The organism is Sporosarcina sp. Y838, assembly GCF_056786515.1.
In genome coordinates this window covers 115,344-173,014 of the sequence record NZ_JBXCJD010000001.1, presented here as the reverse complement: position 1 = coordinate 173,014, position 57,671 = coordinate 115,344, and the positions used below count along the sequence as shown (strand labels likewise).

General features: G+C 39.7%; 56 protein-coding genes, 1 pseudogene and 1 riboswitch (2 of these 58 cut by a window edge). Of the genes and pseudogenes, 11 read left to right on the top strand and 46 right to left on the bottom strand.

What is annotated here, in order from left to right:
* Positions 1–1,022 carry the 5' portion of an MFS transporter gene (locus AC1TO4_RS00845; RefSeq protein ID WP_482103767.1) on the bottom strand. The gene continues 376 nt to the left of window position 1, outside the view, so 1,022 of the gene's 1,398 nt are visible here — the first part of the coding sequence; the start codon lies at positions 1,020–1,022; its stop codon lies beyond the left edge, outside the window.
* A gap of 1,129 nt (positions 1,023–2,151) precedes the next feature.
* Positions 2,152–2,799 carry a TVP38/TMEM64 family protein gene (locus AC1TO4_RS00840; protein ID WP_482103766.1) on the bottom strand — a complete coding sequence of 216 codons (648 nt, stop codon included), beginning with the start codon at positions 2,797–2,799 and terminating at the stop codon, positions 2,152–2,154.
* A gap of 137 nt (positions 2,800–2,936) precedes the next feature.
* Between AC1TO4_RS00840 and AC1TO4_RS00835 the strand changes: the two genes are divergently transcribed.
* The 6 genes from AC1TO4_RS00835 (at position 2,937) to AC1TO4_RS00810 (ending at position 6,400) form a co-directional block, all read left to right on the top strand.
* The gene (locus tag AC1TO4_RS00835) at positions 2,937–3,662 is read left to right on the top strand and encodes an AzlC family ABC transporter permease (RefSeq protein WP_482104031.1); all 726 of its coding nucleotides are present in this window, start codon (positions 2,937–2,939) and stop codon (positions 3,660–3,662) included.
* Complete coding sequence (locus tag AC1TO4_RS00830; RefSeq protein ID WP_482100181.1) at positions 3,662–3,970, top strand: AzlD domain-containing protein; 309 nt, start codon at positions 3,662–3,664, stop codon at positions 3,968–3,970. The genes AC1TO4_RS00835 and AC1TO4_RS00830 overlap by 1 nt, the downstream gene beginning before the upstream one ends.
* 155 nt (positions 3,971–4,125) lie before the next feature.
* Complete coding sequence (locus AC1TO4_RS00825; protein WP_482103765.1) at positions 4,126–4,392, top strand: SRPBCC domain-containing protein; 267 nt, start codon at positions 4,126–4,128, stop codon at positions 4,390–4,392.
* Positions 4,389–4,604 (top strand): SRPBCC family protein, encoded by a 216-nt coding sequence (locus AC1TO4_RS00820; RefSeq protein WP_482103764.1) that lies wholly within the window; start codon positions 4,389–4,391, stop codon positions 4,602–4,604. Before AC1TO4_RS00825 ends, AC1TO4_RS00820 begins: the two co-directional genes overlap by 4 nt.
* Positions 4,605–4,781: 177 nt before the next feature.
* A riboswitch (cyclic di-GMP riboswitch) is annotated at positions 4,782–4,865 on the top strand.
* A 17-nt stretch (positions 4,866–4,882) separates the two neighbouring features.
* Positions 4,883–5,728 carry a GGDEF domain-containing protein gene (locus tag AC1TO4_RS00815; RefSeq protein ID WP_482103763.1) on the top strand — a complete coding sequence of 282 codons (846 nt, stop codon included), beginning with the start codon at positions 4,883–4,885 and terminating at the stop codon, positions 5,726–5,728.
* Between the two features lie 420 nt (positions 5,729–6,148).
* Entirely contained in the window at positions 6,149–6,400 is a 252-nt protein-coding gene (locus AC1TO4_RS00810) for a hypothetical protein (RefSeq protein WP_482103762.1), read from the top strand.
* A 251-nt stretch (positions 6,401–6,651) separates the two neighbouring features.
* Here AC1TO4_RS00810 and AC1TO4_RS00805 read toward each other — a convergent pair whose 3' ends face one another.
* The 14 genes from AC1TO4_RS00805 to AC1TO4_RS00740 all read right to left on the bottom strand — a co-directional run bounded on the left by AC1TO4_RS00805 (position 6,652) and on the right by AC1TO4_RS00740 (position 22,849).
* A complete protein-coding gene (locus AC1TO4_RS00805) occupies positions 6,652–6,903 on the bottom strand; it encodes a CsbA family protein (protein WP_482100598.1) in 252 nt (83 codons plus the stop codon).
* A gap of 35 nt (positions 6,904–6,938) precedes the next feature.
* Positions 6,939–8,132 (bottom strand): PDZ domain-containing protein, encoded by a 1,194-nt coding sequence (locus AC1TO4_RS00800; RefSeq protein ID WP_482103761.1) that lies wholly within the window; start codon positions 8,130–8,132, stop codon positions 6,939–6,941.
* A gap of 149 nt (positions 8,133–8,281) precedes the next feature.
* The gene (locus AC1TO4_RS00795) at positions 8,282–9,730 is read right to left on the bottom strand and encodes a S41 family peptidase (RefSeq protein WP_482103760.1); all 1,449 of its coding nucleotides are present in this window, start codon (positions 9,728–9,730) and stop codon (positions 8,282–8,284) included.
* Between the two features lie 72 nt (positions 9,731–9,802).
* Entirely contained in the window at positions 9,803–10,384 is a 582-nt protein-coding gene (locus AC1TO4_RS00790) for a peroxiredoxin family protein (RefSeq protein ID WP_482100176.1), read from the bottom strand.
* Positions 10,381–11,037, bottom strand: coding sequence for a hypothetical protein (locus tag AC1TO4_RS00785; RefSeq protein WP_482103759.1), 657 nt, complete (start codon positions 11,035–11,037; stop codon positions 10,381–10,383). Before AC1TO4_RS00785 ends, AC1TO4_RS00790 begins: the two co-directional genes overlap by 4 nt.
* Positions 11,038–11,308: 271 nt before the next feature.
* Positions 11,309–12,661, bottom strand: coding sequence for a murein hydrolase activator EnvC family protein (locus AC1TO4_RS00780; RefSeq protein WP_482103758.1), 1,353 nt, complete (start codon positions 12,659–12,661; stop codon positions 11,309–11,311).
* Between the two features lie 36 nt (positions 12,662–12,697).
* A complete protein-coding gene (ftsX, locus tag AC1TO4_RS00775) occupies positions 12,698–13,582 on the bottom strand; it encodes a permease-like cell division protein FtsX (RefSeq protein ID WP_482103757.1) in 885 nt (294 codons plus the stop codon).
* Positions 13,572–14,255, bottom strand: coding sequence for a cell division ATP-binding protein FtsE (ftsE, locus tag AC1TO4_RS00770; RefSeq protein WP_482103756.1), 684 nt, complete (start codon positions 14,253–14,255; stop codon positions 13,572–13,574). Before ftsE ends, ftsX begins: the two co-directional genes overlap by 11 nt.
* Positions 14,256–15,359: 1,104 nt before the next feature.
* Positions 15,360–15,704 carry a cytochrome c551 gene (cccB, locus tag AC1TO4_RS00765; protein ID WP_482103755.1) on the bottom strand — a complete coding sequence of 115 codons (345 nt, stop codon included), beginning with the start codon at positions 15,702–15,704 and terminating at the stop codon, positions 15,360–15,362.
* Between the two features lie 253 nt (positions 15,705–15,957).
* A protein-coding gene (gene prfB, locus AC1TO4_RS00760; protein ID WP_482100597.1) for a peptide chain release factor 2 occupies positions 15,958–17,059 on the bottom strand; the annotation gives its coding sequence in 2 pieces (ribosomal slippage) (positions 15,958–16,986 and positions 16,988–17,059; 1,101 coding nt in all).
* A gap of 39 nt (positions 17,060–17,098) precedes the next feature.
* Complete coding sequence (gene secA, locus AC1TO4_RS00755) at positions 17,099–19,606, bottom strand: preprotein translocase subunit SecA (RefSeq protein WP_482103754.1); 2,508 nt, start codon at positions 19,604–19,606, stop codon at positions 17,099–17,101.
* An 862-nt stretch (positions 19,607–20,468) separates the two neighbouring features.
* On the bottom strand, positions 20,469–21,650 hold the full coding sequence (locus AC1TO4_RS00750; protein ID WP_482103753.1) for an amidohydrolase: 1,182 nt from the start codon (positions 21,648–21,650) through the stop codon (positions 20,469–20,471).
* A 118-nt stretch (positions 21,651–21,768) separates the two neighbouring features.
* A complete protein-coding gene (gene hpf, locus AC1TO4_RS00745; protein WP_482100169.1) occupies positions 21,769–22,332 on the bottom strand; it encodes a ribosome hibernation-promoting factor, HPF/YfiA family in 564 nt (187 codons plus the stop codon).
* 145 nt (positions 22,333–22,477) lie between these two features.
* Positions 22,478–22,849 carry a PilZ domain-containing protein gene (locus AC1TO4_RS00740; protein ID WP_482103752.1) on the bottom strand — a complete coding sequence of 124 codons (372 nt, stop codon included), beginning with the start codon at positions 22,847–22,849 and terminating at the stop codon, positions 22,478–22,480.
* 283 nt (positions 22,850–23,132) lie between these two features.
* On the opposite strand from AC1TO4_RS00740, the gene AC1TO4_RS00735 reads away from it, so the two are divergent.
* On the top strand, positions 23,133–23,744 hold the full coding sequence (locus AC1TO4_RS00735; protein WP_482103751.1) for a zinc dependent phospholipase C family protein: 612 nt from the start codon (positions 23,133–23,135) through the stop codon (positions 23,742–23,744).
* Positions 23,745–23,832: 88 nt separating this feature from the next.
* Here the strand turns inward: AC1TO4_RS00735 and fliT are convergent, their stop codons facing one another.
* The 4 genes from fliT to flaG are packed head-to-tail and all read right to left on the bottom strand — an operon-like array spanning position 23,833 to position 26,522.
* The gene (gene fliT / locus AC1TO4_RS00730) at positions 23,833–24,186 is read right to left on the bottom strand and encodes a flagellar protein FliT (protein WP_482103750.1); all 354 of its coding nucleotides are present in this window, start codon (positions 24,184–24,186) and stop codon (positions 23,833–23,835) included.
* Positions 24,183–24,584 carry a flagellar export chaperone FliS gene (gene fliS, locus AC1TO4_RS00725; RefSeq protein ID WP_482100165.1) on the bottom strand — a complete coding sequence of 134 codons (402 nt, stop codon included), beginning with the start codon at positions 24,582–24,584 and terminating at the stop codon, positions 24,183–24,185. Before fliS ends, fliT begins: the two co-directional genes overlap by 4 nt.
* 34 nt (positions 24,585–24,618) lie before the next feature.
* The gene (gene fliD, locus AC1TO4_RS00720; RefSeq protein WP_482103749.1) at positions 24,619–26,136 is read right to left on the bottom strand and encodes a flagellar filament capping protein FliD; all 1,518 of its coding nucleotides are present in this window, start codon (positions 26,134–26,136) and stop codon (positions 24,619–24,621) included.
* 17 nt (positions 26,137–26,153) lie between these two features.
* A complete protein-coding gene (gene flaG, locus AC1TO4_RS00715; protein ID WP_482103748.1) occupies positions 26,154–26,522 on the bottom strand; it encodes a flagellar protein FlaG in 369 nt (122 codons plus the stop codon).
* 547 nt (positions 26,523–27,069) lie between these two features.
* Here flaG and AC1TO4_RS00710 point away from each other — a divergent pair.
* Positions 27,070–29,067 carry a methyl-accepting chemotaxis protein gene (locus tag AC1TO4_RS00710; RefSeq protein ID WP_482103747.1) on the top strand — a complete coding sequence of 666 codons (1,998 nt, stop codon included), beginning with the start codon at positions 27,070–27,072 and terminating at the stop codon, positions 29,065–29,067.
* Positions 29,068–29,204: 137 nt separating this feature from the next.
* On the opposite strand, the gene AC1TO4_RS00705 is transcribed toward AC1TO4_RS00710, so the two are convergent.
* The 3 genes from AC1TO4_RS00705 to AC1TO4_RS00695 form a co-directional block, all read right to left on the bottom strand.
* Positions 29,205–29,930, bottom strand: a complete 726-nt coding sequence (locus tag AC1TO4_RS00705) for a Fic family protein (RefSeq protein ID WP_482103746.1) — start codon at positions 29,928–29,930, stop codon at positions 29,205–29,207.
* A 307-nt stretch (positions 29,931–30,237) separates the two neighbouring features.
* Complete coding sequence (locus AC1TO4_RS00700) at positions 30,238–30,909, bottom strand: TIGR04104 family putative zinc finger protein (RefSeq protein WP_482103745.1); 672 nt, start codon at positions 30,907–30,909, stop codon at positions 30,238–30,240.
* Positions 30,910–30,913: 4 nt separating this feature from the next.
* Complete coding sequence (locus tag AC1TO4_RS00695) at positions 30,914–31,369, bottom strand: RNA polymerase sigma factor (RefSeq protein WP_482103744.1); 456 nt, start codon at positions 31,367–31,369, stop codon at positions 30,914–30,916.
* 2,331 nt (positions 31,370–33,700) lie between these two features.
* Here AC1TO4_RS00695 and AC1TO4_RS00690 point away from each other — a divergent pair.
* A complete protein-coding gene (locus AC1TO4_RS00690) occupies positions 33,701–34,663 on the top strand; it encodes a S8 family peptidase (protein ID WP_482103743.1) in 963 nt (320 codons plus the stop codon).
* A gap of 140 nt (positions 34,664–34,803) precedes the next feature.
* Here AC1TO4_RS00690 and AC1TO4_RS00685 read toward each other — a convergent pair whose 3' ends face one another.
* Entirely contained in the window at positions 34,804–35,394 is a 591-nt protein-coding gene (locus tag AC1TO4_RS00685) for a YiiX/YebB-like N1pC/P60 family cysteine hydrolase (RefSeq protein WP_482103742.1), read from the bottom strand.
* Between the two features lie 98 nt (positions 35,395–35,492).
* Positions 35,493–37,292 carry a DNA/RNA non-specific endonuclease gene (locus tag AC1TO4_RS00680; RefSeq protein ID WP_482103741.1) on the bottom strand — a complete coding sequence of 600 codons (1,800 nt, stop codon included), beginning with the start codon at positions 37,290–37,292 and terminating at the stop codon, positions 35,493–35,495.
* A gap of 757 nt (positions 37,293–38,049) precedes the next feature.
* Here AC1TO4_RS00680 and AC1TO4_RS00675 point away from each other — a divergent pair.
* Positions 38,050–38,838: a helix-turn-helix domain-containing protein gene (locus AC1TO4_RS00675; RefSeq protein WP_482103740.1), complete on the top strand. Its 789-nt coding sequence runs from the start codon at positions 38,050–38,052 to the stop codon at positions 38,836–38,838.
* A gap of 77 nt (positions 38,839–38,915) precedes the next feature.
* Here AC1TO4_RS00675 and AC1TO4_RS00670 read toward each other — a convergent pair whose 3' ends face one another.
* The 3 genes from AC1TO4_RS00670 to AC1TO4_RS00660 all read right to left on the bottom strand — a co-directional run bounded on the left by AC1TO4_RS00670 (position 38,916) and on the right by AC1TO4_RS00660 (position 40,691).
* Complete coding sequence (locus AC1TO4_RS00670) at positions 38,916–39,656, bottom strand: pirin family protein (protein WP_482103739.1); 741 nt, start codon at positions 39,654–39,656, stop codon at positions 38,916–38,918.
* A 184-nt stretch (positions 39,657–39,840) separates the two neighbouring features.
* Positions 39,841–40,080 carry a hypothetical protein gene (locus tag AC1TO4_RS00665; protein ID WP_482103738.1) on the bottom strand — a complete coding sequence of 80 codons (240 nt, stop codon included), beginning with the start codon at positions 40,078–40,080 and terminating at the stop codon, positions 39,841–39,843.
* A gap of 254 nt (positions 40,081–40,334) precedes the next feature.
* Entirely contained in the window at positions 40,335–40,691 is a 357-nt protein-coding gene (locus tag AC1TO4_RS00660; RefSeq protein ID WP_482103737.1) for a hypothetical protein, read from the bottom strand.
* 837 nt (positions 40,692–41,528) lie between these two features.
* Between AC1TO4_RS00660 and AC1TO4_RS00655 the strand changes: the two genes are divergently transcribed.
* A complete protein-coding gene (locus AC1TO4_RS00655; protein WP_482103736.1) occupies positions 41,529–43,574 on the top strand; it encodes a catalase in 2,046 nt (681 codons plus the stop codon).
* A 328-nt stretch (positions 43,575–43,902) separates the two neighbouring features.
* Here the strand turns inward: AC1TO4_RS00655 and AC1TO4_RS00650 are convergent.
* From AC1TO4_RS00650 to fliW, 18 genes and pseudogenes are all read right to left on the bottom strand, one after another.
* Positions 43,903–44,004: pseudogene (locus AC1TO4_RS00650) on the bottom strand (S-methyl thiohydantoin desulfurase domain-containing protein); the annotation flags it as partial.
* The gene (locus AC1TO4_RS00645) at positions 43,988–45,280 is read right to left on the bottom strand and encodes a cytosine permease (RefSeq protein WP_482103735.1); all 1,293 of its coding nucleotides are present in this window, start codon (positions 45,278–45,280) and stop codon (positions 43,988–43,990) included. The gene AC1TO4_RS00645 and the pseudogene AC1TO4_RS00650, both read right to left, overlap by 17 nt.
* Positions 45,270–45,854, bottom strand: coding sequence for a TetR/AcrR family transcriptional regulator (locus AC1TO4_RS00640; RefSeq protein WP_482103734.1), 585 nt, complete (start codon positions 45,852–45,854; stop codon positions 45,270–45,272). The genes AC1TO4_RS00645 and AC1TO4_RS00640 overlap by 11 nt, the downstream gene beginning before the upstream one ends.
* A 507-nt stretch (positions 45,855–46,361) precedes the next feature.
* Entirely contained in the window at positions 46,362–46,526 is a 165-nt protein-coding gene (locus AC1TO4_RS00635; protein ID WP_482103733.1) for a hypothetical protein, read from the bottom strand.
* Complete coding sequence (locus AC1TO4_RS00630) at positions 46,523–46,792, bottom strand: hypothetical protein (protein WP_482103732.1); 270 nt, start codon at positions 46,790–46,792, stop codon at positions 46,523–46,525. The genes AC1TO4_RS00635 and AC1TO4_RS00630 overlap by 4 nt, the downstream gene beginning before the upstream one ends.
* A 130-nt stretch (positions 46,793–46,922) precedes the next feature.
* Positions 46,923–47,162 carry a hypothetical protein gene (locus tag AC1TO4_RS00625; protein ID WP_482103731.1) on the bottom strand — a complete coding sequence of 80 codons (240 nt, stop codon included), beginning with the start codon at positions 47,160–47,162 and terminating at the stop codon, positions 46,923–46,925.
* Positions 47,163–47,918: 756 nt separating this feature from the next.
* Positions 47,919–48,494, bottom strand: a complete 576-nt coding sequence (locus tag AC1TO4_RS00620; protein ID WP_482103730.1) for a hypothetical protein — start codon at positions 48,492–48,494, stop codon at positions 47,919–47,921.
* Positions 48,491–49,444: a hypothetical protein gene (locus AC1TO4_RS00615; protein WP_482103729.1), complete on the bottom strand. Its 954-nt coding sequence runs from the start codon at positions 49,442–49,444 to the stop codon at positions 48,491–48,493. Before AC1TO4_RS00615 ends, AC1TO4_RS00620 begins: the two co-directional genes overlap by 4 nt.
* Positions 49,437–49,877, bottom strand: coding sequence for a hypothetical protein (locus AC1TO4_RS00610; protein WP_482103728.1), 441 nt, complete (start codon positions 49,875–49,877; stop codon positions 49,437–49,439). The genes AC1TO4_RS00615 and AC1TO4_RS00610 overlap by 8 nt, the downstream gene beginning before the upstream one ends.
* A gap of 21 nt (positions 49,878–49,898) precedes the next feature.
* On the bottom strand, positions 49,899–50,312 hold the full coding sequence (locus AC1TO4_RS00605) for a hypothetical protein (protein ID WP_482103727.1): 414 nt from the start codon (positions 50,310–50,312) through the stop codon (positions 49,899–49,901).
* 147 nt (positions 50,313–50,459) lie between these two features.
* Entirely contained in the window at positions 50,460–50,657 is a 198-nt protein-coding gene (locus AC1TO4_RS00600; RefSeq protein WP_482103726.1) for a hypothetical protein, read from the bottom strand.
* 39 nt (positions 50,658–50,696) lie between these two features.
* Entirely contained in the window at positions 50,697–51,170 is a 474-nt protein-coding gene (locus AC1TO4_RS00595) for a JAB domain-containing protein (protein WP_482103725.1), read from the bottom strand.
* 272 nt (positions 51,171–51,442) lie between these two features.
* On the bottom strand, positions 51,443–53,227 hold the full coding sequence (locus AC1TO4_RS00590; protein WP_482103724.1) for an ATP-binding protein: 1,785 nt from the start codon (positions 53,225–53,227) through the stop codon (positions 51,443–51,445).
* A gap of 2 nt (positions 53,228–53,229) precedes the next feature.
* Positions 53,230–54,474, bottom strand: coding sequence for a hypothetical protein (locus AC1TO4_RS00585; RefSeq protein WP_482103723.1), 1,245 nt, complete (start codon positions 54,472–54,474; stop codon positions 53,230–53,232).
* A 618-nt stretch (positions 54,475–55,092) separates the two neighbouring features.
* Positions 55,093–55,194 (bottom strand): flagellin, encoded by a 102-nt coding sequence (locus AC1TO4_RS00580; protein WP_275956888.1) that lies wholly within the window; start codon positions 55,192–55,194, stop codon positions 55,093–55,095.
* Positions 55,195–55,551: 357 nt separating this feature from the next.
* Positions 55,552–56,970 (bottom strand): flagellin N-terminal helical domain-containing protein, encoded by a 1,419-nt coding sequence (locus AC1TO4_RS00575; protein WP_482103722.1) that lies wholly within the window; start codon positions 56,968–56,970, stop codon positions 55,552–55,554.
* A gap of 232 nt (positions 56,971–57,202) precedes the next feature.
* The gene (csrA, locus tag AC1TO4_RS00570) at positions 57,203–57,424 is read right to left on the bottom strand and encodes a carbon storage regulator CsrA (RefSeq protein WP_482103721.1); all 222 of its coding nucleotides are present in this window, start codon (positions 57,422–57,424) and stop codon (positions 57,203–57,205) included.
* A gap of 4 nt (positions 57,425–57,428) precedes the next feature.
* Positions 57,429–57,671: the 3' portion of a flagellar assembly protein FliW gene (fliW, locus tag AC1TO4_RS00565; protein ID WP_482103720.1), read on the bottom strand. Its footprint extends 201 nt past the window's final position; only the last 243 of its 444 coding nucleotides appear in the window; the start codon falls outside the window, past its right edge; it ends in the stop codon at positions 57,429–57,431.

Below are 57,671 nucleotides of genomic sequence, written 5' to 3'. Positions count from 1 at the left end.
AAAAAGATCGCGGCTATTGCTGCAAATCCTAAGTAACCGACGATAACCTTTTTTCTTCCAATTCTATCAACTAAAAAAGCGGCAGAGAAATATCCCGGAATTTGCGCCGTATATATAATGAGTGAAAACATGAACGACTTAGATATTTCATACCCTTCATTAAAAAGTAAGGTTGGTAGCCACGTAAAAAATCCATAATAAGAGAAAATCACGGAAAACCAGAGAGAAAATAACATAATGGTTCTTTTAATGTATCGCTTGTTAAACAAGGTCAAGACGTTCCCTTTGTCCTCAATTGTTCGAATAACTGTTGTCTCTATTGGCTTAGGAAGCTTTTTACCTAAATGATATTCGACATTCTCTTCAATTCTTGTCATTTCTTTATCAGCTTCTTCTAATCGCCCTTTAGATTCTAGCCATCTTGGTGATTCTGGCAGTACCCTTCTCCAGTAAAGAACTATAAAAATTGGTAAAGCGGTTATAATAACCGCAATTCTCCAGCCGTAAACAGCTGACAGAGGAATAATAAAGAATGCAAGGATCGCGGCAGCTACGTAACCAAATGAATGGAAAGCTGTTAATGAAGCAACATATTTCCCCCGGTATTTACTTGCGATCAACTCTGATAAGTATGGTGCAAGGATCGCACTTTCTGCACCTGTACCTAATCCAGCAACAACCCGCAACCAGAAAAATTGTTCCCAACTGGACGTAAGCGCACTACCAAGCGTTGCAATAGCATAAATAATGAGTGCCCACATAATCACATTTTTTCTCCCGAATTTATCCCCAAAATATCCAGCAAAGAAAGCTCCAAAAAAATAACCAATTAATACAGAACTCCCTAAAACCCCAGCCTGTTGAGATGATAAACTCCAAAGCGCGATAACGGACGGTAAGACAAAAGCGACCATTGCCATATCCATGGAATCAAACGAATTACCTAATCCAGTCCTAACCAATAACTTCCTATTGTACGGATTGTTAGGAAGTCTTTCAATTCTAGCATTAATATTTGCCAAGGTAATACTCCTCCTCTTGAAAAAGTTTATTGTTTTCGATCTAACTCACAGCAACTTGGAATCAAAGCTATCTTTATTGTCAGCTGTTCCTCGGCCATACATAATATCGCTTTCAATTACTCCCTCAAGTGGAGGACAGGTCTAATGAACAAGATCTACTACTGGAACCTAGACTAGGAATTTAAATGAACTTTTTTGGGAATCATCTTTCATTAACTCTTCTCGATCATCATTTACATCTCTTACATTGCTAGATTATGCTGTTGTCAATACACACACTCCTCATTGCTTTATTTTCAAAACCAGAAGTCACACATCTATTACATTGAATATACAGTAGACTCCAAATAAAAGGTATACTAAGCATATATTAACAACTTTCATATTTCCAATACTTATAATATAGGGTTTTAATACTTAATAAGTATGGTGATTATACGTTTCATCTCTAGTGGTGAATACCATGGATTTTTGATTAGTCATCATCTACTTCGCCACTTATAATAGATCGAATAATAAGATATTAATTTTGTGCATCAAGTAAATCGCAGATGCAAAGGCAAACTATACGAAAGCAGTTATAACAATAACCCTATCATTTTAAAAAAGTATAAAACCACTCTATCTAATCAAAAAGAGCGGCATAAGATTTAATGAGAATGCCATGATTCTATTCTTTTCTTTAAGAAAGTACTGGTATTTTTATCTATTCACCGATAGAAGACGCTCACTTTGAAGTAACCCTTGTTTCTATCGTTATGACCTAGTCGTCCAAATCCACTAGATTATATAGGATATCCCCTACTGTAACTAGTTACGCATTTGCATTTGTTGCTTCTCTTCATGTAAGAAGCGATCTATTCTATCGTCCCGAAAAGCTTCGGCACTTCTTGTAACTGTGTCTTTGGAGTGCGGCGGATGAACAAATATCATGCGATTATCGAAAAAAGTAAGTAGGGATGCGACAATTCGCATCCCTACTTACTTAGATCTCTCGATAAGCTTATATAAGTTGTCCAATTCGAAGCAATCCAATAACAATTATACAAGTAGCGCACAGTCTGTGTTCAAGTTATTTACTGGCTGATCAGCAGACCTGCTCTTTTCAACAATATTCTAAGGCAGTAACTTATTTATATTGGTTCGAATGCGTTTGTTTCTTCTTGGCCGCGGATGCAGTTGAGCGGAACTCAGCTTCCACTTTTGCATTCAGCCTGCGCTCGAAATATTTGCCGACGAGCCATAGCAAAATAATAACGACTACGACAATCGCTGTTCGGATTGGATTTGTAAATAATGCTTTAATGTCATAGCCAATATAGCTAATCATGAAAATCATGACGAATTTCCCGGCCATCAATGTGACCAAATAATTCTTTTTCTTCATATCCGACATTCCAGCTACAAGGTTGACCAGTGCGGATGGTGTAAACGGGAAACAGAGGAAAAGAAATAAAGGACCGAATCCGTTTCGCTCAACCCATTTGATTAACTTTTGAATACGTGCATTTTTTGTTAGAAATTTTAAAAACCGGTTGCGTCCATATTTTCGGACGAGAAGAAAAACAGCATAAGAGCCTACCACAGTCCCAGCCCACGACAACAGGAATCCATACCAGAGACCGTACGCTCCAGCATTTGCCATAACAAACGCGAATAGAGGAAGGAACGGCAAAAACGACTCGAGAAATGGCAAAAGCAAACCGAGAAGTGGTCCAAGTGATTTATAGTGCTGTGCTAATTCCATAATTTTGTCCGGATCTAGCCATTCATTCATCTGAGACAACCTCGCTTCATTTCAGTTTTCGTGTCATCTAATGTCCGTTATTTATAGTTTTCCTTTAATAGTGTCCATTTAAACCCTAAAGTATAGTATAATCGCTTAAATATACTTTGGGAAGACGTGAATTGCATATGAAGAATAACCAGTTCTCTGCCGGTCTAAAAGCAGGTACAAGCATTGCCATCGGATATTTTCCCGTCGCACTCACATTCGGGTTGCTTGCAAAAACAGCAGGCCTGTCCATTGTTGAAGCGACGGCAATGAGTATGTTTGTTTACGCAGGCGCTGCTCAATACATATCGCTTAGCCTCATTACGTCAGGTGTCGATCCTATATTGATCGTCATAAATACATTCATCGTCAACATTCGACACTTTCTTATGACGGCTTCGCTCAATGAAAAGATGCAACCTGCTAAGAAATGGATCAAATCGATCTATGCTTTTGGCATTACAGACGAATCGTTTACAGTGCTCGCGACTGGAACGAAAGGGAAAATATCGACAGCTTTTGCATTTGGGGTTGCGCTCATAGCTTACGGCAGCTGGGTCATCTTCACTACAATTGGACATATTATCGGCGCCAATCTGCCTGTCTTTTTGCAAGAGGCAATGTCAATTGCACTCTACGCCATGTTCATCGGACTGCTTGTCCCTTCGATGAAAGGAAATCGTAAAATTGTTATGCTCGCTGCAGTTGCGGCGGCCATTCATTGTGCTTTGTACTTTACAGGCGCATTGTCGACAGGTTGGTCAATCCTTGTCGCTACGCTTGCGTCATCTATTCTTATTGAAATAATCTATGCGCGGCGCGGTAAAACTGCTGAAAAAATGTATGTACGGGAGGAGGAATTCTAATGGGACCCACTTATTGGTGGATGCTCCTTGGCATGGCGCTCGTTACATATTTACCACGTATGATTCCGTTGACTGTTTTAGACGGCAAAGAATTACCGCCAGTCGTTCAAGGCGTCTTGCGCAACATTCCATACGCCGTTCTGGGTGCCTTAATTTTTCCGGCAATCCTGTTCGTTCAGGAAGGAAATATCCTATTTGGTGTACTTGGAGCGGGAGCGGCATTTTTAATCGCTATCCTAGGCGGTGGTCTCATGTCGGTTGTTTTAGGGACGATTGCTGTGCTCGCGGTCTATAGTTTGTTTATGTAATGATTGACCGCGTGGGTGCGGTCTTTTTTTTTAGGCTATGTTAATGATAAGGTTGATTTATTTAAAATGGTAGAATGACGCCTGCCCTACAAAAAAATAGTTAAAATTAGTGATGAATCCCAAGACTTCAAAGATAAAAGCAGGAGGATGAAATGATGAATGAATATGGTACACTACATGAGTCAAACGGTCGTTATGCTTTAAGATTTGAACGAGTTTTTTCTCATAATCCAGAAGATATTTTCCTTATTATTACGAATCCTAGTTACTTTTCCCAATGGTACCCTTTCGCAACAGGAGAGATGGATCTCAAACTTGGTGGCAAGATTGCTTTCGATGACGGTGAAGGAACGACATATAATGGTATCATTACAGAGTTAGACAAGCCATATTTATTTGGTTTCCGTGAAGTTGATGATTGATAAACATTTCAGTGCAAGATGAGGATAAAGGCTGTCGAATGATCTTTACCCATACTTTTAACGATGATTCATGGGCAGTTAATACTGCGGCAGGATGGCATAGATGTCTGGATGTATTGGTACAAATCGTCAATGGTAAACCAATTAAGTGGCACGATAACGCAACTAAACTGCGTAAAATCTATAGTGAAGCATTTAATATGGAACGTTAAAAGAATATAAAAAATTATTCCATTATAGGGAGCTTTACTTCAAGAAGGAGTAAAGCTTTTATCTTATTGAACTAACCGGGCAGGTTAGTTCATTGAGAGACAATAGACACCGATGAAATTCAGGAAAATTAACCCTGGAAACATTTAACTGTCGTATACTTATTTACTTAGCAACTCTATTGAAAAAGGCAAAGTTATCGAAAGATAATGACGCAAAACCACAGGTCTAAAGCATTAAGCTATGACGGCTGGGTTACCGAAAGGGGTAAGGAAGGTAATTGAAAGAAAAACGTTTTAAATACTCATTAATTATTTTTTTTTTATTTACGGTTGCCCTAGTTCTTATTGATACCACTATAAGTGAGTATGCGAGAAGCCATTATCCATTTATATGGTCACTCTCTCTGATTCCGATTATTATGATTATGAATATGTATCCTAAATGGAAAGTAATTATAGGAGCTGGAGTCTTTTATAGCTTTTTGAAGTACACAACAGAGTTTGGTCAGAAAATTAATCCTGATAATAGTGAAATCAATGCGCTTATTTTAGGTTCGCTAATTAATTGGTCTATTACTCTGACTATTGGATACTTCGCAAACAAGTCTTATAAATTATTTCTAAAAGTAGAAGAGCTTACCATTACAGATTCATTAACTGGTATCTATAATCGAAGATATTTAGAACTGTTTATGGAAAAATCTATTCCTATTTATAAAAGGACGAACAGTTCTTTAGTTTTTATGATGTTAGACATAGACCATTTCAAAAAAGTTAATGATACTTATGGTCATCAATGTGGGGATGAAGCTCTTAGGCATACTTCAAGTATTATTTGCAATAACGTAAGAAACTTTGACGTTTTCGTTCGTTTTGGCGGAGAAGAATTCGCAGTTATTCTGCCAAACACCGATGTTGCTGAAGGGCTAATAATAGCAGAACGTATACGTGAGGCTGTTGAGAAATCAGAGTTCATTCACAAAAATGAAAGTATTCATTTTACAATCAGCATTGGAGTATCTTTTTACAATGGGGATACCGTGGAGGATTTTATTGAAAAGGCAGACAATGCGTTATATAAAGCAAAAGAAGATGGTAGAAATCAGATAGCAATTATTAATTGATAGAACTTTTGTTACTAATTACTTTATAGGAGCTTGTGATTTTGAGTGAAAATTCTTTTTTCACTAACGGGGTGCTTTAGTTCAACAATAGGGGCTTCTTAGGGAACTCTTTTTTTATTATTGAACTAATGGGAGGTTAGTTGAACAAGTTATGAATTGAATGTTTAAAGTTTATAGAGCATTTCTTTGTAATGAGGAATGCTTTTTATCTTTGTCTAAAATTACATTTTCACAACAAAAGAATCATTAAGCTCAATAAAAATATATTGTGAATCAATAAATTATGTGTTAAATTTAAGTTTACAAAAAAAATTGAGATGCTTTTTATGAAATGAGAAACACTCTTTTTAGGAACACTGTTTTTCTTATTGGAATTCCAATACCTTTGTGTATCTGCGTTGCCTTGAAAGGAGGTAAATAATGATTAACAAGGTTTTATTAATTTCATTTTCACTACAAATACTCTTCTTTCTACTTTTCTTTAGCACAATACTGGCAAGATTACCTGAGCCAGTTCCATCAATTATTAGCTTATTCGCTTGTATGGGTTTAATCATTCCAATCATTTCTATAATTATAGGACAGACATCGAAGTTGGCTTTTATAGTATTAGGAGCATCAATTTTAATATTTTTAATGTTTGTATTTGCAATGTTACTATCTGGAATGTAATAGACACATTGTTGAACTAAAGGGTGCTTTATTAAAAAATGGAGAAGAAAATATATGAGCTCAGAGATACATTTCCCGTTTCATTTTTTATGTGCATTTTTATTACCTATTTACTTTTCCTTACTCTAATCGCTTTCCAATTTCATATTATCAGTGTTTTGCTCGGGATCGTAGCCACCCATTTTTCACCGCTTTCCTCTCATTTCATTCCACAAAAAAACCGCTCCTATACAAGCGAGCGGTTTCACGATTCAATCCTCTTCTTGGTGTTGTCTTGCAATCTTCACCATTCGTGTTGCGTACCAAAACCCGACAGTGAGTGACAGCGCGTCTGCCACGTAAAGCATCCAGTTGTGCGTGTAACCCGCGTAGACCGATGCGGCAATCAAAGCAACCGTCAAAATCAACCCCACAATGTGATGAAAAGTCACGCGGGTAAATAATATGACAAGAAGTCCCGGTAGAAATAAGGCGAGCATCAGTTTAGTTTCAAGTGAATCCATTTTACACATTCCTTTCCGAGTGGCCTCGCACCCGATTACCGAACGACGAGAAGTCCAAGTCGGTGATGGTCGTGCCGGTAGATAACCTGCTGCATCAGCCGTACTTCTCCATTGCGGTCAATCACTTGCAACCGGCAATGTGCAGCGTTGAGCTGGATTGCATCATATAGTTCTTTTTCATTGCTAACCCGCAGTCCGTTTACAGTTCGGATACATTCTCCGGGCAACAAGCCCATTTTTTCACCCGGTGAACCCGGTACGACGCCTGCTACGACGACACCTGCGGGACGAGGAGCTACTGCAAATCCGCCTCTACGTTCCCCAAGGTAAGCATGTATGGAGATGCTAGCCCGGCAAACGACTCCGATTAGTAGAGACAACCAACCGAGCATGGGCAACCACAGTGCAGCGAGTCCTATAATGATAACCGCTGTGCCTGTCCAAACGACGGCACGGCCAATTTTAGGATATAAAACATCCGGATACAATGTACGTGCTACTTGTGAAAACCCAATGATTACTGGCACAGGAACGAAACTGAATGCATTTCCTCCTAGTGTAAACTGCGGCCAATAAGGGACAACGGACGTAATCATATCTCCCGGAACGAGAAAGACAACTGGCAACAGCCACAGCCGCTTCGTCTTGAAGGCAGCGGCCCGAAGTCCACGGTTCGTATGCATCAAGAACGGTGACGCATAGCGGACGGAATGACGACTTATGAGTTGTCCTTCCACAATTAATAATAAACCGGCAATAACCGGAATCGTTACAGCGAGGTCACCTAGCAGGTCTGCTTGTCCTGGAGACCAACCTCTAAAAGTGAAATCTGCCATATACTTTTCCATGAAATACAGGGTGAAGAAAGCCACTGCTGTAAAATAAATAGGTGAAGTGATTTTGTAATAGAAAGAGAGCAAGCCAACGAGCGCGGCTGCTGAAAACAACACCAACCAACCCGGATCCACTGACAACCCTACTCCGGAGATCAAAACAGACAAAACGAGCGCATACGGCCACGACTCGGCTAATAGCTTTTTCAATTCGGTTAAACCTGGTAATAAACGAACTTTGAAATTCCGGCGCTCCTTCTTAACACGGAAATACCCGACAGCGACTGCTGTAAAAAGCGCAGCTATAAATAATGGATTTAGGAAAAATAGCCCTAGCACCTCTACTATGTTCAACATCATTTCCTTAGACAAATCCGTCACCATCCAATCTGACACAACTTCATTCTCTCATTGTACCAAAAGTTTGGTATCCAATGTGATTGCGAATGGAATTTTCATAAAATGGGAGATTTCGCTTATAACTGAAGCAGTACATTCTATATACAACAAAAAAACTCCCGACTGCTTGCGTCAGGAGCTCGTTGTTACTTCGTCAACATTTTGTGGTGTATATAACCAATTGCCATTTGCAGTTGTTCGTCATTTTTCCGTTCAGTTCTGAATGCTTCCACTTTATCTTTCAGTTTCGAGAAAAATAGTCGATCCATGGTAGACACCACTTCCACTTTGGCATCGTCGCGAAATGCACGAACAGCACGTGATGTTGATTCGTCATAGAATCCATCTGTCCGAGCAACGTTATAACTTAGACCCGTCAACATCTTCTGAGCATAGGCTATATCGTCATGGTAATCACCTTCTGAGTAAATTTCCGTTACGAGCCGAATGTGCTCACTGAATAATTCATTTTGAAGGACTTCGAGTTCCGCTGTTACACCCTTCGAATGAATCCACTTCTTTTTCGGCGTAAGCCATTTATGGGTAGATAACTTCATTTCCCCACCATTCGACAAATCCATCGTTTCTTGAACTGTCCCTTTTCCAAAACTCGTTGCACCGATGATGTACCCTCTTTTTAAATCTCTCAAAGCGGCACTCAACACTTCACTCGCAGAAGCACTGCCTTTATCTTGCAGCAATACAACGGGTATCTTTTTCAATTTTTCATCATAAGCAAGTTTTTCTGACTTTTCGGTGGCTAGCGGCTCCAGGTTTCCAGCTGCATCTTCCATATAGGCGAAAATTGTATCATCTTCTACTAAACTGTCTATGATACTGCCGACAGCATGGAGATAACCACCGGGATTCCCGCGCACATCGATAATCAGCGATCCTGCTCCGTCACTAATCAGCTTATTTGTTGCTTCCAGCCATTCTTTCGGGCTTTCATTGCCAAACATCGTAATCGATATGTAACCGATCTTCTGTCCGCGCTCTTCAAGCACTTCAGTTGCTACAGTTTTCACGGAAATGCTGTCTCGCATGACGGTCAGTTCAAGATGTTTATCCAAATCTGGTCTGAAGATTGTCAGGGAAACCGCTGTCCCTTTCTTACCCCGTATGCGCTGTACAACGTCCTGTAGCGATTCTCCATCGATGCGCTTGCCATCAATGCGGACAATTTCGTCATATGGCCGCAATCCCGCTTTCTCCGATGGTGAACCTTTAACAGGTGCTACGATGATAAATTTCCCATTTGAACGTGTAATTTCAGCGCCAATTCCGATACGTTCCCCTGCGAGTGACTCCTTATGGGCAGCTGCCTCATCCTGCGTCAGATACGATGAATACGGATCACCGATGACATCCGCCATTCCGCGAAGTGCCCCCTCAACCAACCTGTCCTTATCCACAGGGTAAACGCCCTTCTCTTTGATAACATCAAATGCTTCGTCAATCACTGGAAATGATGCGCTAATTGCCCCTTCCTCTTTTTTTGCACTTCCTTCTCCTGCACATCCGTCTAACAGAAGAAAGACGACCGTCGCCAAAGCGGCCAGAATAATAAATATCAAAAACCGGCTTCTCTGCATAATGCAATGTCCCCTCCTCTGTCCACTATATGAACAAAAAAGGAACATTACGACAGCAGAAAACCGGCAACTTCAATCTGAATTCTTAATAATTGTTTCCAATATCTTTTCATCCATCGGTCCGACGACTCTTTGACTAATTTTCCCGTCAGTCCCAATGATATAGGTCGTGGGAATGATGGCGACTTGATAGGCATCCGAAACGGTACCCTCGCTATCTAGCGGAATTGGGAACGACAAACCGTAACTTTTGATGAATTCTTCAACGCCCTTCATGCCACGCCTTTCTTCCGTCGTCATATTGACCGCGATGATTTCAACATTGTCGGACTCTTTGTTTTTCTCATAGTAATTTTGCATATGTGGCATTTCTGCTTTACACGGCCCACACCAAGATGCCCAGAAATTTAAAATCACTTTTTTCCCCTTATAATCGGATAGCTTGATAGTCTCTCCAGAAGGTGTGGCAAGGTCAAAGTCAGGTGGAGTTTGACCCTTTTTCAAACCAGGCAATGCATCCGTCGAATTCCCATTTTCATCAATCAGATGATTGGTAATCGGTTTTACAGTATTGCTATTGGACTTCACCATAATGACAACCAATGAGCCAATAAGGAGCGTGGCTATAAGTATACCTAACGTTTTTTTATTCATGTCTGATCCTCCAATTTACCTTTTATACGGCTTTTCTGCAAAAACAGTACCGTAAAGAAGACACCAATGAGTAATGTAGAACCGAGCGGCGTCTCAAAATGTCCCGACGGTTGGATGGCAGCTACAAAAATGTGAACCGCCATGAACAATAAGACGAGTTGAATCGACCAATTTTCCGCTTTTTTGCTAATAATCCAGAAAAACAGAGTAAATAGCCCAAAAATGGCAATGGTCATCACTTGCGCAATGAGCGCACCTTCATTCAAAAAGACCATCATCACTTGGAAGACGCCTTGAATTAAGACAGCACCCGTAAAGAGCGCTCGAATTCCATCTACATCTAACCGACCCTTTTTCATGTCCCATAAAATCTTTCCTAAAATAAAGGAGAGACCTAAGTAAAAGCCAACAATCCCTCCATGGAAATAAACAAGCGCGAGGGGAGAACGCAGAATCGAATCGAAATCAGTAATGAATAGACTTAACTTCCAAACAATTACTAAGTAAAAGAATGCATCCCCGATGTGACCTGCATGGACTTTCCCGTAACGAACCCGAATTAGAGTATATGCGAAAACAAATGCGGCAATGAGGGCAATCCAAGACGACGGCATACTCAAGCCACCCAGGGTGAAATATGTAGTAATCGGCATTCTTGCGTGTCTCCTTCAACAAATAATACCTTAATTTTATATAAAAACGTGTATGAAAGCCAATCATTGAAATGCGGGAGCGCCGTTTAGCTCCGAAAAGTAGGATAGATGTAGTTCAATCCCTCCCTGCTGGAGGGCTTGATGATAAAGGCGTACTTTGCCTTTTCAGCAAGACTGAAGCGACTCGAGGAGCTGGCGCCCGAAGCTAGACATCATTGGAATGAAGAAAGTCAAAAAAAGTCCGCCTAAGATTCTAGGCGGACACAATTGATTAGAAAGAAACGTAACGTAACGGATTCACGGCACTTGGTCCATAGGCTGACCAATTTCCGACATGCATTTCGAAATGCAAGTGAGATCCGGTTGATGCACCTGTTGACCCCATACCGCCAATGAATTGACCTTTGGAAACTTGTGAACCAGCGCCTACGCCAATGCTAGATAAATGAGCGTAGACTGTTGTGAAAATTTGACCATTGACGGAATGCGTAATCATAACGACATTTCCGTATGTGCCCATTGGACCTGCGTGACTAACAATACCGTCTCCTGCAGCCACAATAGAAGTTCCTACACTATTTGCAATATCAGCTCCACGATGCTGTTTTTGCGTACCGTAGATTGGATGTGTTCTCCATCCGAATGATGATGTGTACGTTCCGGAAGCAGGTTTCGTCCAAGTACCGTTTGATACGGGTGGAAGATAAGAAGATGTGCTTGCACTACTTTTACTTGTGCTATTACTTGTATTCGCTTTTGCTTTTGCTGCCGCTGCAGCTGCCGCTTCTGCTTCTGCTTTTACTTTTGCTTTACGTTCATTTTCAAGTTTGCGAGCAATTTCAACGAGACGATTTTGCTCAGCTGAAATCTTACTTGCAAGCTCTTCACTCACTTTATATGTTTCATCTAAATCAGATTCAAGCTGACTCTTTTCGTTAGCCAATTTCTTTTGTTCGGCTTCCAATTGATCAATCAACTTATCCTTGCTACTCTTTTGCGCCAGAAGTGAGTCCTTCAACGCTTGAAGTTTTTCTTTACTCGCTACTTGTTCCGCAAGCTTTGATTCGACAAGTGCTTTTTCTTCTTCAAGCTGTGCAATATCATTCGCTTGTTGTTCCATAATATTACGGTCTGCATCCATCAATGATGTAACAGCGGAAAAACGGTCGATGAAATCTGCAAAGCTGTTTGCACCGAGGAGAACGTCAAGATAGTTGACTTGTCCGCCCTTCACTTGCATCGCGCGTACGCGGTCACGCAATACTACATCACGTTCTTCAATTTTCTTTTCAAGGTCAGCGATGGAAACGCGCAATGCGTCGATTTCATCTGTCGTTTTGTTTATCTCAGCGACGACACTGTTAATTTTTTGATTTGACTCTTCTATTTTCGCATTCAATTCCAAAATTTGATCCGTTATATTTTCGATCGTTGTTTTCTTCGTTTTTATTTCGGAATTTTTTTCATTGATGCCCGTATTCAATTCGTTTTTCTTCTGGTCTAGTTGTTTCTGTTCTTCTTTCATGTCATCCAATGGGTTTGCTGTAACGCTCGCTCCACTAATAACGGTTGACAAGAAAACAATCGCAATTGCACTAGAAAGCAACTTTCTGTATTTACTCAACTTCTCAGTTCCCCTTTCAAACTCTCTATATATGGTTCAGACGTTAAGGAATTTACGAACAGACATGAAACTGCCCCAGATGCCAATGAAAATACCCATGAAAAGAATAAGTCCATTTAACTGGTAAATGAAAGGCGTTGTATTCAGCAATTGGAAGAGTTCTCCTTGCAGTCTCGGTTCCCAATGTTCATAAAGTTTGTAATAGGATATAGAAATGATAACCATCGGAGCAAGAGCACCTAAAATACCAAGCCAAATCCCTTCCAAAACAAACGGAATACGTACAAAGTTGTTCGTCGCTCCAACTAATTTCATGATTTCAATTTCTCTTTTTCTTGCCACAATCGTGATACGGATTGTATTCGAGATGAGGAACATCGCCGTGAATAAAAGAGCCAATATTAATACGAGGCCGATATTGCGGCTTGTGTTCAGTACATTGAATAGCTTTTCAACCTTTTCTTCACCGTATATGACCTCATACGTGTAGTCATATGTATCGATTTTTTTGGCAATGGTCGCAGTCTTCTGCGGATCCTTTGCTTTTACATACAAAGCATCGCCGAGAGGGTTACTTTGTTTATATAAGCTAAGCTCATCGCCGAATGATTTAATCATCTTGTTCAATTCCTGGTCCCGCGACGAATAGACGACTTCGAGGATTCCAGCTGTCGAGCGTACTTTTTGTTCCAACTCTTTAATTGCTTTCTCGTCTGCTGCAGGATCTGCAACGACTTTAATTTCAACGTCATTTTCAATATTGTCAGCCAATTGATTTAAGTTCATCATGATAACGATGAATACGCCAACGAGTAGAAGAGTAACAGTGACGGCACTGACTGATGCAAATGTCATCCAGCTATTACGGCGAATGCTTTTGAAACTTTCGCGCACATGCCGACCGAAAGTTCTAGCCTTCATAGTACTCACCTCCGTATTCATCACGGGTAATGAGTCCGCCTTCAATAGCAATAACACGGTGTTTTATCGCATTTACAATCTCCCTATTATGGGTGGCCATGACAATCGTCGTTCCACGAGCATTAATCTGTTCGAAGATCCTCATGATCTCCCATGATGTTTCAGGGTCTAAATTTCCTGTCGGTTCGTCTGCAATGACAACCTTAGGTACATTGACGATTGACCTTGCGATGGAAACACGTTGTTCTTCCCCACCTGACAATTCATTCGGAAACATCCGCGCTTTTTGCGTGAGTCCGACAAGCCCAAGGACATCATTCACTTTTTTCCGGATTGATTCGGGGGATTCTTCGATAACTTCGAGTGCAAATGCCACATTCTCGTAAACATTCAGTTTAGGTAATAATTTGAAGTCTTGAAAAACGACACCAATCTGCCTGCGTAAATGGGGAATACGTTTATTGCGAAGTGTGGCAAGGTTTATACCATTGATGATAATGTCTCCGCTAGTAGGTGCTTCTTCACGGTACATCATTTTAATGAACGTTGACTTACCGGCTCCACTTGGACCGACCACATACACAAACTCTCCCGGATCGATTTCAATGTTTATGCCATTTGCTGCAACGACGCCATTCGGGTACTTTTTGTAGACATTTTTCATCACAATCATTCTAAAACCACCTGATTATTAATATCTCGCTTTTTTTCCAATAGCCCAATTATAGCATGATTCGACTCTATAAACATTACAGTTGTGTTTCATTTGAAACTTGAAAACCATGTCGGTAATATACTTACTTATTACTATCGGCACAGCGGTAAATGTGACAGAGTAACTAACGTATTTGTACTATTCGCCCTTTTTAAGGGTAATTCCTCCCTAATATCAATTGTGTAGCGCGTGTTTTTGTCTATTGCTGTTTGGATATACGCATTGTTACAGAAGTATGTGGTTGGAGTGATTTTGAATGTAGTTGTGTGTTGTAATTCGCCTGTTGAGTATCCAGTCAATTGCATAACAGGCTGGCGAGAAGGGTTTGTCGGTCGCTGTTTTCACTGGACTATTTTCGGTTCGCTTTCGGAGAATTAATCACGACCGTTTTACCGGGGGGCATGTGTTTCTAGAAGTGACTTCGCCACTTCTAGAAACACATTTTTCGCTAATCCTGTTGTGATTAATCGCCTGTCGCGTACCTACAATCTTCAAGTGAAAATTGCAGCTGCTTTGAAAGAAAAGAATAGATGGTTTTCTATAGAGTGTGTAAGTGCCCGAAGATGCAATTTCGGGCACTCTTGCACGCTGTATATTACCACTCTCTGCTAGCCTTTTAAGAGATTGATACTTTCTAGTAATATAATAGAGAAACTATAGTAGAAGGCATGAGCGGCCAAAATTGTATCTTTGGCCGCTACTCTCCAGATTAGAATCGAGCTATTCTTTCGTCCCGAAAAGCGACGGTACTACTTGTACTTATGTTTTTGGAGAGCGTCGGATGAACAACTGCCGTACGATTACCGAAAAAATAGGCAGGGATGCGACAAAGTTGCATCCTGCCTATTAAAACATTTCGATAATGATATAGTAGTTTGTTCAATTCAAAGCGAACCAAAAGTAATTTTACAAGAAGGTCCCAGTGTGTAATCAAGTTATATACTGGTTCTTTCTGGTTATTCAACAGATGTGTTAGCAATTCGACATTGAATCATGAACTCCCACTAAAACACAAAAAAACCGCTGTCAGGAAAAACCCTGACAACGATTTGATTTATTACCTTATTTTTTCGCTGCAAGCCATTTAGAGACTGCGTCGACTTCTGCTTCATCTTTAATAAGTCCGCCTGGCATTCCGCCTTGACCGTTAACGATAATGTCGTGGATTTCAGATTCAGACAAACGTGAACCAACGTCACTAAGTGCAGGTGCGCCACCTACACCTTCGAGGTTACCTCCGTGACATGTGATACAGCTTGTACTAACCACTGCTTCTGCATCTACTGAAGCTGTTTCATTACCTGTATCCGTACCTTTGTCTGTTTCGTTTGCATTATCGTCGCCGCCGCCACATGCGCCGAGGACAAGTGCAGCTCCGAACATGACTGCTAAAAACTTGTTTTTCATTTTTCTTACCTCCATCTGTTAATTGTTATACTTCATACCACAGTATACCAAAGTAAAACGCATTTGAACCACTTGAAGGTTTCCGATACTGACAAAATGATGACAATTACCGTCGAACTAACTCATTTTACGCCGACGACAGGCAAACAAACAGCAATTCCTGTCTATATCTTTTACTATACACATAATTGAATGCTTCAAAACCTGTTTGCTCAAAAAAAAAGCGCACCGAAGTGCACTCCATTTCATTCCATTATGAAATACGTGACCGTAAAAAGGCATTGATGAACAAATCGATTTCGCCGTCCATGACTGCACTTACGTTTCCTGTTTCTGCACTGGTACGGTGATCTTTCACCATGGAATACGGATGGAAAACGTATGAACGGATCTGACTTCCCCAACCAATTTCTTTTTGATCTCCCCGTATTTCAAGAAGACGTGCTTCTTCTTCTTCGACCCGGATCTGGTAAATCTTCGCTTTCAATAAATTGATTGCGCGATCACGGTTTTTAATTTGCGAACGTTCGGTTTGGCATGTAACGATTGCACCTGTTGGTATATGTGTCATACGGACAGCAGAATCTGTCGTATTGACGTGCTGACCACCCGCACCGCTTGAACGGTACGTGTCGATTTTGACGTCTTCCATTTTAAGGTCAATGTCTACATCGCCTTCGAACTCCGGCATTACTTCTATAGAAGAGAATGACGTATGGCGACGGCCTGATGAGTCAAACGGAGAAATCCGAACTAGACGGTGAACGCCTTTTTCCGCTTTTAAATAACCATATGCGTTATGGCCTTTAATGGATAGCGTTACGGATTTCACGCCGGCTTCATCCCCTGCTTGGTAGTCGAGTGTCTCGACTTTAAAGCCGCGATGCTCAGCCCAGCGTGTGTACATGCGTAGCAGCATGGATGCCCAGTCTTGGGATTCCGTACCGCCCGCCCCCGAATGAAGTTCAAGAACTGCATTGTTACTATCGAATTCATCGCTCAGAAGCATTTGCAATTCAAAAGCATCCAATTTTTTCTTGAATTCTTTCAACTCAGCCACAAGATCTTCTTGCATCTCTGCATCGTTTTCTTCACGCAAGAGTTCTTGTGTCATTTCAAGGTTTTCCTGTTCATCTGTTAACTCTGTATACTCGCCGACAACGTCTTTCAACGCGTTTGATTCGGAAATTACTTTTTGTGCAGCTTCCTGGCTATCCCAGAAACCGGGCTCCAGCATTGCTTCATCTAACTCTTGGATTCGTGCCTCTTTGTTTTCTAAGTCAAAGAGACCCCCTAAAGTCCGCTAATTTCTTAGCTGATTTGTCGAGCTCGTTGCGTACATCGGATAATTCCATCATAATAGTTTCCTCCTGAATTTTGAGTTGCTAGGTTGCTTACGCTTTGCCGTGGCAGTTTTTGTACTTTTTCCCACTGCCGCATGGGCATGAATCGTTGCGTCCGATGTTAACCGCACGTCGTACTGGTTTCTTGCGTACTTGCTCGCCATCCTCTTTCGGATTAACGGCTTGCGCTTTCACTACTTCCTCACGCTCAAGGTTGTCGCGAATTTCCGCCTTCATCACATATTTCGCTGAATCATTTTCGATTGAAGCGACCATTTCCTCGAACATTGCAAACCCTTCCGCCTGATACTCACGGAGCGGATTGGATTGACCATAGGCACGTAAATGGATACCGTGACGTAATTGATCCATTGCATCGATATGATCTGTCCATTTCGAATCAATGGCACGAAGCAGAACGACTTTTTCGAATTCGCGCATGCGCTCTTCCGACATTTCCACTTCTTTTTCATCATAACGCTCAATGACCGCTTCATAAATGAATGCCGTCAATTCTTCAACGGATTTCTCTTGCATACTTACGACGGTCACGCGGCCATCGGGAAGCAAGTTGGCACCAAGGAAATCTTCAAGACCTTTTAAGTTCCAATCGGATTGTTTTTCTTCCGTCGTATGAATTGCCACTGCATTGTCGATGACATTTGACAACATTTTTTCTATTACTTCACGGATGTTTGCAGACTCCAGAACTTCATTACGTTCTTTGTAGATGATTTCACGCTGCAGTCGCAGTACATCATCATACTCCAGCAAACGTTTCCGTGCATCGAAGTTATTTCCCTCTACCCGTTTCTGGGCAGCTTCAACCGAACGTGATACCATCTTCGACTGAATTGGCGTCTCGTCGTCCATACCAAGTTTTGTCATCATCGATTTCATCTGATCGGAGCCGAAGCGGCGCATTAATTCATCTTCAAGCGATAAATAGAACTGTGTGATACCAGGATCTCCCTGCCGTCCTGAACGCCCACGGAGCTGATTATCAATTCGGCGTGATTCATGTCGTTCAGTACCGAGAACTGCCAGACCGCCAAGTTCTTGCACGCCTGTTTCCAATTTAATGTCCGTTCCTCGACCTGCCATGTTTGTCGCAATTGTAACAGCGCCTTTATGACCTGCTTCCAAAATGATTTCGGCTTCTCGGCTATGGTTTTTCGCATTTAATACATTATGCTTCACACCGTATTTCGTCAAGTGGCTCGAAATGATTTCGGACGTTTCAATCGCGACCGTACCGACAAGGACTGGCTGCCCTTTTTCATGACGCTCTTTGATATCTTGAGCGACTGCTTTATACTTGCCTTCCATCGACGCGTAGATTAAATCCGCGTGGTCATCACGGGCAAGTGGACGGTTCGTTGGAATTGCAATGACGTTCATGTTGTAAATATTGCGGAATTCCTCTTCTTCCGTTTTCGCTGTACCCGTCATACCGGAAAGCTTATCGTACATCCGGAAGTAGTTCTGGAATGTAATTGTTGCGAGAGTCATTGTTTCGTTTTGCACTTCTAGGCCTTCTTTTGCTTCGATTGCCTGGTGAAGTCCATCACTGTAGCGGCGCCCTTTCATAAGGCGTCCTGTAAATGAGTCAACGATGACGACTTCGCCTTCCTGGACAACATAATCGACATCGATATGCATACTCGCTTGCGCTTTCAACGATTGGTTAATCGCATGGTTGAGCGTCGTATGTTCCAAATCGAATAGGTTTTCGATACTGAACGCAGCTTCCGATTTCTCGATTCCGCTTTCTGTCAGTACGACACCTTTCGTCGACTCATCATATGAATAATCTTCCTCTTTTTTGAGCGATTTCGTAAACATATTTGCTAAACGGTATAACTCAGCCGCTTTGGCAGCTTGTCCCGAAATGATAAGCGGTGTACGGGCTTCGTCAATTAAAATGGAGTCAACCTCATCGATAACCGCGTAGAATAGCGGACGCTGTACTCTATGTTCACTGTAAAGCACCATGTTGTCACGCAAATAGTCAAATCCGAGTTCGTTGTTCGTCGTGTACGTAATATCTGCACTGTACGCTTCCCGTTTCTCTTCTTTTGATAAACTATTTAAGTTTAATCCAACAGATAGACCTAGAAACTCATAGAGCAGTCCCATATCTGTTGCGTCACGGCTTGCTAAGTATTCGTTGACTGTTACAACGTGTACGCCATTACCAGCAAGCGTATTCAAATAAACCGCTAGAGTCGACGTCAATGTCTTCCCTTCACCGGTTTTCATCTCTGCAATATTACCTTCATGTAAAGCAGCAGCTCCAATGATTTGCACGCGGAATGGATACATGCCAAGGACACGTCGCGATGCCTCTCGTACGACTGCAAATGCTTCTGCCTGGAGGTCGTCGAGCGTTTCTCCGGCTATAAACCGTTCTTTGAATTCCACCGTTTTTGCTGTAAGGTCTTGATCTGTTAGCTGCTCCATCTGAGTTGCGAGCGCTTCAACTTTGTCCGCAATTTTGTCGAGCCTTTTCAAATCTCGTTTATTCATATCAAACATTTTATTCAATACGCCAAGCATTCAGGTCACATCCTCATTAGGTTCACCCTTTATTTTAACACTGAGAATTGCACGGTGCAAATGGTCTACCTAAAACAACTCTTTTTTAGTTCGGAGAGTTGGATATTTCCCAAGGTAACGTTGTGGGTAATCGCATGGGAAAGCCTTTTGCGATACTACGAAGATACGATTTCCTTGGATAGTATTTTTGAGAAAGGGTATGTTGTTATTAGTGATGAGTTTTGCAAGCTTTTGTCCGATAAACTGAGCGTATTCATTTAACAACAGTCCGAATACATGGAATGAATTAGAATCCCCATTAATACCGCTTCAGCGCTTTGTGGATGCCTCTCGCGATAAGCCGGAAAGAAGACCAGGGAGGGATTGAACTGTATCCCTCCATCAGTCTTATCGCTTCGGCTACCACGAAGACGCGCCTTCGCTGGACGGTCTCTTAAGAAAGCACATTTCGTTATTCGGGATTAGGCTTGCAATCTATAGTGTGTCTTTCTTCAAAGTAATTACTATCAATAATAGAACACTCCAGCGCAGGCGCGGCAAAAGGGGAGACCACTGAAAAAGTTCTTTATTATAATAAGAACTAGTTGATTGTAGTGAAGAGCGGCGACTCCAGCGGGAACAGCGCGAGCTGAAGACCCCGCAGGAACGCAGTGACAAGGAGGCTGAAGCCGTGCCCGCGGAAAGCGTCCGCTCGGAACGGAAATCAACGGCATTGAAGGAAATCGGACTCTTTCAGTGCCCTCGCACTGGGCCAGAGGCATCCCCCAAGCGCCAAGCGATCTACATCCAACTCACATTGTAAAAAAACAAAAAGCAGACTATCCTAAGGAGTTTCTACTCTCCTTCAAGATAGTCTCCCTAATTACTTGCTATAGCTACACACTATTTCCGCTACGGCTTTTGCTGCTACCAATAATGCATCTTCGTCGATATCCCATTTCGGGTGATGATTAAAATATGGTTTTTCTACTCCTTTGGGTGCACATCCTATATAGATGAATGCGCCCGGGATTTTTTTTGTATAGTAAGCAAAATCCTCAGAACCGGACATCATCGGAAATTCTACGACTTCTTTTATTTCTTTTTCCTCTGATAGTTGTAATGTTTCTATGACTTCTTCCACAATTTCCGGATCATTATAAAGTGGTGGATAATCTGCGACATAGTCTAGCTCGCAAGCAACGCCAAACTCTTCCTCAAGCCCTTTTACGATACGGTGAATTTCCTTTTCAATCAGCGCTTGTGTTTCATCTGTCATGTATCGCACATCGCCTTCAAGCTCCACACTGTCTTTTATGATATTAAAAGTACCTTTTCCGTCAAATGAACCAATCGTGATTACACCCATATCGAATGGGTTTAGGCGACGACTAATAATTGTTTGAACAGAAATTACAAAGTGAGCCCCCGCGACAATTGGATCATTCGCCATATGCGGGGAAGAACCATGGCCCCCTTTTCCTTTAATCACCAGTTTAAAATAAGTACGACCTGCCATAGCTAACCCACTTCGGAATCCTACAACACCTGCGGGATGCGTTGGGAATAAATGAGCCCCGAATACGGCATCTACATCGTCTAACACGCCTGACTCAACAATACTTTTTGCCCCACCTGGAGGCGTTTCTTCTGCGTGTTGATGAATTATTTTAATCGTTCCAGAAAGTTCATCCTTTAATTGGATTAAGCAGTCTGCTAGAACGAGTAAGTAAGCCGTATGTCCATCATGTCCACATGCATGCATTACGCCTGGATTTTTGGATTTGAAAGGCACATCCGTTTCTTCTTCGATGGGTAGGGCATCAAAGTCTGCACGTAAAGCGATTGTTTTCCCAGGTTTTGCTCCTTTAATAGTGACAATTATTCCATAACCGTTGCCGACATTGGTTTGAACCTCTACAGCTTTTCCGGCGTAGAAATCGATAATATACTGAGCGGTTTGTTCTTCTTGAAATGATAATTCTGGGCTTTCATGAAGGGTACGGCGAATCGCAATCATTTCATCACTACGTTCTTCTAGCATTTTCATTAAGCGTTGTTTCACGAGGGAATGCACTCCTTTTTATATCAATGATTAACGAGGGGACAGTGGATAATACCTCTAACATAAAAATAAGACCCCCAAGTAACAATGCCACTTGGAGGTCTCTCTCATTTATTAATCAGCTTGTTTCAATAACACCATATTTTCCGTCACTGCGTTTATAGACTATATTTGTGCCGTCTGAATCTGCATCAGTAAAGATGAAGAAATTGTGACCTAACATATTCATTTGCAGAATTGCTTCTTCTTGGTCCATTGGTTTCAAATCGAAATTCTTTGTACGAACGATCGGGAATTCCTGATCTTCTTCAACTGTATCTCCATTTTTTTCTTCGCTCTTATTGACGGATGCGAAGAATGCTGCAACTCCTTCGCGTTCACGGAATTTACGGTTCACTTTTGTTTTAAATTTACGAATTTGACGTTCGAGTTTGTCGACGATTAAATCGATGGCTGCATATAGATCGTTATGACGCTCTTCAGCACGAAGAGTCAAGTTCTTCATTGGAATTGTTACTTCCACTTTTGTTTGCTTATCATTATACACTTTCATGTTTACATTAGCCGTAGCATTCGGGCCATCAGTAAAATATCTTTCTAGTTTTTGCAATTTCTTTTCGACGTGTTCACGAATTGCTGGAGTTACCTCTAGATTTTCACCGCGGATATTAAAGTCAAACATATGAACTCCTCCTTTATTTAAACCGATATAGTACTCTTCTACATGTTCCCCATAAAACCCTTCTAAAAACATTTTGAATTTTAAATTAATGTCGATTTGTGACGAAAAGATGCAAAAATGTCTGATATTTAACCATGAAAGCGCTTCACGAGTCGATTTCAGATTTCCGACGAAGTTTTAGCTCATCCACAATTAATTTTTCAAGCACAGCATTTTCGTCGAAATCGTAGCCGTACATATACCCATCACTATATGGCTTCTTCCAGACAATTACGCCTAGCAAATCAATCATTTTTTCATGCAACTTAAATTTGAGATGCAAACGCACAGGCTGAGTCCCATCGAGTGGGATATCGAAATAGGAAAAGACCTTTGCACCGCCCGGACTGATATCCATAAGTTTACAGTCTCCAGGGCTCGATTCCCTGTCCACACCATTTTTAACGACAATCCGCATTTCAGCTTCAAGCGGTTCCCCAAATGTGTACCTAAAATATTCAGTCCGTTTATAAAGCATGTTCCACACTCCGTTCCATCGCACTGCGATTCGTTTCTTCTATTGATAGCAGACGAGCATGTTCCTTCAGAAGTTTCTAGCTCTAGTATTTATTTTGCCTAAAAATAATTGAACTATCCAACAGCTCTTTGTAAAAGGCCCTTTTATATGACTCTGTTAAAAAAGCCCGTTCTCATTTGATACTCCCTATGATAAAGTATATTTACAGAATTAACAAAATAATGCATCAATGGTATCGATCAACCATTGGTATGTAAAATATTTATAGAAAGGTGAGGAATTTATGGGTTCAAGAATAATGCATTTGATTATTGCTAATCGAATTGCAGAGTCACTTACAATAGTGGATAAAACTCCATTTTTACTTGGAGGTCTTGCTCCAGATGCTGTTTCCCCTAAAGACTTATCACATTTCTTTAAAGGTGAAGTACAGGATTATTCAAGAAACATTGATTATAAAGGATTTTTACAGAAATACAGTTCGCAAGTAGCAAGTCATTATATATTGGGCTATTTTACACATTTAATTGCTGATGATCTATGGCTGAAAGGTTTTTATCTTCCATGGTTGAAAAACAGAATGGAAGTAAATAAAGACATGGCTGACTTATACCATAATGATTTCCGATTTCTGAATGGAAAGTTACTGGAACACTATGGTTTTACAGATGAATTGAGAATAATGTTAGGTAATTCTACTGCAACCATTGATTTGCAAGAAGTTACGTCTAGAGATGTTGAAGAATTCATTCCTTATGTAATAGGCGATATGGAATACGACAAGGAAGTGATCCATGAAAAACTTAATGTATTTACGTTTGATCAGATAGTTGGCTATATCGAGACATCCGTTGATAAGGGATTAATGAATATAAGGCCATTATTTACCGACTAAACACCAGCTTTAAAGGGACAATGCGTCATCGCTTTCATTGAACAAATAAAAGCCCGAAAAGAGTATTATCCTTTTTCTGGGCTTCTAATTATTGCTTTGTATCGTAAAACGTTCCGTCACGCGTTACATTGCTGTAGGGATTGACGTAGTTTTTCATCGTATCTTTTTTTGCTTGTGCTTCAGTAATGTCTATCCTTATTAATTTCGAAAAGGAGGCCAGTTTTTGCTGAACGACTGTTTCAGTTGCGACAAGTACTTCACCGAACACTTCTTCTTCCGGTGTGAACGGGCCGACGATATGCGTTTGCAGTTTATCACGATCATCGAGAAGTGCTTCGATTCGTGCAATCGTTTCGTCCCGCGTGTCTTCTGTCGTTGCTTTGGTCAATTCTAGTAACTTATCGGTCACCTCACGCCAAGCGATTAGTGCAGGGCGGATCATATTTCTTCTACATTCGCGTATTGTTTCTGGCGGTTAATCTGAATAACCTGCTTCCACGTATCGCGAAACTCCGTAATGATGGCAGAGGCTTCATCGAACAAAGCACTGTCGTTTTGTATATTTCCGTCTACCAGTCTGCTGTTTGCGAACTCATAGAGAACAAGCATGTTTTGAGCAACAGGGTACGTTGTATCGAGCGTCAGCATCAATTCAGAAATGATTGCCTGTGCTTTTTGGATAGACTTGTTTTTCTCTTCAATGTTATTGTCATTCATCGCTCTTTTCGCCTGCAAGATGAATTTCAGACAGCCATTGTAAAGCATAAGCGTCAGTTCTCCGGGAGTTGACGTGTTGACTGTATTGTTTTGGTAAGTTGCATAGGGATTATTAATAGCCATTTATATTAGGTCTCCTTTTCGTTCATTGCTGTAGTTAATTATTATTGAATGCATTCATAAGGCTCATGGACTGTGAGTTTGCACGATTGATCGCTGTTTCCATTGCCGTAAACTGTTTCCAATAACGGTTTTCCATCATTTTTAGACGTTCTTCGAAACGTTCAATCTGGTTGTTCATGTCTTTGAGTGAACGGCCGAGTGAAAACGTATCGTTGACAGCCCCCGTTTTCCCTGCGCGCTGTGCGATTGATGATTGTGTGCTGTCAACGATTGTGCGGAGTCTCCGTGCAAATCCTAGCTCCTTCACATTTTTACCATCTTTATCTATAACAGGGTTTCCAAATTCATCTAACTTATTACCATCTTTTGCGAACATTTCATGCACTTTATTTGCATCTTCACTGATTGCTTTCTTGAGTTCTGTTTCATTAATAACAAGTTTACCATTGGCTGTATAGTCATTTGACGTTGTAATACCGAGACTTTTCAATGTTTTTCCATCTACAGTCCCCATAAGAGCTGTCCTCATTTGCGTCAACATACTGGAAATAGTGGGGTCTCTACGAAGCGTACCACTTTTCGCTTTTTCATCCCACAGTTCGATATCCTTTTCGTTCATTTCCTTCCGCTGTTCAGCTGAAAGCGGCTGGAAATCACGGTATTTAGGTTCGCGAATTTGTTTGTTCAGGTCTTCGATCAATTTGTTATATTCGTCTACGTATTTAGTGACGGATTCGAATATTTTATCGGTGTCGGGGGCGGAGTTGAATGTAATAGGCGTCCCATCCGTTGGTGTAACCTGCTTTAAATTGAATTCAAAACCGTTGATTTGGAATGTGTTGGATGAACGCGTCATACCCTCTAGTCCATTTAGTGTGAACTCTGCATTTTTACCACTTTTGCTCGTTGCTCCCTGGCCGGCAGTCAATTTAAGTGAAACCCCAAGATTTCCTTCGATGGTAATTGCATCATCTCCACTGTTCTTAGCAGTCATTGCAATTTTTCCGGTTGAAGAATCATAAAAAGCACTCACTCCGGTTTCTTTATTAATTCTATCCAAAACTGTTTTCAATGAATCAGTTGCATTAAACTCTAAAGGTTTAACATCTTTTTCGTCTATTCCAGGAGCGTGAATAGTAATCGTTATTGGTACTCCACTTACTCCAATATCCGATAATAATGTATTACTTTCCGTTTTCCCGGCAGCTAAGTCAATTTTTCCGCCACTTTGCAAAACAGCATTTTCAGCAAGACTTTTTATTTTTATCGTCCCCGAAAAATCACTAGTAGCCCCCATACTCCTAATCGCTACATCATTTGGTGATGAGATATTCACTGTCTTCGCCGCAAACGATGTTGATAGAATCATCGTATCAAACGTATTTTTACTGAAATCAAATAGCTGACGGTTGGTTGAGCGGTAATCGTCCAACTGCCATTCTAAGTATTGTTTTTTCTGTGTAATTTTATCAAGTGGAATACGGTGTGCTTTCATTAAATCCGTTACCATTGACTCCGTATCCATGCCTGAAGCTAGTCCACTAATTCGCATTTACCAATCACGCCTTTCTATATTTTCCGATCGACAAGCAAGCCGACAAATTCGCGCATTTCGGCATGGATGTCTAATAGTTTTTTTGATGGGATTTCTCGGATGACTTCGTCTGTGGTTGAATCAACGATTGTTACATAATATTCGTTGAGCTTTTCATGGAATTTGAAACGCAATTGCGTATTAGCAGTTTCTAAAAACTTGTTTATGCTATCTGTCATTTGCATCGCTTTGTCCAGCGGCAGTTGTTGTTCATTGTCCTGCTGCTGGACTTTCTCCTGAATTGCTTGCACTTGAACGACCACTGTTTCCATGTCCGGTGCCGTTTTTTCTGCTAATGCACTCGCTGGCGTTCGCACTGCTTCCCCATTCGTCCGACTCACCATCCGCCAATCCTCCCTAAGTTTAAGATCATTCGTTATGATTTATATCGGCTATGTAAAATGGAAGTTGAGTCAATTGGCAATAAAAAGTATCGCAGTTGCCATGAAATTATGGCTAGCTGTTTTTCGAGATTGAATTGTCACGTCTGTAAATTAACCGCAAACAACCAGTAATTTTCTTAATCCCGCTCGAACCTTCTCTATTGTCTCTTTTTTAAATTTTAAGGAAGTTACACTTTCTTATAGAGCAGAGAATGCAATGTAAAATGTTCAAGAGTGCCCGAAATTGCATCTTCGGGCACTTACATTCTATATAGAAGACCTTCAATTCTTTTCTTCCCAAGCATTTGCATTAATTAATCACGACAATTTCACCGAATAGGGTGTTGCCCTCTCGGTGAAATTGTCGTGATTCATTCGCCGAAAGCGAACCTATAATTATACAACTATTTGCAATAGTAACATTTATTTAAATCGCTTAATAATCGCTAAAAAATACCGAAGTACTTATAAGTGAATTCATTTTAAAAAGAGAAAGAGAAGGTGCTATATGTTCAAGTCCATCAAGACAAAAATCATCATGACGGGTATGGTGCTTTTTCTAATTGGCATAGCCATTATGACTGCCATTAGCAGTACACAAGTAAAAAATAAAACCGAAGAAAACGTGGTCTCGTCAAGCGGTTCCCTCATTAATGAAATGGGTTTTGCGATTGAGAACTATCTGGGACAATACGAGTTAGGTCTTGCTCAATTATCGACATCCCCTTTAGTGACAGAGTTTTCAACCGCAACCGGAGATGAACCGGCTGACGATCCACTTCCAAAACTCAATGAATCATTCGAACACTTTATGGAATTATACGAAAATACTTCCGGAATTTATTTTTCTCTTCCTACTAAAGAGACCTACATTATGCCAGTTGCCGATTTAGGCGCTGATTTCGATCCTACAACACGTGAATGGTATATTCAAGCGGTTGCAGATCCGAGCGCTGTTCAATGGACGAAACCTTATATAGACCAAGCAACTAGTGAATTTGTAATCAGTGCTTCAAAAGCGGTGCAAGCAAATGGGAAGGTCATTGGCGTGGTTGGCCTCGATATTCAACTTTCTGCGTTAACAAAACAAATTTCATCCAGCGAAATTGGTTATGACGGTTACCCCGTCCTTTTCGATACGGAAGGAACAGCGATTGCTCACCCGACATTACAGGGAGAAAACTCGATGGAACTTCCATTCATCGCCGAGATGTACAAAGAAGGCAACGAACAAGGCGCGATTTACTATGAATATGAAGGTATCAATAAAGCCAATATCTACTCTACGATTCCGAAGTTCGGTTGGAAGATCGGTGCCATCTATGATGAAACAAATATACACGCACTGGCAAGTGACTTGCGTAACTCTATGCTAATTGTGGCTTTAGTAACACTCTTGATCATTTTCGCAGCACTTTATTTCATGATTAGCCGTACCATTAAACCACTCGGTACATTGAATTCACTTATGAATTCTGTTTCAAAAGGCGATTTAACAGTTCACTCAGACATTAAAACGAACGACGAAATTAGTGAACTTGGGAACAGCTTCAATACGATGATTGACAATATGCATTCCATTATCACTGTCGTTAATGGCTCTGCATCGAATGTGCGTGCGAGTTCCGAGAGTTTAAGCGCTGTCGCAGAGGAGACTAGTGCATCAAGCGAAGAAGTCGCACATGCCGTTTCCGAAATTGCAAATGGCGCGTCGAAATCAGCTGAAGATGCAGAACTCGTAACCGAAAAGGCCGACATCCTTGGCCAACAAATTAACGAAATTACAACGAAAGCCGGTGTCATGTCTGATATCGCAACAAGAGCCGGTGAAATGAACACCAACGGCCAAGGTCAAATGCACGAACTAAAACTTTCCTTCAATGACTGGGAAACCAATTTACAGTCCATGTCTGAAGTCATCGGAACCCTTGAGAATAAAGTCAAAGCAATCGGCGGAGTAATGGAAACCATTACGCAAATCTCGACACAAACAAATTTACTTGCGCTAAACGCGAGCATCGAGGCGGCACGCGCAGGTGAACACGGTAAAGGATTTGCGGTCGTTGCCGATGAAGTAAGGAAACTCGCTGAACAATCAGCTAGGTCAACAGATGAAGTAAAAGTGACCGTCCAAGAACTACAAACAGAATCCAGACTCGTCTCAGAGCAAATGAACGAAACACGCGAAAACTTCTTGCGTCAAGGTACGGTGGTAACCGACACGGAAGTCACGTTCGGTGAAATCTCGACATTAATGGTTGATATGCAAGACTCGATTGACGCTGTGTATGAAGAAATACAAAAAGTGGCAACTCATAAAGACGACGTTGCTGAAACAATCCAAACAATGGCAGCAACATCGCAAGAAACTGCCGCTGCTTGTGAAGAAGTAAGTGCTTCAACAGACGAACAGCTTCGCGCGATTCAATCAGTAACGGATGCAGCGGAGACGTTGACGGAGTTGAGTGAAGAATTGAGCATGGCGGTTAATCGATTTAAAGTTTAAAACAGTGCAAAAGCGCTCAAGACAGTTTCTGTCTTGAGCGCTTTTTTTCGACTAATTCTTAGTAGTAACCCTTTTTTGTATAGAACACAATGCTGAATAATTTCACTTACACCTTTTTTACTACGCACTCTACCTAATTACGCCAACGATAAATACCAATCCAACATATGATTTACTTCACTCTTAACCAATTCAATGAAATCATCGTATATATCCGTAGTATGCGCTTTGTCTAGTGCATCATAGTAAGAAAGGCGATTTTCTGCCTTAATGATAATTGGAGGGAATCCAGCTTTCATTAAGTCCAAGTTAAGTAGTAATCTAGATGCGCGGCCGTTTCCGTCGATGAATGGGTGAATACCCACAAAAATAATATGTAGCATTGCGGCACGCGCAATTGGATGCATAGATTGTGCCTCGCCGTCATGCCAAATAATTAGTTCTTCCATCTTCTCTTTTATGAGAAATGGTTCAGGCGGGACATGCTCTGCACCCGAGATATAGACTTGCTGGTCGCGGTACATCCCTGCGTATCCATCGTCAATTCCTTTTAGTATGAGTCCATGCAAGTTCTTAATTTGCCATTCGGTTAGCAACTCATTATTAGCCACGATTTCTTCTACATACAGTATCGCATCTCGATGGTTGATCACTTCAAGATGCTCCCGCATCGTTTTACCACCAACCGTAATCCCTTCAAGAACGACTTTTGTCTCTTTTAGAGTCAACGTGTTTCCTTCTATCGCATTCGAGTTGTACGTCCACTCCAGTAGCAACTTCTCCCGTAAACTCTTCAATGTATAAGTAGGCAAAGGACGTTTTCCGTCTAGCAAATTTTTTTTACGATCGATTTCCTGAAACATATCCGTGCCCCCCTTGTCATAAGTCATAGCTCTTTTTATCAGTCACATACATTTCTTCATTCAGGTAGCAGTGTCATCATTATTTGTTATATGACCAATCCTATTATGATATTAGGTTCACCAATCAGGTCGGCAATGTGATCATTTTGTGCTTTTATTTGATGTATAAGATTATTTTACCTCCGCGTTCAATTAAAGACAATTTTTTGATGAGAGTCTATGTAATGCATAATGACCGTATCCGCTTAGATTTCTAGTCAGCAATGATTTTACAGATACGCAACGCTAGTAGGGACAAGTGATAACATCAGTAAAGTGGCTCATTGATTGGATCCTCTTCTTGTAATTCTATATAATAGGGAGTTAAACCCAAATAAATAAACAATAAACAACTAAAATAAACGACTATACCTATCAAGGTATTATTGAATATTTGCGAAACTAAAATCATAAATGGAATGAGAAATCCAATCAAACCACCTCGTTGCGATGACTTTTTCGTCCGGTATTGTTTTTGTTTACATTTCGGACAAGTGATCTCTCCGTTTTTCATACTACACTTCAAGGCTTCTCCATATGACCATTCTTCATTACATTTAACACAAACAGGCAAACCCTTACCCTTTTTTCGTAGTCTCCTTTTTAGGTAGATATACAGGAGTACAAAGATACTGACAAGGAGAATCGTTTTTATGAAATCATTGTTAAGCTCCATCCAAATAGTAGTCGTATCAGATTGATTCGAAGCTGCAGTTTGTGATGGACTTAAAGGTAATGGATCTTTTTGTTGCCAAAGTAAATAACTGAAGCCCAGTGTGAGAATCGTACAAGTTACGAGCACAATACGGTATTTCCACTCACTGTGCCGTTTAGCTCTAATAGTATTTGTTTTTGCTTTTGTACTAATTTGTTGTTTTCTTTCTTTTGACAACGACAGAGTTTGTAATTCCCTATGTAAGTCCACTTTAAATTTATTCATGACGCTACTCCCCCCATTCATAATCAGTTATCCGATTTCCCAGTTGCTTCCGCGCACGCTGTAATCTAGTACGAACTGTTGATTCTGGACAATTTACTAATTTTGCGATTTCCACTGTCGACATTTCTTCATAATAATAAAGAATGAGAACTTCACGATAAGGTACCGTTAACGTAAACAGTGCTTCTACCAATTCCATTTTCTCGGACTTTTCAAGCATTGCACGTTCAGGCGACTGACTTTTACCTTTACTTATAACTTTTTTATACAACGTCGTTCTCCGACTCTTCCAACTTCGTAAATAATCATGACTCCGATTGACAGTCATTTTCACTAAGTACGTTTTCAGCGATGCATCTCCCCTAAACTGGTCCTGTTTTTCATAAAAGGCAACGAACACATCCTGAACGATGTCCTCAGCAGTTGCACTATTTTCCACGTACAAATACGCAACGCGCAATAAATAATCTTTTCAATTTGCAAAACAAATTCCACCAACTTCATCCTACTGACGTAAGTCGATTGTTTTCCGACTCATTTAACAATGCTATTTTTTAAAGACTGATGTCTGTTCATAACAAAATGAGTTTATAAATAATCCGTTCGGTAGCAATCTGGAATAAAACCCGTACCTCTGCAAGACAAAATAACGAGCAATTCAACGATTCGGATAGAAATCCATCTAGATTTCTGACCCTTCTCTTATTATTATACAGTTGCAGTGAATTTACGTAATCGGCACCCAAACTTTAGTGCTTCAACAGATGAACAGCGTCTTGCGGTTCAGGAGTTGAGTGAAGAATTGAGTATGGCGGTTAATCGGTTTAAGGTTTAAGAAATTGAAAACCACTTAGGGAATTTTGCCCTAAGTGGTTTTTCTATCTAGAACTATTTTCATCATACTCTTCCCATAAATAACTCAAATGTCTAGCATTTTCTGTAACAGTCGGTCATATACATAATTTATTGCACATATACATAGTAATAGGGTTACTTATATCGTTTTTTAACCCTTTATAAATTGCAAGAGCAGTTTGACAGTGCCTAATGAATGGAGGTGAAAACCAGTGACAACATACGAATTACTAAGCTTACTCATCCAACTATCTGGTGGATGGATTGCTTTTATGTCGGTGTCGTTGTCAGTCATCTTTTTCTTATCAAAAAAGAAGTAACCGTCCCTTCCATCAACGGAAGTGTGAACAACAATTACTTCTTTCTTGTTGACCAAATGCTTCTCTACCAACTAATTACACCATTTTACTTTGCGCAAAATCGCCACTGATTTTGCCCTGCAGATTACTACAACCAGGCTGAGTGCTCAAACACTCAGTCCTTTTTATTCTATGTCGTGTTTTTTATAATATGATAGATTTCAAGAGTAGTGCAACACATAGTGAAATTGTGGATGATCAAGTCTGCATATTTAGGACCTACTGCAAAGCACTTTTTAAGTAACGTTCAATTATTATATGTAACTAGCACTACAAATAGAAACAAATCTAGTAGTATATCCCCCATAAAACTGGCTTAATGCTATAAAAACTTCTTTTAATATTTTCATATCTTTTGTGTTAGTACCAAAATAATCAAAAAAGCCGTTCTGACAATAAAATCTCTAGAACGATTTTTTTATTTATATTGCACGCTGCATTAGATTTCCATTAGATGAATTTTATGTATGTAAAGCCATCATTTTCTCATCAAGAAAGAAGTAACTGCCCCCCCATCGGCTGAAGTGTGGACAATTACTTCTTCTTTTCCATACAACAATTTTCACCGTCGTACGATGTACAAAACCGATTAGGATTTTGTAGTTACAGTCTACCATTGCAGGACTGAATGTTCAAACAATTAGTTCTTTTACATTACTTGATGAACTATCAACAGAATTGCGATAGTCCACTTCAAAATATGTCCCGATAACCAACTTGACTCATTTAACTTTTATTATTTTGTGCATATTGGATCTGCTATGAGTCAATATGTTAGTTATAATTATTTATATATGTAGCATGTCCTATTAAATGGAATCTTTCTTTTAGTCTCTTCCCCTACAATAGTGACTAAGCGCTAAAGCACGCTTCTTTTCACTAAGTCTTCTGAATCTATTATTCAAATCTTTCATTATTCATTGGACTGAATAGTTAAATAATGGTACGATTTGTATAGAAGTAATCCTAAGATAGATGTATCTTCTCTTACAGTGTGTAAGAATTAGTTCTCCAAAATCTTCCCCTCTCCCATAACAATTTTACATATACATAACGGTTCACATACAACAATTGGATAACTCTTTAATTGTTTTTTTACTTTTCAAGAAATACATTACAATTTCAGTATAGTTATAAGAAAGGTATAACATACACGTGGACACTTTCAAATGAAAGGAGGTGAAAACCAGTGACAACATACGAAATAATAAGCTTACTCATTTCACTTTCCGGTGGATGGATTGCTTTTATGTCGGTGTCGTTGTCTGCTATCTTTTTCTTATCAAGAAAGGAGTAATTGCCCCCCTATCGGCAGAAGTGTGGACAATTACTTCTTCTATTTCCATTCTGGGCTAACTGTTTTTTTCAGCCCGACAATTAACACCGTCGACAATAAATAGGACTGATTTTTATCAATCAGTCCTATTTATTCCAATTCAAGTTTTTCATTATATGCAACAAGTGCTTCTAATAGAAACAAATCCTTCCTCCCAGTGGCGGCTAGTCGTAAAAAAGCTTTTGATTCGTTTTTCGTATCAATTACGTAGATATCCAATCCAATTAATAGGAGGTTTAAAATGGAGAACTATGCTCATGTAATTCCATACGAAATGATTGAACAAGTAGCGGATACAAACGAAATTCCCGCGGGTGTAGAATTAATTCAAGCACCAAGTATTTGGAACAAAACAAAAGGAAAAGGCATTACGGTAGCGGTCTTAGATACAGGATGCGATCGTAAACACTCCGATTTACAAGAACAGATCATTGGTGGTCGGAACTTTACGGACGACGATGGCAACAATCCCGAAATTTTTCTTGATTATAATGGACATGGAACTCACGTTGCTGGAACGATTGCTGCTCGACAGAACGATAACGGCGTAATTGGAGTAGCCCCTGAAGCAAGTTTACTCATTGTTAAGGTCTTGAATAAAGAAGGCTCGGGACAATATGACTGGATCATTAATGGCATCAATTATGCGATTGAACAAAAAGTGGATATTATCTCCATGTCACTTGGAGGTCCTAATGATATGCCAGAACTTTATCAGGCGATCAAAAAAGCGATTGCCAACAATATCCTCGTCGTTTGTGCGGCTGGAAATGAGGGTGACGGCGACGATTCAACCGATGAGTTTGCCTATCCAGGTTGTTATAACGAAGTCATAAGCGTTGGTGCGATTAACCTAAAACGACGCTCTTCCGATTTCACCAATTCTCACAATGAAATCGATTTGGTCGCTCCGGGTGAAAAAATTATTTCTACGTATTTAAACGGAAAATATGCCACGTTAAGTGGAACTTCAATGGCTGCACCACATGTATCGGGAGCACTCGCCCTAATAAAAAATTTGGTCAATAACAGTTTCGGGCGTCAACTTTCGGAGCCGGAGCTATATGCCCAATTAATCAAAAGGACCGTTCCGCTAGGATTCTCACCGAAACTAGAAGGTAACGGTCTCATTTATTTATCAGTCCTTGAACATTTGACGAATGTATTCGAGCAAGAAAATAAAACGTTGGTCTTGAATGCATAATAATTCAAATTAATGATATTACCGCATTCAACCTTTCAGAAATTAACGATAGCCGCACAAGGAATATTCATTTCCTTGTGCGGCTATCGTTTTTTGGCAGTATCGCTAGTAAGGAAGCTTTGCTCATATCTGAAACGATTTCACGGAGTAACTTCGAACAATGGTCTGACATTTGGATCTGCGGCAACATGTTCCGGGAAAATAAACCCCATTGAATCACGCAATAGCTCTATTCCCAATTCCTTGAAGCATTCGTCTACAAACTCCGAACACATATATTCAAAATCATCGCTATGTCTCCCAAGCCCTAAACTTATACGTGCAACAATCTTGGCTATCTCGTCTTTGTCATAATTTCGATTAAGTAAATCAATCGCCTTACCACACATTCTCTTTATTTTTTCTTTATCAAAATCAGGGCTATCAACCACTTCATGTCGGGCTACATACATTTCCCCTTTATACTTTTCCATACTATTTTCATAATTGTAAAGATAATGATATAGGGGGACCACCCTGATACCATCGTCTTCCACACTTTCTAATACGAGTACATGTTCATCCCAATAGACTAACACGGCTATATGACTAAATTCAGAGTTCGACAGTCTTTTTATCATCTCACTGACTAAGTAACGACCGCTGCAGAAAAGGAGGTCCCCTGTCTTGATTTTAGTTTTTGCTTGCTCATAAGAAATTTGATTTATACCGTTAAATTTATCGGTCCCCATTACCAATCGCTCCTCTACCTAATAGTATCTACATATTTCTAGGATTATAGTAGGTGCAGTGAAAGGGTGCTTCCACTTAGGTGAGCAATAGCTTTTTTTCAGAGTTTAATATCCCCGGGTACATCAATGACATATCCTATTGTCGATTCCAATTGATTGAGTGGGTCGTGATTACGTAAATTATCAAAATCAAGACCTGTAATCGCTTCAATTTTTGAAATAGGTACTTGATATGTTTTATATTCTCCATACGCAAATTCCAAATCCTCAATAAGGTTCTTTTGAGTTTGCAAATATGCGGTTGCAGATAGATTTCCATCTTTCTTAACAATGACAGCTATTTTCCAAAACTCTGCCGGTATCTGAACGCCCCTGTAAATAACGTCATCCAACCGAAAAACAGGCCCAGTGAACACCGTCACTTTAAGATTCGCGTTTTTGGCATTGTCTAAAATATAATTCTCCAGATCCAGCCAACTTTGCTGATTCAGTTTACTTTGCTGGGGCGCACAATTTGTAAAATGGAACGTATCCTTATTCGCCTTTTCCGCCGAATCTCCCCAAACAGGATCCAGCCTGCGGACAAGATGCCCCCGATCAAGCGAATTATTTTTATATAATTCTGGGCCACACTGGTACTCTGTTTCGATACGGGAATCGAGATACCATTTGTCATTACGGCCAATCTTCACTAATTGATTGCCATCAATATTCACCACCGTATAATACGCTAAACGACGTGACTTGCTCATGACAATTGAAAAATGCGTATACTGTAGAACATTGCTTCCGTCCTTTAACAAAGCAATATCCTGTTCAAGATCCGACCGGAATTTCGGATGAGGAACTTCATAGGCTTCACCAAGAAATTGAGTGTCATAACCGGTCGCCCCTTCATACCACGAGCTGCTTAACTCCTCAACGACCATTTCTTCACTAGTATGGTCAAGGACTCCCCACTCTTTCACAATGTCATTCAGCAACACTTTTTGATCATCACTAAAATTTGCGCCTTGCTCCACGATAAACTGGATAATACTGCTGATCCGAATCCCTTCATTGGCAATAAATTCAGTCCGGTTCTTTGGATCAGGAACCCCTGCATGGTGGAGGGAAACGACAATCCATTCGTCATTATAGACAGGTGAACCGGAAGATCCTGGCATGGTATCTGTTGAGTAGTGAATATAATCGTCAAATACATCCATAATTTGATTCTCTCTGATTGCTACAGCTTTCGGTGCCCCCGAAGGATGCTGAATGATTGACACGCATTCACCAACCAACCCTTTGCCCGTTTGCGGGATGAGCGGCAAGAAACCAAATTCACTTATATTTGTGCCGTCAGCAGATACTTCCTCTATCGCGACTAGCGTGAAATCAAGATTTTGATCCGTTATAAATAAACGCTTTGGTGTTAGACGGAAGTATTTCATCGGACGTTCTTTTAAGTCAAGACCGACTTCAAAGTTGAATTGTGCGACGCTGAACTGGGCCGTATCGACGTTCTCCAACACATGATTATTCGTAAGCAATAATGAAGGTGAGACAAGAAATCCTGTAGCATGTCCGAGAACTCTGCCGATACGATCACGGATTTCGATTCTGCAAACCGGATTGGCTGCTTGTAGACCTGCTTCAAGATAAGAAATTGGAAATAGATCATCCCGACCAATAATACGCTCGATTGCAAGTCCATCCCGCGGATCAATAATTGCTTTACGGAGCGCGACCCGCTCAGGCGTATCTACCTCCATAGGGTTTTTAGTTTGCAGTTCACCAGCAATTCGTTCACGCTCACTAGAACGCGCGATGTAACGCTTTAACGCTTGTTGTTGTTGCAAATCTACAAGTTCCACAGTAAGACTTTGAAACTGATCAAGTCGTTTAGTAGACATGTTTCCCCTCCTTAAAATAGTTGTCGTCACTTCATTTTGCTTTACTATATATGTTGAATATATGAATACAAACTAAGCGAATGCGCCTTCTAATGGGTAACAAGAAAAGTTGAAAGCGCTTGGTTAGATGCGAATGCATTAGACGGGCATATGCGGGAGGCATTGATTGCCCCCCAGCGTCATAGTGGATTCAATGAAATACTTCATTTCATTCCAAATTGACCTATTTAATTTTACATTGTTTAGATAATTCTAACATCATTGTTGTTTTATCGAAAGTTACTTATTAAGGATAATTTAAAGCGTTTTCCCAATTAATATATTCCGATTATGACTTTAGCCATCAGATACTGTTTTTATCTAGTTATATCTGGTCCTTATGGAAGACGGCTTAGGAGTTATAGCCTGACCAATTAGCTTTAGGTCTTCTAAATACAAAAAAATGATCCGAACATTTCATACATTTGAGTGCTCATACAAAAAAATCAGACATTAACAAATATCTCTGATTTTCATATAGTTTATTTATTTAATAGTGGCATGCACAGGTACGCGAAATTCAGACTATATCATTATCCTTAAGCTACCTGTAAGTGCTGTGCGTTTCAGGCAATGTTCATTTCGCTGCAAACGATCTCGTCCATTCTCTGTTATTAGATTTTTTTGCACCCAAAATTTGTCGGACGAAAATATTTTTCACTTATTGTCCCCTAAACCTCAATTTTCTTCTATATAAAGAATAAAGGGGATATTCTTTATGACAACTTACCTTTCTGAATACGCACGCTTCACAAACAAACATGATTTAGACGTGGCGACAAGGCAACACGTACTCACGCACTGGAACGCTATGAACCAAACTGAGCGGGCTGTTCTCGATATGATTCGCCGTTACTCCGTTAAATATGGCGCTGCCCACTTAAAACATGAAACCATCGAAAAGGCCATCAAGAAATCCAATGCAACTGTCCGACGCGCAATTCGCAAGTTAGAAAAGCTCGAAATCATCGAAAGGATTCACTATATCCGTCCTGTTATGAGCGGTCTTGGCGCAAACATTTATGTCATTAAACCTACTAATGACCAGTCGAAATTGAACACCCCGAAGGTTGACGATAAGCCTTCTGGCAGTGAGGTTGAACCTGCTAAACCCCAAACCGAAGCTTTTCTTTCTAAAGCGCTAAGTAATAAAGATCTTAAAAGAACGTCTCCTCCGGAAATTGTGTCTACAACACTTTTCGGTAAGATGAAATCTCTTCTTTCTTCAACAATCGGTGATAGTAAATTAGCGCGCAATTTTTACGGCGTCTACCGAAAACAGTCCCTGCAAATGCTAAAGTTTAGCATCCACGAGGACAAAGGAGAGCTGTTCGAGCAATTGGCTATGCAAGCACTTCGTATTTCGATTCAAACGACAAAAGTGAAAAATATTCGGAATCTGCCCGGCTATTATTCAGGCGTCTTGCGCGAACTCATCGACAAGGCTTTGTTTAGTGAGGTATTTATGGATTATGACGTGCCATTTGAGGGGTTTTTCTACCGATGAAATAAAGTATTTGAAGCAAGTTTCCGACAGACATTTATATTGTTGGAAACTTCGGAGAGTATGTTGGAAACAATTTATTAGCGTTTGACGCCACTAAAGTTTCCAGCAAGTGTCATTGGCGCCTCTAGGTCGACTAGAAATAGCACAACGGTTGTATCCTTTGTCATTTGGATTTTGGTTAACTCTTCCGCAGTACCTGAAATTGCATCACCTTTACCTAGGATTTCCCCATGTGCAGTAATTTCGCCGTCCATTACATACAGCCAAGGTGTATAGCCGGCCGTAATCGGTAATATAAAAGCTTCGTCTGTTTTTCCATATACATCGTAAACAATGATTTGTTGACGCAGTTCAAGTGGGGCATTTGATTCTGTTGGTCCTGCTATTAAACGCCATTCACTGACTTCTGGTAGTTGCATTTCCGCAAATTGAACGCGTGGCTCAAAATCCTTTTCCGACGGACGTATAATTATTTGAAGCATTTCAACCGGACCTGTTGGTGTTGATTCCTGATGGAAGAAGCTTTTCCCAGCCCCCATTAGCATTTGCTTTGTGGGTGAGCAAGATTCTTTCAAGCCTGTAGAATCTTCATGTAGCATTTCGCCTTGCCACATATAACTTATAATTTCATCGTTTATGTGTTCATGCATCCTTATCGTTACACCTTTTCCGATATGTGCATGATCAATTCGGCTAAGTGGACCAAATGCATAATCCTCTTTTTCCAAATTTCCATCGATTAAACCGGGTCGACGAATTTGTAGAGAAAAAGGACCTCTACCGTTTGAATTAGCTTGTTCATTCCGTAAAATATTCACTTTTCATGCACTCCTTTAATTGCTTTTTTTAGTAGTAAAAACCGTACCTGTTATGCTCTAAGATTCTTACGCGAATATTTGATTCTACTTTTATTATTACTCAATTGCTTTGAATGTACTGAATAGCTCCTCGCGCAGGTACACGAAATTTCCGGATTAACCAAGGACCTACTAACACCCGGAATTAGTGAAGTATTGGATATAGCTGTCGTACTAGAGAACTGAATTCATTCTTCAATGTAGCCAGCTCACCATTCAACCTCTCAATTTCAATTGCTGATAGGTTTTCTGCTAAAGCGTATTCGGCTATCCTTTTCATTTCATGCAACTTAACGTTCATCTCATCCAAAATACGAACCTGTCCCCTAGTCCATTGAAGCTGTTGTTCAAGGTGTTTCTTCTGTTCTTGTTGTGCTTGATCCATCTTGTTTCCTCCTATTTATTAAGGAAATATTAAATATCAAGAGATTGCTCTACTGTTCATTTGTGCACATACCTATGAATGAAAAGATGACGAACCATCCACATATTTTAATAAACATACAAAAGGGCAGATATCCTCTTAGACATCTGACACTTCTTTTAGCATGATACAGTTGGAGTGAATTTACTGAATAGCTTCATGCACAGGTACGTGAAATTTTATGTTGAACTAAAACCCTCTTCACCAGAAGTAGATTAACATCTCTTTTGATTCACAATTTTTTGTAGTCCAGATAAATTCCCTTTTCCTAAGGTAGAGTAATAGTCTATATGCTTCTGTACGGCATTTAAAGCATCTTTGTAGAGATGCTCACCAAAGTCTTGTCTAATACTTTCAAGCAAAAATTTATTTGTATCGTTGTTAAACGCTCTTTTATATTCTTCTCCATTCATCATAGCTAGAAAAATGGTAATAAAAGCTTGTGCAGAACCTTCTACCATACCTGTAACCCTATAAATCTCAACTTTCCCTTCGCTTCTACTCATTTGACCTGAATAAACTTTTTTCGCTACTTCATAGGCTCCTTTACTCATTTCCATGGTAATCTTCATTATTTCCCCTCCAAATATTTTGATTATTTATAGGGTACCACATAAATTTGTAGCCGTGTCTTAGCAAATCATTTGTCAAGCACGGCTGCAAGAATCTGAAAAATCCATGAAAAGTAAAGCTGGCTTATATTGCGTTTTCCTCTTCAATCGCCGCCTGATAAGGTTTCAGCACATCTTCAAATATAATGTGGCCCATATCAATTAGAAACCTGTACCCTCGCCATTCCTTCACATGCATTCTCTCTTTCACTCTGAACTTTTTTAAAAATATATTTTCTATCTTTCAATTAAATCACAAAACTTTTTCCACTTAATGTCCTCTTAACCTCAATTCCTTTCTATATAAAGAATATAGGGGATATTCTTTATGACAACTTACCTTTCTGTATAAGCACACACTGGAACGCTATGAATCAAACTGAGCGGGCTGTTCTTGATATGGTCCGTCGTTACTTCGTTAAATAGGGCGCTGCACACTCAGTGAACCGTACCTGTACATGACACAATGACACACAATTCACACCTCTGGAGAAGTATTCATAGTATAAAGTTTTTCACACGAATATCTGATTTCACTTTTATTATCATTCAATTGTAATAAATTCACTGAATAGTTTATTGCACAGGTTCGCGAAATTAAATTATGCACAATTTAACTTTTTTCAAATTCATTTCTCATTAACTGGTGTAAAACAAATTCACAAATGACTAAGAAATGCCCTAATGATTATAAAAGTGGAACATTAGCTACCTTTTATAGATGAACAGGAAAACGTGGATTTTCATCATAAGATTTGAGAGTGACTCATACCATTTATTGATAGGGAGTGAATTTATATGGATGAGCGCAATGATAGGAAGAACAGCAAGGACGAGCAATTAGAATTTTTTCGGGTTGATGATAAAGGCAAGACACTTACAACCAATCAGGGGTTAAAAGTGTCAGAAGATGAATTTTCATTAAAAGCGGGCGTGCGGGGGCCGACTATAATGGAGGATTTTCATTTCCGCGAAAAAGTAACGCACTTTGACCACGAACGAATTCCAGAAAGGGTCGTTCATGCACGTGGTTTTGCCGCGCACGGGGAATTTCAGTTATACAAAAACATGGAAGAGTATACTAGGGCGAAATTCCTGCAGGATACGTCCAAAAAGACGCCCGTATTTGTCCGATTTTCTACTGTAAATGGGGCCCGTGGTTCTGCGGATACGGTTCGGGATGCCAGAGGATTTGCGACTAAATTCTATACGGAAGAAGGAAACTATGATCTAGTTGGGAATAATATTCCTGTATTTTTCATCCAAGATGCTATTAAATTCCCAGATCTTGTACATGCCTTCAAACCGGAGCCTGATAACGATATCCCGCAAGCCTCTACTGCCCACGACACGTTTTGGGATTTTGTCGCCAATAACCAGGAATCTGCACATATGATTATGTGGATTATGTCAGACCGCGCCATTCCACGTAGCTTTCGGATGATGGAAGGATTTGGCGTCCATACATTTCGCCTTGTCAATGATCAGGGAAAAGCCCATTTTGTGAAATTCCATTGGAAGCCTGCATTAGGAACGCATTCCTTTGTCTGGGACGAGGCCCGTAAACTGACAGGCATCGATCCTGACTTTCATCGTAATGACTTATGGGGTGCCATTGAAAAAGGGTTTTATCCGGAATATGAATTGGGCGTTCAGATTCTTGCCGAAGAGGACGAATTCAGTCTGGAGTTCGACATATTGGATGCGACAAAGATTTGGCCGGAAGAAGACATTCCAGTAACCATCATTGGAAAGATGACCCTGAATCGGAATGTAGACAATTTCTTTGCTGAAACAGAACAAGTTGCGTTTCATTTGGGCAATGTTGTACCTGGAATTGATTTTACGAATGATCCATTATTACAGGGGCGCTTGTTTTCGTACTTAGATACGCAATTACTCCGTCTGGGCGGACCTAACTTTCATGAAATACCCATTAACAGACCGGTTGTACCGTTCCATAACAATCAACGGGAGGGCTTCCATCGCCAGACCATCAATCTCGGGAAAGTGAGTTATCACCGAAACTCCTTGGCTGGTGACACCCCGGCGCCTGCAAGTGTGGAGGAAGGGGGATATGCCTCCTATCAGGAAAAGGTGGAAGGCGTTAAAATCCGTGCCCGAAGTGACAGTTTTGCAGACCATTTTTCACAGGCTACCCTTTTTTGGAACAGTATGAGCCCACCTGAAAAAATGCATATCATTGATGCGTTCAGCTTCGAACTAGAGAAAGTCAAAAGTGAATCGGTCAAACAGCAGGTGGTGGATATGTTTGCCAATGTGAGTCTTGAATTAGCGACCGTCTTTGCGGTAAATATCGGGGCAAATCCTCCTAAAGGGGGCGGTTCGACCATAACAAAATCTTCCCCAGCCCTCAGCCAGGAAAATACAACAAAATCAGAAAAAACACGTAAGATCGCTGTAATACTGACGAAGGGATTCAATGGTCCAGAGGTTCAATATGTGCTAGACAGATTGATTAATGAAGGCCTTATGCCGGAAATTATCAGTGAAAACATTGGAACAGTGCAGGGTACAAATGAAGTTAAGGTAAAAGCGGAACATACCTTTTTAACTGCGAAGTCGGTGTTATTTGATGCTGTTTATATGATAAGGGGCAGTAACAAAAGTAAAAAGTTCAACAAGGATGCAGCCTACTTCATTGATGAGGCATTTTCACACTATAAGCCGATTGGTGCAACCGGTGAAGGCATCCAATGGCTGGAAGTAAATCATTTTGAAGGACAACCGGGCGTAATTTCGGAAACTGACATTACAGATTTTGTGACAGAATTTGTTGAGGCGATTGCTGCCCACCGTTTCTGGCAGAGGAAGTTAGTTTGATTAAATTCCATCAGAAAAAGAGAGCAATCTAAATCGAGGATTAGAGGGGTACTATTTTCGAAATACGTACTCTTCTATCTCCTCATATTTTTTGTTGATTGATTTCTTTTGTTAAGTGACCCGTACCTGTGCGAGACACAATGACAAACAATTCACACCTCTGAATAAATATTCAAGGTATTAAGATTTTCATGCGAATATCTGATTTCATTTTTATTATTATACAATTGCAATAAATTTACAGAATAGTGTCATGCACAGGTACGTGACACTTTAGTTCATCCATCGTAATTACCTGAACTGGCCCATACTTTTGGATAGCATGTCAAGCTATTAATTTCCCGATATATGGATCTCCACCTCCACCTGTTCCTAGGACTGCTGCCCCGATTGCAATGTGCTCTATATCTTCTTTATTTAACCACTTCATACTGATTCTCCCTTGATAATTGACGTTTAACGACTAAACAAAAAACTGTCTGTGTAGCAAAAGCAATGATGAAACTATCAAGAGACGGAATTGTCGTTAGAGTGAAAAGTTCCATTCCAATTGGATTCTCCAGTGTTAGCCAACTCACCAATGTCCCTGTCCCCCAAGCGATTATCGGGTATACATGGTACTGCGCAGTTGATTCGAATGAAAGCATTTTTGCACCGCCAATATAGTAAATGGCCGTATATACACCGCCTATTGGTGCGATGAACATCGTGATGATACTTAGGAAATTAATGAAGTTTCCGTAAATCCCTAAAACAGCCATAAGAGTTCCGATTGTACCTGCAGCAAGTGTCAACTTCGCTTTACTAGTCTTCGTGAAAATAACAGCTAAGCCAAGTCCAGAAGAGTAAGCATTACTTGTGTTCGTTGTCCACTGCGCCAAAATCAAGACGAGAATGCCTGGAATTCCAAGTCCAACAGTCAGCATGATCGTCGTCAGATTGTCTTCGTTCATGATACGGGATAGAATCATCGCAATGACCAATATAAAACTATTACCAATAAAGAAACCAAAGAATGATGCTAAAACTGCATCTTTTTTTGTTCGTGCCCATCTTGATATGTCCGGGGAAATGACTGCACCCACGACAAAGATGCTAATCACAAGTGAAATGGCCATTCCTAATGAGAATGTATTTTCTACAGGTGCCGCAATACCAGCTGTGCCAAATTTACTGATGGCCATTCCGACTGCCAGAATAACTAATACGATTACCAGCGGAACCGACCAAGAACTTAACTTTTCTATCGCACGGTAACCATACATTGCCGTCATCATCATCAGCAATCCACCTACTCCAGCGAGAAGTGGAATTGGTAAATGAATTCCGATTGCATTAGTAATTGCGACGGACGCATTTTCGGCAAAAAAGCCAGCCTGTACACCAAACCAGCCCATTAACGAGATGGCGAGTAATGCCGAAACAATTTTCGCTCCTGAAGTTCCAAAGGCGGAGCGAGAAATCATAGAAGTGGATAATCCAGTTGCTGCTCCAACGTATGCACAAAATGCAGCTAAAACACCCAATATCAGAGATCCGATCACCACAGCAAGCAAGGCGTCATTAAAAGCCATTCCTGCGCCAAGTTCTGCGCCAAAAATCATTGCGGATAAATCAATTCCGACAGCGATCCAGATCATACTGATGGATAGCCATTTCTTACGTTCGTTCATAGGTACTACTTCTCGTGCATAATCATTTTGCATTTTCAATCCCCGTTAACATAAGAATTACTAGTTGAAATGCATGTTGGATTTGCTCAAATAAAGCTTTATCATCGTACAGATTAATTTCCCAGAATAACCCATCCATTATCAAAAGAAATTGTTTTGTCAAGTTGATATTTTGTTGCTCTGAAATGGATGGATAGTCACGTTTTAAAGAAGTTTTCAACGATTGAATGAGCCACTCATCGAATTGCTCCATATGTCTTTTCAGAAACTGCCTAATTTCTGGAGGTGGGGAGGTAAGCAATGAAATATACGCCATCGTTTTATTTTCGTTCTTTTTATGATAAGAGACAGTCCCGTGCAGCAGAGTGGAGAATATCTCTTCTATTGGGGAATTTTCCACTTCAGCCATAATTTTTTTCATCTGACTAAAATGCTCCCCCAATAATTTTTTAAAAGCTGCAACAAATACAGCTTCTTTGTCTTGATAAAAAAAATAGATCGAAGCCGGCTTAATGCCAACTTCTGTAGCGATTTTTTGCATCGTGGCCCCTTGATAACCGTATCGTGAATAATGGTAAATTGTCGCTTCCAATATTTTTTCTTTCACTACACTTACACCGCCTAATAGTTATTAGGTCCATAATACAACTACAGTTATTGGAAATCAACAACATTCCGAATATTGTTTTAGTATATTTTTTTCGTTTTTGAACATAGTTTCATACCGAATAAAAACGCACAAAAAAATCAGCCATTTATGGTGCATGGCTGATTTTTTATCTGTTTACCGAAGAAGACTCTCACTTCAATCACGACAAGGCCGTAGCCCAGTAATACGATAGGTTCTTTCTTTAATTTCGCTACAGAGTGGACCGTACCCACTAATTGTGTGGTTCCTGTGGAACAAAAAACAATTCAACCAATTGTATAAAAAACATTAGATATTAGATATTCAGATACTTATCTTTTCTCTAGTTTATAAGTATGTAATTGTAGTTAATTGACTGAATAATATCGTGCACAGGTACGCGAAATTTAAGCATTGCCTTCTTCTACGTCATGCTTCACTCCTAAAAACTCATTCACAACTTTATAGTATTGCTTTGCGTTATCGTCACTCAGTTTTTTCATCTTTGGTAAGTTCAAACGACCCTAACGCTTTTTGAAATTCACCATTGGCAAGCGCCAGTTTTCCTTGCTCCATTGCTTTGTCATACAACCCATTAGTACACCCGACCAGCAAGCCGACTAACACTAAAGTTGCGCCCAACCTTCTCATAAGCCACTCCCATTCGTTTGCTGTTCACGATATGCCATAAACTCTATATAGTATGTAATCGTTCTTTGATACTCATTGGTTGTATTCTTATAATGCTCATGAATCTGTCGCAGCATCTGATCCGTTACAGCTCGTTCGCCGCTATAGATATTGTATCTTTGCAGATTAAGGAGACGGCTATTGTACTGCATTGCAGAACGATCCTTGATCTGCCGTTTTCCTGGTTTGACTGTGTGCCTGATTTTCAGGTATTCCATAAATACCATCTGTCTTCCCCCAGTGGATTCGTGATAAATAAAATATGCGTAGATTCTGCAGGTTCCTATCCCCCATAAGAAGTCGGCGTATGAAACTTTAGTATACAGGAAATTTAACCTATATTGGAACAATAAGTAATTAGTGAAGTATTGGATATAGCTGCCGTTCCAAAGAACTGAATTCAGTCTTCAACGTATCCAGTTCTCCATTCAACCTCTCAATTTCGTTTACTGAAAGGTTTTCCGTTAAAGCGTATTCGGCTATCCTTTTCATTTCATGTAGCTTGACGTGCATCTCATCCAAGATACGGACCTGTTCCACCGTCCATTGGAGTTGTTGTTCTAGGTGTCTCTTTTGTTCTTGTTGTGCTTGATCCATTTCGTTTCCTCCTAGTTCGCAGCTACTAAGTAAATATAAAAATCGGGTACCCTATGCGCAGGGAGTGCCCCAGCATTTCTTAATAATATGTGTCTTATCTATATCTTTTATATCGGATCAATTATGAGTTATTCAAATAAGTGTTGTGGCAAGTTGTTGGGAGCCGGCTGCATTACGAAGTAGGAAAGAAGAAAAGCTTGTTTTCAGTTTAAGCTGCTCATTAATAAATAAAAAAAGAAGACGACAAAATAGTCGACTCCCCTTTTCACTATATGAGGTTTTTGTGTATTGCTACATAACTTAGTTGAAATCTTCAAAAATTCCCTCAACCTCGGAAAGTTTGATATTACGTGTCACCATTTTTCCTGCTTACAAACTCCCTAAGGCTACTTGTTCTTAAAGAGAAGTGAATCGAACTGCAGGTATACCCAATGTTGTGATGAATGATTTTTCATTGAGGACCATGTCATCTATTAATTGTTTGTGTGCCTGTGCAACAAAAAGCAACCAACAATTCACCCAATTGTATAAAAACCATTAGAGATTAGATAGTCAAGTACCTATCTAATCTCCTGTTCATAAATATGTAAGTGTAGTAGATTGTCAGAATACAACCTTGAAGGTACCTGAAATTAGTCGTCAGTTATTATTTTACAGATGGAGCACCATTTTTGTTTTCTTCAAACACCTTGGAGGTCTAACACTATAATTTGTAAGTATTTTTACAGCTATGCAACGCTATTGGGTACTCCAAAATTATTTGAAAAAGTCGAGGATATCTTGTTTTTTCATCAGCACTTTCTCAGATTTAACATTCAATTCCGAAGCCAAGAGAGTGGTATTTTGGAATTGTTCTTCAGGTGCGAGGGTGGCGTCATATGCATTTTTCGTCATGGTATACAATGCCTCATATTCTCGGCAAATTTCATTGAGTATTTTCGAATATTCTTTATCTATCTTTTCTAACACTGCCTCGTATTTCACTCTTAAATCCTTTGCCGAGACCTTAAAGTTGTAGACGATTGTGTCCATGACTTTAATAAGGTCTTTCAAAATCCCGCCTAAATTGTCTATAGCGTAGACGATTGTTGCTGTTACAATCCCAGTCAATATTCCGCCTAAAATTCCACCTACTAGGCTTGCGAAAGGGGCTATCGGGGTGGTTTTCAAATAAAGTATGAACGTTTCCGTCAATCCCACACCGATTGCCGTGGAAACGGCTGCTGCGACAATTTTCAGCGCTTCCTTTACCGCTTCACTAGTGGTTAATTCTTTCGGCCTTTTCACCAATAAAACAAATGCCCTAATCAGTGCCTGGATTCCTTCATTCAACACCCGCACCATGTTTTTTGCCGTCGAGGCGAAGGTATTGATGAATATCGTAACGATATTGCCACTCGCTTACATGCATTGGTGAACTCGCTGATTTTACTGGAGATTGTCGTAAAACTAGGAAATTGTCTGAAATAGTTTTTCATCTCCCGGAAAAAAACCTTTTGGAATTCATATAATAAAAAGCCAATAGCCTGCCTTTTCCCAAGTTCGTGGCCTTGCACAACGCTCGTATCCCTAATTTTCTCGACATAATACTCTTTCTTCTTCCTCTTTATTTCCTGCTCAATCGTTTTCTTCGCTTTATTATTGATTGTCTCAGCGGCATCCCGATTAACGCCAAACCTTTCCGCATTCTTTTCGCCATTCAAGTTCTTATTGCCGCTATCATCCATCCATTTCGTCAAGTCTTTGTCGTTTTTTGACTGATTCAATCCGCTATCTGTCCAAGCTAAATTAGTTGGGGAAGTAGCCATTTCACTGCGTTCCTGGTCGCTCATATACAGCCTTGCCTCGTCATTCTTCTGTATTTTCGAAGCTGCAACAACATGATCGATATTTGCGCGGCTGTCTCTTGGCAATTCATTACCAGTATAAGCATCAACGATTTTCTCCCCACTTTTGAAAGTCGCCTTTCTCATGCCTGGCAATTTGCTATCGTACATATCCTTAGTTCTTTTTTCTTTCCTGTTATATTGATAAGTGAATCGATCTTCATCATCACTCGTCGCAAATACACCTTTCTTAGCGTTATGTAGCGTCGTAACAGTACCACCTTCTTTATATACATCAATGTAAGCTCCCACTCCGAACTGGTCGATCAAATTACGTATAACAATTTCCTTATACTCACTGAAAAGGGAATCGATATGACTTTGTTCCAGTCTAGAATCTTTCACTTCAAGAAAATCGGAATAATTCCCCTTTAGATAAGAAGTGAAATCAGTCATAGGACTTGGCACCTACCGGCCTGTTCAATAACTCCCCAGCAGCGTGTGCATTATTCACTAGGGAACCCAAAGAATAAAGATGGTCGGAATCATGTTCAATCAAAGTAAAGTCATAATTTACTGCCCTCAATTTCATATCTATCTGCAACGTCAATTCATATAATTTCCTGTTAGTCAGAGTGACTAGTTTCTTTGTTTCACCAATTTCATTGATTGTCCCGTTTACAACCTTTGTGGATGCTTTAATCTGGGCAGCTTTTGCCAATGCCTCTTCCGCGATTTTCTTATTCTTTCCACTTTTGAATAAACCCGCCACGACTAGTGATCCCCCGCCGATTGCCCAACCAACCGGCCCCGCAAGTGCAAGAAGTGCATTTCCCGCAGCCATTCCACCGCCACCCGCTTTTGCGGCACCTCCACCAAGCCACGCCAATGCGGCATTGGTCGCCGCCGCTCAAGACAAACCTGCAATGGCAGTCCCTGTAGAAGCCGTCCCAAACGTCGTAGCAATAGCCATCGCAGCAGTCGGTCCGAATGCAGCAACACCTGCGCCTGCAGCTATTCCTGCACCCGCCCCTCCTACAGTGCTTTTAAAACTCTTCTCAATTTCCGATTGTATTTCCGTGATGAAATGCTCGAACTTTGTGAACTCTAATTTGATTTGTTCCACCTCGAGATGAAGCGGTTCGGGTTTATTCCGAATGCTATTTAATACTTCCCAAGTGTGCTCAAGCTGATTTTTCAGCGATTGACGTTCCTCCAACAGCCCTTCAGAGTGGAGTACCATTTTCTCAACCTCTTTATTATGCAACTCCACGGATTTTTCAAACTTTTGAATCGAGCCTTTCTTAAACTGGCCGTTTAACATTTCAAGTCACCCCATACTTTTATTTTATACCTTTAAGACTACTCCCATAGTACCACCAAGAGTATTGAAGATTCAATCAGTAATTCGGTACCCTGGCAACAAACAACTACAAAAATTTCGCCAAATTGTGTGAAAATATAAAGAAGATTAGATATTCACGTATACAACTACTTCAAACAACCCTTTAGGATAAAATTCATCATCCACTTCATCCAAACCTAACTCAGTTGCCTCAGCCGCAATCTCTTCAATTGCAGTTTCTACGCCAAACTCTGTTAATAAAGTATTACTGAACCAATGAAGTTCTTTGGAAAGTTTCCTTTCATCATTTGGTAGGTTTTTCATTATAGATACCCTTTCTCTTTAAATGACAGAAATGTATCATCACCGAAAATTAGATGGTCTAGCAGTTATCCTAATAATTTCACCTGCTGCTTTCAAACGTTTAGTTACACTATGATCTTCCGGCGAAAGTGGAGGTCTACCGCTAAGATGATTGTGAAAGATAACGATTGACGATGCATTGCTCTGGATTGCCATTTCCATGGTTTCACGTGGATGAAAAATTGCAGCATTCAGACTACCAATATGACAAAATTGGATGTTTGTTGGTTGATTCTTCGTATCAAGTGCCATCGCAACAAACATTTCGCAATCTGCATCTTCCAAGAACGTACGAATGATTTCATAGCCGTCCAGTGGTGAACGGATCTGGCGTCCTTCGTACAGCAGACTTGACTCCTTGATGACTTTCAGTGAAACGATGTTTACTCTTTTTTCCGGAAACTTCCTTAATAAATCTTCCTTCACTTCTAATAGTTCTAATTGCTTCATCTTTTCTTCTTTGTAATAATTCATTAATATTACTTCTCAAAATATAAATAGCCCTAACTCCTCGAAAGGAATTAGGACTGACGTTGACCTTATACATAATAGCAATTCAAAACCTTCTTCTGGGAAATGGATACTTCTTTTATGCTAACAAGACGTTTGAACTGCTATTCCCATTAATATTATATATTTAATAAACCAGATGTTACACTGAATATATTAAATACCACTGTAGGATCGTAAAGGAATTACTCTTGAGCACAATTTGCCATGCAGTATGTCTACAATGTACACTCCATTTACTCTGTTTTATTCTGCATGATAGTCGCAAAGACTTTTTCAAAGTCTACTTCTTTCCAATCTTGTCTCCACTTTTCCAGAAACTTAATATCCTCTGATTTAGGTAGTGGATTGGCATTATTGATTACTACAGCACAAGGAGTCGACACTGAGTCACCTACTAACAGGGCCTCTCTAGTTTCCAATGTGGATAAAGAATCTGTGTATCCAGAGAAGCTATCAGGAAGTAAACGTTTAACATAGGATTGATCGTCGGGATTAGTAAGACGCATTACAACAAAGTTACTGCATTGTGAAAATACAGTTGGTGAAATTTCAGATGGTCGCTGTGACACTATCATGCAAGAAAGACCATACTTTCTTCCTTCCTTTGCTATTCTTTCCACCGCTATCCTGGTGTTCCTATACTTTGCATCACCAAGCTTAGGGATATATTTATGGGCTTCTTCAAACACCAATAAATAAGGTGTTTCGTTTTTATTAGTTAATCTAGTTTTATGATAGCAATATTCAAAGGAAAATCTGGATATTATTGATACAACAATAGATACGACTTCAAATGGTAATGAGCTTAAATCTATTATCGTGATGTTTGAATTGGGTTCATTCTGATTTGAATAACCTAAAATGTTTTTAATGATATTATAAAAATCTTCTGTTTTTGATTCATTATTTCCTAGCATAAAGCTTAATCTGTCATCTAATATTTTGGTTTCAAATCTAGATAAAAATCTATCGAATTCACCATGAAATGTACCTTTTGCTATCTTAGAGTTTAGTTGCACATTTTTTGCATTACCCGTTAACTGAAGAAAATCCATTTTAGACCACATTTCTTCAATGATTACATTTTCAGAGCGAGCTATTTTTTGATCCAAAATTGCATAGTATTCCTGTTCCTCCGAAATGTAATGGGATTCTCTATTTTTGTTATCCAAATAACAGAGAACCTCCTGTAAATTGAAAAAAACGGGACTATCATAATTAACATTCAAATCGGGGTTATGCTTTATTTTATTACATATAACAGCTTTTTTAAACTGTGAAACTTGATTGTGAGAATTGGATTCGTTTGATTCGATAAAGAAGTCCTCTAATTCTTCAGCATTCATAAGCCAGTATGGTAAATTTAAACCTTTATTTTCTATACTTAAATATCTTGTTTTATTTTCAAAAGCAGTCTGATACTCCCCATGAATATCGAAAATTAAAATATGGGTATTTTGTAAATTCATACTCTCGCTTTTATTAGCTTCTTGAATTATTTTGGCTACTGTGCATGATTTTCCCGATCCAGTAGAACCGACTACAGCAAGGTGTTTTGAAAAAAACTTATCTCCATCGATAATAATATTTATATTAGGATTGCTAGAATGTTTTGAAAAAGTAAAGGGTTGGTTTTTATTTTCGAATATACCTTGTAATTCTTCTTCTTGTAATAAACCAACGGAAGTAGGGGGGATACTAATATTTTTAAGTCCTTTTATAAATTTAACGTCACCTTCCAGTTCTTCCAACTGCCCGATTGGATGGGTTTCCAATATAAAATTTCCTGAGTATTCTTCACCTGCTACTACTTCTTCGCCCAAGGATTCCTCAGCCATTTTAAAACTATGAACCATAGTAACAACACTTTTAGAATTACCATCTTCAATTTTTAGAAATGATCCAATTTTAATATGAGCGCCTGTATTTTCTTCTCTCCATTTTTTGAAGTCAATAATTTCAATAATAATTTTGTTGTTTTCAAAACTGCGAACTCTTAATTGGTTGTCTTTAGTCATATTCATCCTCCTAATAGTAGTAGTAAGTCAGTATCATCAATACTTGAAATTCTTAAAGAGTTAACAGGAACCCCGATATTTAACTCGGTAGCTTCTACTGAGTCATTTATAATAAAATGAAAAGGATTATCTAAACTAATATTTGATTTATGATAGTAGTAGGTCTCAAATGATAATAATCTGTAGTTATAACTTGCTATTTCCACTTGTTGTCCATTTTTTGTTAAAGATAGTAAGGGGCGATTAGTAAATATTTCTGGTTGAAAACAATAAAATTCTTGACCGTCATTAAAGAGTAGGTCACATTTTTCAATTGCATTAATTTTCAAAAGATCTTTTTTTAATTCTATTAATTTTTCTGTTTTATCGTGAATTATGAATGTTATTGGATATATAGTTCGAGTTGATCCCTTTGTTAGAAACCTTTTTGCAAGATCTATGATAAGTCTAGAAGTATTAATTTTAATATCTTTTAAGTGAATTATGTAACTAGATGTATTTCTTTTAATATTTTTTGAGAGAATATACTTTTTTAGAAGCGCCAAATATTCTTTTTGTCCATAAAGACGATGTATAATTTCATATTGGACGACCTGAGAGTTTGAAGATAGAAAATCTATGAATTGCTGTTTTGATATCTTTCTTTCTGTGATATTTTTTTTAGTCGCTAATTGATTTATGAAGTAAATGGCATTTGCAAAATATAAAGCCTGTCCTTCTGTTTCAGAGACTCCGAACTTTTCTTTAATTAAAACTATCAGTTTATCCTTTGCGTCATCAAATTTTTCTGCATCTTCAAAACGCAAAACTTGTAAAAAGTCCTCCAAATTTGTGTCTGTCCATTCTAAACCTTTTAGAATTTTACTCGCATTAGAATAACTTAATAGTTTTTTAAGTTCATCCTTTCCCTTGATAGTTATATTATCCTTGGAAGGTTCATCCTCCCTTTTTATACCAAAGTAAGAGAATAGAACATAAAAATCAGGGGTTTCTTGCTGGTCATCAATAAAGTGCTTATACATCAAAGCGATAGGTTTATCTATAGTTGATAAAGTAAATGCTTGTCCTTCATGATATTTATATTGTACTAATAAATCTTCGTCTGTAGTTGAGACATCAAGATCTTCAATACCTTCAATAGTAAAAGATGCACCGGATTCATCCAAGCTTAAAATTTTAATTGCTGTTTGTAAGAATTGATAAGTAAAGCCGAGTATGCCTGCATCGGCGCTTCTGTTTTCTGACATTTGAATACCTCCTTCGAATAATTAGGATTAATTTAGTACGCTATTATGTTATATAGATAGTTTGAAATAGAAAAAACCATTGTTTTCAGGGTATAGGAGAAGTACCAATTACAGAACTTCCGATATACCACCCCACCAAAGAGGAGGATCTGAAAAATCTATAAAGTGTGGCGTTCCGCATCTGGGTTTGGGGCAATAACATCTGAGATTATCCCTATTTACCATAGCTTCATTTTTTTCTGGAGTATAGATTTCATAAACATCAATAGTTGGTGCAGTTATTTTATTTCTTGGGATCGTTTGATAAAACCATTTAAAAGTGTGCTTACAGTTCGGGTTGTTTGATGTAATCTCTATTATATAATCTCTCTTTATAAATAATCTAATTTTCATAATCATACCATTTTTTCATCTCTAATAAAAAACAGTCCGACTTTCCCTAAGTCAGACTGTCATTTCACAGCTATTTTAACAGTATATATGACTGAAGTAAAAAACCTCACTTACTAGTGATACGGTTCTGCCTCATTAATCCAAGACTTCTGGAATTAATAGTTCTTTTTTAAGTATTCGTATTATAAAAGGCCATGGAAAAATTTCCATGACCTTTTTTTAATATTAACGAAGAAGTTGTAGAACTCCTTGCGGCAACTGGTTTGCTTGCGCTAACATTGCCTGAGAAGCTTGTGCAAGAATAGAATTCTTAGTTTGTTCCATCATTTCTTTCGCCATCGTGCGAAACATTTACTTTCATAAATGACTAGACTATATCTTCACCCTCTAATTTCTTAGTAGGGGTCGGGCGCTTCGGATTCGCAATGCTGATGGACATTGTTTCACCTATGGATTTCATCATCATAGCCAAAGCCGTAGATGGTATATCCTAGTCGTTGAACGTTCTCCACTCTTTCGAGACAGGAGCTTCGCTGCTGATTGCCCAATCTTTTCTTTTTTCGAACCATCACGCTTGTTGTTTCCAACTACGTTGTGGCAAGAAAAGCTCTAAGAGGTTTCCAGCAATTCACCCGATAATACTCTCTAGCCGTTACCAGCCAGGACGACTGTGCTTGTTACTGCTTACGCAGCTAAAGCATAATCTACGTCACGGATACGAGATTCCGCAGCAGTTAGGTTTTCAGAAGATGTACCTAAGTTGTTTATAGTGTGTTCTAAACGGTTTTGAACAGCACCTAGTTTAGAACGCTCACTTGAAACAGTCTCCAAAGCATTGTTGATTTTTGTAATTGCACGAGAAGCATCCTCATCAGTCGAAACACTGATTTTTTCCCCACCTACAACTAAACCTAGAGCTTTGGCAGACATATCTTCAATGTCAACTTTCAGCGTTTGATTTTCGTTTGCACCAATTTGTAAAGTTGCAGAGTTATCTGTACGTGCAGCTTTCGAATCTACAGCTTCAAGTCCGTCCAATTTAACAACAGCGTTGGTAATAGCAGCAGAACCTTTTGCAAATGTCATTCCGTTAAAAACAATATTTGCAGTTCCGTCTTTACCTGAACGATCAACAGATGTTGTAACATTTCCTGATGCATCAGTGTGTTTATCAGTAACTGTTAATGCAGTTGTACTAGAATTAGAACTGTTGCTCTCAACAGCATTCGCCGCTGCTCCGAATAAGACAGATACCCCGCTAGTTGCCCCAGCTGTCGTCTGTTCAATGGATAATGCTGTAGCAGAAACAGCGTCACTGTGAACAACTAATTGTCCATTAACAAGCTCGGCTGTTGCATTTGTTTGCGTTGTGATTGCATTCATTACATCTGCTACCGTGCTATCCAATGAAAGTCCTGAAAGTGCCGTTTCAGATCCTTCACTTCCTACTTTTAGCCCTGAAATATCCGTTATTCCTAACTCAGAAAGTTTTTCAGTTCCTTTCAGGTCAGTAGCTGTCCCTTTAACTTCACCAGCTACTCCAACTGAGAAACTGATTTCATGAGAGCCAACTTTATCGTTTGCCAAAACTCCAGTAACCCCTGTCACCTGTGTTGGTGCAGAAGAAGATTTAAAGTTTACTTGTCCTTCAGTTACACCAGCAGTTGCAGTTCTTTCTGAACCAAGATTACCGTTTAACAATTTCTTCGTATTAAATTCAGTAGTATTAGCAATACGATCAATTTCTTCAATCAATTGATTTACTTCTTTTTGGATTTCTCCACGGTCATTATCATTATTAGTATCATTTCCTGCTTGAACAGATAGTTCTCGCATACGTTGAAGAATATCATGTGTTTCGTTCAAAGCACCTTCTGCAGTAGCAACCAGTGAAATTCCATCTTGAGCATTTTTACCAGCTTGGTCCAACCCACGAATCTGTCCACGCATCTTCTCAGAAATCGCAAGACCAGCTGCGTCATCCCCAGCTTTGTTAATACGAAGACCTGAAGCTAATTTTTCCATAGATTTTGATTGGTTAGTTGTAGCTGCGTTCAACTGACGGTGTGTGTTAAGTGCTGCGATGTTGTGATTAATTCTCATTATAATTTCCTCCTTGAATGTGTGTTGCTCACGTCCTTGTGAGCACATTTTTTATACCGAAGAGACCGGGCCGGCCGGACCCCGTTTTCCTCGCTACAATTCTATTATCGGATTGTCTTTTGGATTGTTTAATAGAAATATTTATTTTTTAAAAAAGGGTACCAGTTACCGCCACAATTCGAAGATCGTGAATTGTGGCGGTAATTTGCACCTGGTTTTTTTTGAGTGAATTTTATTTCTTTTCATTTTTGAGAAAGTCCATGAAACCGTCTATTTTAATTGCTTCGGTGTTGGATTCTGACACTTCTTTTATTAATTCGCCACGTAAAATGGTGACATTTTTGGGTGCGTTGATGGCGATTCGAACTTGGTCGCCTTTGATTTCACTGATGGTAATTTCGATTTCATCACCAAGCCAAATAGATTCACCTTTTTTTCGAGATAATACCAGCATTCCGTCACCCCTTGTCTTTCTGCATCTGTGCTTCGATGGAATATCTGATTGGATAGTCCGCGTTTTCCAGAATGCATTGTTTTGCTTTTTTGGTTTTTGTGTTGATGATGACGGGTGCTTTTAAGTTTACGGTTGAGGCATTGAATGGTTCTTTGACTGTAACGATTGTTAAGACGATGATGTCTTCTTCGGATTCTATATTGAGAGATTCTACTGTTGATTCATTTAAATCAAACGTATAGTCGTT

What these genes read in the sequence shown, in the direction of transcription:
- AC1TO4_RS00840 (WP_482103766.1), bottom strand. Translation starts at nt 2,799, where the DNA reads ATGAATGAATGGCTAGATCCGGACAAAATTATGGAATTAGCACAGCAC.
- AC1TO4_RS00835 (WP_482104031.1), top strand. Translation starts at nt 2,937, where the DNA reads ATGAAGAATAACCAGTTCTCTGCCGGTCTAAAAGCAGGTACAAGCATT.
- AC1TO4_RS00830 (WP_482100181.1), top strand. Translation starts at nt 3,662, where the DNA reads ATGGGACCCACTTATTGGTGGATGCTCCTTGGCATGGCGCTCGTTACA.
- AC1TO4_RS00825 (WP_482103765.1), top strand. Translation starts at nt 4,126, where the DNA reads ATGAATGAATATGGTACACTACATGAGTCAAACGGTCGTTATGCTTTA.
- AC1TO4_RS00810 (WP_482103762.1), top strand. Translation starts at nt 6,149, where the DNA reads ATGATTAACAAGGTTTTATTAATTTCATTTTCACTACAAATACTCTTC.
- AC1TO4_RS00805 (WP_482100598.1), bottom strand. Translation starts at nt 6,903, where the DNA reads ATGGATTCACTTGAAACTAAACTGATGCTCGCCTTATTTCTACCGGGA.
- AC1TO4_RS00795 (WP_482103760.1), bottom strand. Translation starts at nt 9,730, where the DNA reads ATGCAGAGAAGCCGGTTTTTGATATTTATTATTCTGGCCGCTTTGGCG.
- AC1TO4_RS00790 (WP_482100176.1), bottom strand. Translation starts at nt 10,384, where the DNA reads ATGAATAAAAAAACGTTAGGTATACTTATAGCCACGCTCCTTATTGGC.
- AC1TO4_RS00785 (WP_482103759.1), bottom strand. Translation starts at nt 11,037, where the DNA reads ATGCCGATTACTACATATTTCACCCTGGGTGGCTTGAGTATGCCGTCG.
- ftsX (WP_482103757.1), bottom strand. Translation starts at nt 13,582, where the DNA reads ATGAAGGCTAGAACTTTCGGTCGGCATGTGCGCGAAAGTTTCAAAAGC.
- ftsE (WP_482103756.1), bottom strand. Translation starts at nt 14,255, where the DNA reads ATGATTGTGATGAAAAATGTCTACAAAAAGTACCCGAATGGCGTCGTT.
- cccB (WP_482103755.1), bottom strand. Translation starts at nt 15,704, where the DNA reads ATGAAAAACAAGTTTTTAGCAGTCATGTTCGGAGCTGCACTTGTCCTC.
- secA (WP_482103754.1), bottom strand. Translation starts at nt 19,606, where the DNA reads ATGCTTGGCGTATTGAATAAAATGTTTGATATGAATAAACGAGATTTG.
- hpf (WP_482100169.1), bottom strand. Translation starts at nt 22,332, where the DNA reads ATGTTTGACTTTAATATCCGCGGTGAAAATCTAGAGGTAACTCCAGCA.
- AC1TO4_RS00740 (WP_482103752.1), bottom strand. Translation starts at nt 22,849, where the DNA reads ATGCTTTATAAACGGACTGAATATTTTAGGTACACATTTGGGGAACCG.
- AC1TO4_RS00735 (WP_482103751.1), top strand. Translation starts at nt 23,133, where the DNA reads ATGGGTTCAAGAATAATGCATTTGATTATTGCTAATCGAATTGCAGAG.
- fliT (WP_482103750.1), bottom strand. Translation starts at nt 24,186, where the DNA reads ATGATCCGCCCTGCACTAATCGCTTGGCGTGAGGTGACCGATAAGTTA.
- fliS (WP_482100165.1), bottom strand. Translation starts at nt 24,584, where the DNA reads ATGGCTATTAATAATCCCTATGCAACTTACCAAAACAATACAGTCAAC.
- fliD (WP_482103749.1), bottom strand. Translation starts at nt 26,136, where the DNA reads ATGCGAATTAGTGGACTAGCTTCAGGCATGGATACGGAGTCAATGGTA.
- flaG (WP_482103748.1), bottom strand. Translation starts at nt 26,522, where the DNA reads ATGGTGAGTCGGACGAATGGGGAAGCAGTGCGAACGCCAGCGAGTGCA.
- AC1TO4_RS00710 (WP_482103747.1), top strand. Translation starts at nt 27,070, where the DNA reads ATGTTCAAGTCCATCAAGACAAAAATCATCATGACGGGTATGGTGCTT.
- AC1TO4_RS00705 (WP_482103746.1), bottom strand. Translation starts at nt 29,930, where the DNA reads ATGTTTCAGGAAATCGATCGTAAAAAAAATTTGCTAGACGGAAAACGT.
- AC1TO4_RS00700 (WP_482103745.1), bottom strand. Translation starts at nt 30,909, where the DNA reads ATGAATAAATTTAAAGTGGACTTACATAGGGAATTACAAACTCTGTCG.
- AC1TO4_RS00690 (WP_482103743.1), top strand. Translation starts at nt 33,701, where the DNA reads ATGGAGAACTATGCTCATGTAATTCCATACGAAATGATTGAACAAGTA.
- AC1TO4_RS00685 (WP_482103742.1), bottom strand. Translation starts at nt 35,394, where the DNA reads ATGGGGACCGATAAATTTAACGGTATAAATCAAATTTCTTATGAGCAA.
- AC1TO4_RS00680 (WP_482103741.1), bottom strand. Translation starts at nt 37,292, where the DNA reads ATGTCTACTAAACGACTTGATCAGTTTCAAAGTCTTACTGTGGAACTT.
- AC1TO4_RS00675 (WP_482103740.1), top strand. Translation starts at nt 38,050, where the DNA reads ATGACAACTTACCTTTCTGAATACGCACGCTTCACAAACAAACATGAT.
- AC1TO4_RS00665 (WP_482103738.1), bottom strand. Translation starts at nt 40,080, where the DNA reads ATGGATCAAGCACAACAAGAACAGAAGAAACACCTTGAACAACAGCTT.
- AC1TO4_RS00660 (WP_482103737.1), bottom strand. Translation starts at nt 40,691, where the DNA reads ATGAAGATTACCATGGAAATGAGTAAAGGAGCCTATGAAGTAGCGAAA.
- AC1TO4_RS00655 (WP_482103736.1), top strand. Translation starts at nt 41,529, where the DNA reads ATGGATGAGCGCAATGATAGGAAGAACAGCAAGGACGAGCAATTAGAA.
- AC1TO4_RS00645 (WP_482103735.1), bottom strand. Translation starts at nt 45,280, where the DNA reads ATGCAAAATGATTATGCACGAGAAGTAGTACCTATGAACGAACGTAAG.
- AC1TO4_RS00635 (WP_482103733.1), bottom strand. Translation starts at nt 46,526, where the DNA reads ATGAGAAGGTTGGGCGCAACTTTAGTGTTAGTCGGCTTGCTGGTCGGG.
- AC1TO4_RS00630 (WP_482103732.1), bottom strand. Translation starts at nt 46,792, where the DNA reads ATGGTATTTATGGAATACCTGAAAATCAGGCACACAGTCAAACCAGGA.
- AC1TO4_RS00625 (WP_482103731.1), bottom strand. Translation starts at nt 47,162, where the DNA reads ATGGATCAAGCACAACAAGAACAAAAGAGACACCTAGAACAACAACTC.
- AC1TO4_RS00615 (WP_482103729.1), bottom strand. Translation starts at nt 49,444, where the DNA reads ATGACTGATTTCACTTCTTATCTAAAGGGGAATTATTCCGATTTTCTT.
- AC1TO4_RS00605 (WP_482103727.1), bottom strand. Translation starts at nt 50,312, where the DNA reads ATGTTAAACGGCCAGTTTAAGAAAGGCTCGATTCAAAAGTTTGAAAAA.
- AC1TO4_RS00600 (WP_482103726.1), bottom strand. Translation starts at nt 50,657, where the DNA reads ATGAAAAACCTACCAAATGATGAAAGGAAACTTTCCAAAGAACTTCAT.
- AC1TO4_RS00595 (WP_482103725.1), bottom strand. Translation starts at nt 51,170, where the DNA reads ATGAATTATTACAAAGAAGAAAAGATGAAGCAATTAGAACTATTAGAA.
- AC1TO4_RS00590 (WP_482103724.1), bottom strand. Translation starts at nt 53,227, where the DNA reads ATGACTAAAGACAACCAATTAAGAGTTCGCAGTTTTGAAAACAACAAA.
- AC1TO4_RS00585 (WP_482103723.1), bottom strand. Translation starts at nt 54,474, where the DNA reads ATGTCAGAAAACAGAAGCGCCGATGCAGGCATACTCGGCTTTACTTAT.
- AC1TO4_RS00580 (WP_275956888.1), bottom strand. Translation starts at nt 55,194, where the DNA reads ATGATGGAACAAACTAAGAATTCTATTCTTGCACAAGCTTCTCAGGCA.
- AC1TO4_RS00575 (WP_482103722.1), bottom strand. Translation starts at nt 56,970, where the DNA reads ATGAGAATTAATCACAACATCGCAGCACTTAACACACACCGTCAGTTG.
- csrA (WP_482103721.1), bottom strand. Translation starts at nt 57,424, where the DNA reads ATGCTGGTATTATCTCGAAAAAAAGGTGAATCTATTTGGCTTGGTGAT.